This window comes from Cryobacterium arcticum, from assembly GCF_003185895.1.
GTDB classification, from domain to species: domain Bacteria; phylum Actinomycetota; class Actinomycetes; order Actinomycetales; family Microbacteriaceae; genus Cryobacterium; species Cryobacterium arcticum.
Genome location: NZ_QHLY01000003.1, coordinates 57204 through 113287, shown reverse-complemented (window position 1 = coordinate 113287; position 56084 = coordinate 57204). Strand labels below are relative to the sequence as shown.

Annotated in this window: 53 protein-coding genes and 4 tRNA genes (2 of these 57 cut by a window edge); 41 read left to right on the top strand and 16 right to left on the bottom strand. The window is 68.0% G+C overall.

Annotated features, from left to right (window positions below):
- Together CTB96_RS00600 and CTB96_RS00595 are read right to left on the bottom strand one after the other, a co-directional pair.
- Positions 1-30: the 5' end (the start) of a YajQ family cyclic di-GMP-binding protein gene (locus CTB96_RS00600; RefSeq protein WP_110124962.1), read on the bottom strand. Its footprint begins 459 nt before the window's first position; only the first 30 of its 489 coding nucleotides appear in the window; it begins with the start codon at positions 28-30; its stop codon lies off the left edge, out of view.
- Positions 31-93: 63 nt separating this feature from the next.
- Positions 94-1110: a LacI family DNA-binding transcriptional regulator gene (locus CTB96_RS00595; protein WP_110124961.1), complete on the bottom strand. Its 1017-nt coding sequence runs from the start codon at positions 1108-1110 to the stop codon at positions 94-96.
- A 157-nt stretch (positions 1111-1267) separates the two neighbouring features.
- Here CTB96_RS00595 and CTB96_RS00590 point away from each other — a divergent pair.
- The 3 genes from CTB96_RS00590 to CTB96_RS00580 all read left to right on the top strand — a co-directional run bounded on the left by CTB96_RS00590 (position 1268) and on the right by CTB96_RS00580 (position 3882).
- Positions 1268-1349 (top strand) — tRNA-Tyr (locus CTB96_RS00590).
- A gap of 105 nt (positions 1350-1454) precedes the next feature.
- Positions 1455-2288: an inositol monophosphatase family protein gene (locus CTB96_RS00585; protein WP_110124960.1), complete on the top strand. Its 834-nt coding sequence runs from the start codon at positions 1455-1457 to the stop codon at positions 2286-2288.
- Positions 2289-2532: 244 nt separating this feature from the next.
- Complete coding sequence (locus tag CTB96_RS00580; RefSeq protein WP_110124959.1) at positions 2533-3882, top strand: M23 family metallopeptidase; 1350 nt, start codon at positions 2533-2535, stop codon at positions 3880-3882.
- Between the two features lie 304 nt (positions 3883-4186).
- Here the strand turns inward: CTB96_RS00580 and CTB96_RS00575 are convergent, their stop codons facing one another.
- Positions 4187-4948, bottom strand: coding sequence for a GTP pyrophosphokinase (locus CTB96_RS00575; RefSeq protein ID WP_248283137.1), 762 nt, complete (start codon positions 4946-4948; stop codon positions 4187-4189).
- A gap of 129 nt (positions 4949-5077) precedes the next feature.
- Positions 5078-6748, bottom strand: coding sequence for a glycoside hydrolase family 13 protein (locus CTB96_RS00570; protein ID WP_110124958.1), 1671 nt, complete (start codon positions 6746-6748; stop codon positions 5078-5080).
- A 172-nt stretch (positions 6749-6920) separates the two neighbouring features.
- On the opposite strand from CTB96_RS00570, the gene CTB96_RS00565 reads away from it, so the two are divergent.
- The 13 genes from CTB96_RS00565 to add all read left to right on the top strand — a co-directional run bounded on the left by CTB96_RS00565 (position 6921) and on the right by add (position 19986).
- Positions 6921-8153 carry a sugar ABC transporter substrate-binding protein gene (locus tag CTB96_RS00565; RefSeq protein WP_110124957.1) on the top strand — a complete coding sequence of 411 codons (1233 nt, stop codon included), beginning with the start codon at positions 6921-6923 and terminating at the stop codon, positions 8151-8153.
- Between the two features lie 117 nt (positions 8154-8270).
- Positions 8271-9896: an ABC transporter permease subunit gene (locus CTB96_RS00560; protein WP_427846458.1), complete on the top strand. Its 1626-nt coding sequence runs from the start codon at positions 8271-8273 to the stop codon at positions 9894-9896.
- Between the two features lies 1 nt (position 9897).
- Complete coding sequence (locus CTB96_RS00555; RefSeq protein WP_110124956.1) at positions 9898-10812, top strand: sugar ABC transporter permease; 915 nt, start codon at positions 9898-9900, stop codon at positions 10810-10812.
- A gap of 8 nt (positions 10813-10820) precedes the next feature.
- Positions 10821-12734 carry a glycoside hydrolase family 13 protein gene (locus CTB96_RS00550; RefSeq protein ID WP_110124955.1) on the top strand — a complete coding sequence of 638 codons (1914 nt, stop codon included), beginning with the start codon at positions 10821-10823 and terminating at the stop codon, positions 12732-12734.
- Positions 12735-12787: 53 nt separating this feature from the next.
- Positions 12788-12859, top strand: a tRNA-Thr gene (locus CTB96_RS00545).
- A gap of 31 nt (positions 12860-12890) precedes the next feature.
- Positions 12891-12964, top strand: a tRNA-Met gene (locus tag CTB96_RS00540).
- A 172-nt stretch (positions 12965-13136) separates the two neighbouring features.
- The gene (locus CTB96_RS00535) at positions 13137-13730 is read left to right on the top strand and encodes a TetR/AcrR family transcriptional regulator (protein WP_181397083.1); all 594 of its coding nucleotides are present in this window, start codon (positions 13137-13139) and stop codon (positions 13728-13730) included.
- A 149-nt stretch (positions 13731-13879) separates the two neighbouring features.
- On the top strand, positions 13880-14737 hold the full coding sequence (locus tag CTB96_RS00530; RefSeq protein ID WP_110124953.1) for an ABC transporter ATP-binding protein: 858 nt from the start codon (positions 13880-13882) through the stop codon (positions 14735-14737).
- Positions 14734-15483 carry an ABC transporter permease gene (locus CTB96_RS00525; RefSeq protein ID WP_110124952.1) on the top strand — a complete coding sequence of 250 codons (750 nt, stop codon included), beginning with the start codon at positions 14734-14736 and terminating at the stop codon, positions 15481-15483. Before CTB96_RS00530 ends, CTB96_RS00525 begins: the two co-directional genes overlap by 4 nt.
- Complete coding sequence (locus CTB96_RS00520; protein WP_110124951.1) at positions 15480-16232, top strand: ABC transporter permease; 753 nt, start codon at positions 15480-15482, stop codon at positions 16230-16232. Before CTB96_RS00525 ends, CTB96_RS00520 begins: the two co-directional genes overlap by 4 nt.
- Before the next feature lie 149 nt (positions 16233-16381).
- Complete coding sequence (locus tag CTB96_RS00515) at positions 16382-17473, top strand: ABC transporter substrate-binding protein (RefSeq protein WP_110124950.1); 1092 nt, start codon at positions 16382-16384, stop codon at positions 17471-17473.
- A gap of 44 nt (positions 17474-17517) precedes the next feature.
- Complete coding sequence (locus CTB96_RS00510) at positions 17518-18927, top strand: NtaA/DmoA family FMN-dependent monooxygenase (RefSeq protein WP_110124949.1); 1410 nt, start codon at positions 17518-17520, stop codon at positions 18925-18927.
- Between the two features lie 6 nt (positions 18928-18933).
- Entirely contained in the window at positions 18934-19986 is a 1053-nt protein-coding gene (gene add, locus CTB96_RS00505) for an adenosine deaminase (RefSeq protein ID WP_219993179.1), read from the top strand.
- A gap of 65 nt (positions 19987-20051) precedes the next feature.
- On the opposite strand, the gene CTB96_RS00500 is transcribed toward add, so the two are convergent.
- From CTB96_RS00500 to CTB96_RS00485, 4 genes are all read right to left on the bottom strand, one after another.
- Entirely contained in the window at positions 20052-21215 is a 1164-nt protein-coding gene (locus CTB96_RS00500) for an ATP-binding protein (RefSeq protein ID WP_248283145.1), read from the bottom strand.
- 125 nt (positions 21216-21340) lie between these two features.
- Positions 21341-22465: a Gfo/Idh/MocA family protein gene (locus CTB96_RS00495; RefSeq protein WP_248283136.1), complete on the bottom strand. Its 1125-nt coding sequence runs from the start codon at positions 22463-22465 to the stop codon at positions 21341-21343.
- Positions 22444-23136: a ThuA domain-containing protein gene (locus CTB96_RS00490; protein WP_110124947.1), complete on the bottom strand. Its 693-nt coding sequence runs from the start codon at positions 23134-23136 to the stop codon at positions 22444-22446. The genes CTB96_RS00495 and CTB96_RS00490 overlap by 22 nt, the downstream gene beginning before the upstream one ends.
- A 32-nt stretch (positions 23137-23168) precedes the next feature.
- The gene (locus CTB96_RS00485; protein ID WP_110124946.1) at positions 23169-24170 is read right to left on the bottom strand and encodes a LacI family DNA-binding transcriptional regulator; all 1002 of its coding nucleotides are present in this window, start codon (positions 24168-24170) and stop codon (positions 23169-23171) included.
- A gap of 115 nt (positions 24171-24285) precedes the next feature.
- On the opposite strand from CTB96_RS00485, the gene CTB96_RS00480 reads away from it, so the two are divergent.
- The 15 genes from CTB96_RS00480 to CTB96_RS20415 all read left to right on the top strand — a co-directional run bounded on the left by CTB96_RS00480 (position 24286) and on the right by CTB96_RS20415 (position 41258).
- Entirely contained in the window at positions 24286-25593 is a 1308-nt protein-coding gene (locus tag CTB96_RS00480; protein WP_110124945.1) for an ABC transporter substrate-binding protein, read from the top strand.
- Positions 25594-25601: 8 nt separating this feature from the next.
- A complete protein-coding gene (locus CTB96_RS00475; protein WP_110124944.1) occupies positions 25602-26609 on the top strand; it encodes a carbohydrate ABC transporter permease in 1008 nt (335 codons plus the stop codon).
- On the top strand, positions 26609-27493 hold the full coding sequence (locus CTB96_RS00470) for a carbohydrate ABC transporter permease (RefSeq protein WP_110124943.1): 885 nt from the start codon (positions 26609-26611) through the stop codon (positions 27491-27493). Before CTB96_RS00475 ends, CTB96_RS00470 begins: the two co-directional genes overlap by 1 nt.
- Positions 27494-27609: 116 nt before the next feature.
- Complete coding sequence (locus CTB96_RS00465; RefSeq protein WP_110125005.1) at positions 27610-29895, top strand: beta-xylosidase/alpha-l-arabinosidase; 2286 nt, start codon at positions 27610-27612, stop codon at positions 29893-29895.
- Positions 29896-30109: 214 nt separating this feature from the next.
- The gene (locus CTB96_RS00460; RefSeq protein WP_110124942.1) at positions 30110-31279 is read left to right on the top strand and encodes an amidohydrolase family protein; all 1170 of its coding nucleotides are present in this window, start codon (positions 30110-30112) and stop codon (positions 31277-31279) included.
- 18 nt (positions 31280-31297) lie between these two features.
- A complete protein-coding gene (locus CTB96_RS00455) occupies positions 31298-32875 on the top strand; it encodes an ABC transporter substrate-binding protein (protein WP_110124941.1) in 1578 nt (525 codons plus the stop codon).
- On the top strand, positions 32872-33822 hold the full coding sequence (locus CTB96_RS00450; RefSeq protein ID WP_219993178.1) for an ABC transporter permease: 951 nt from the start codon (positions 32872-32874) through the stop codon (positions 33820-33822). Before CTB96_RS00455 ends, CTB96_RS00450 begins: the two co-directional genes overlap by 4 nt.
- Positions 33819-34700: an ABC transporter permease gene (locus CTB96_RS00445; RefSeq protein ID WP_110124940.1), complete on the top strand. Its 882-nt coding sequence runs from the start codon at positions 33819-33821 to the stop codon at positions 34698-34700. Before CTB96_RS00450 ends, CTB96_RS00445 begins: the two co-directional genes overlap by 4 nt.
- The gene (locus tag CTB96_RS20680; RefSeq protein ID WP_110124939.1) at positions 34697-35479 is read left to right on the top strand and encodes an ABC transporter ATP-binding protein; all 783 of its coding nucleotides are present in this window, start codon (positions 34697-34699) and stop codon (positions 35477-35479) included. Before CTB96_RS00445 ends, CTB96_RS20680 begins: the two co-directional genes overlap by 4 nt.
- Positions 35476-36225 (top strand): ATP-binding cassette domain-containing protein, encoded by a 750-nt coding sequence (locus CTB96_RS20675; RefSeq protein ID WP_110124938.1) that lies wholly within the window; start codon positions 35476-35478, stop codon positions 36223-36225. The genes CTB96_RS20680 and CTB96_RS20675 overlap by 4 nt, the downstream gene beginning before the upstream one ends.
- 50 nt (positions 36226-36275) lie before the next feature.
- On the top strand, positions 36276-37376 hold the full coding sequence (locus CTB96_RS00430) for a pyridoxal-phosphate-dependent aminotransferase family protein (RefSeq protein WP_110124937.1): 1101 nt from the start codon (positions 36276-36278) through the stop codon (positions 37374-37376).
- Positions 37377-37709: 333 nt separating this feature from the next.
- Positions 37710-38825 (top strand): acyl-CoA dehydrogenase family protein, encoded by a 1116-nt coding sequence (locus CTB96_RS00425; protein WP_146215717.1) that lies wholly within the window; start codon positions 37710-37712, stop codon positions 38823-38825.
- Entirely contained in the window at positions 38819-40288 is a 1470-nt protein-coding gene (locus CTB96_RS00420; RefSeq protein WP_110124935.1) for a PIG-L family deacetylase, read from the top strand. The genes CTB96_RS00425 and CTB96_RS00420 overlap by 7 nt, the downstream gene beginning before the upstream one ends.
- Positions 40285-40989, top strand: coding sequence for a glycosyltransferase family 2 protein (locus CTB96_RS00415; protein ID WP_248283135.1), 705 nt, complete (start codon positions 40285-40287; stop codon positions 40987-40989). The genes CTB96_RS00420 and CTB96_RS00415 overlap by 4 nt, the downstream gene beginning before the upstream one ends.
- Positions 40990-41096: 107 nt before the next feature.
- Entirely contained in the window at positions 41097-41258 is a 162-nt protein-coding gene (locus CTB96_RS20415; protein WP_181397082.1) for a hypothetical protein, read from the top strand.
- 60 nt (positions 41259-41318) lie between these two features.
- Here CTB96_RS20415 and CTB96_RS00410 read toward each other — a convergent pair whose 3' ends face one another.
- Both CTB96_RS00410 and CTB96_RS00405 read right to left on the bottom strand, forming a co-directional pair.
- On the bottom strand, positions 41319-42092 hold the full coding sequence (locus CTB96_RS00410) for an SGNH/GDSL hydrolase family protein (RefSeq protein WP_110124934.1): 774 nt from the start codon (positions 42090-42092) through the stop codon (positions 41319-41321).
- Between the two features lie 30 nt (positions 42093-42122).
- On the bottom strand, positions 42123-42677 hold the full coding sequence (locus CTB96_RS00405; protein ID WP_110124933.1) for a HEAT repeat domain-containing protein: 555 nt from the start codon (positions 42675-42677) through the stop codon (positions 42123-42125).
- 203 nt (positions 42678-42880) lie between these two features.
- On the opposite strand from CTB96_RS00405, the gene CTB96_RS00400 reads away from it, so the two are divergent.
- From CTB96_RS00400 to CTB96_RS00390, 3 genes are all read left to right on the top strand, one after another.
- A complete protein-coding gene (locus CTB96_RS00400) occupies positions 42881-43867 on the top strand; it encodes a methionine ABC transporter ATP-binding protein (RefSeq protein ID WP_110124932.1) in 987 nt (328 codons plus the stop codon).
- Positions 43868-43869: 2 nt separating this feature from the next.
- Entirely contained in the window at positions 43870-44637 is a 768-nt protein-coding gene (locus CTB96_RS00395) for a methionine ABC transporter permease (protein WP_248283134.1), read from the top strand.
- A 93-nt stretch (positions 44638-44730) separates the two neighbouring features.
- A complete protein-coding gene (locus CTB96_RS00390) occupies positions 44731-45570 on the top strand; it encodes a MetQ/NlpA family ABC transporter substrate-binding protein (RefSeq protein ID WP_110124931.1) in 840 nt (279 codons plus the stop codon).
- 82 nt (positions 45571-45652) lie between these two features.
- Here the strand turns inward: CTB96_RS00390 and CTB96_RS00385 are convergent, their stop codons facing one another.
- Positions 45653-46129, bottom strand: coding sequence for a GNAT family N-acetyltransferase (locus tag CTB96_RS00385; RefSeq protein WP_181397081.1), 477 nt, complete (start codon positions 46127-46129; stop codon positions 45653-45655).
- 72 nt (positions 46130-46201) lie between these two features.
- Here CTB96_RS00385 and CTB96_RS00380 point away from each other — a divergent pair, with 72 nt between their 5' ends.
- Genes CTB96_RS00380 through CTB96_RS00370 form a run of 3 tightly spaced genes read left to right on the top strand, consistent with a single transcriptional unit; the run spans position 46202 to position 48253 of the window.
- Positions 46202-46648 (top strand): MaoC family dehydratase N-terminal domain-containing protein, encoded by a 447-nt coding sequence (locus tag CTB96_RS00380; protein ID WP_110124930.1) that lies wholly within the window; start codon positions 46202-46204, stop codon positions 46646-46648.
- Complete coding sequence (locus tag CTB96_RS00375) at positions 46645-47079, top strand: MaoC family dehydratase (RefSeq protein ID WP_110124929.1); 435 nt, start codon at positions 46645-46647, stop codon at positions 47077-47079. Before CTB96_RS00380 ends, CTB96_RS00375 begins: the two co-directional genes overlap by 4 nt.
- A gap of 7 nt (positions 47080-47086) precedes the next feature.
- Entirely contained in the window at positions 47087-48253 is a 1167-nt protein-coding gene (locus CTB96_RS00370) for a UDP-N-acetylmuramate dehydrogenase (protein ID WP_110124928.1), read from the top strand.
- A gap of 135 nt (positions 48254-48388) precedes the next feature.
- Here the strand turns inward: CTB96_RS00370 and CTB96_RS00365 are convergent, their stop codons facing one another.
- Genes CTB96_RS00365 through CTB96_RS00350 form a run of 4 tightly spaced genes read right to left on the bottom strand, consistent with a single transcriptional unit; the run spans position 48389 to position 52189 of the window.
- A complete protein-coding gene (locus tag CTB96_RS00365) occupies positions 48389-49012 on the bottom strand; it encodes a response regulator (protein ID WP_110124927.1) in 624 nt (207 codons plus the stop codon).
- Positions 49009-50385 carry a sensor histidine kinase gene (locus tag CTB96_RS00360; protein WP_181397080.1) on the bottom strand — a complete coding sequence of 459 codons (1377 nt, stop codon included), beginning with the start codon at positions 50383-50385 and terminating at the stop codon, positions 49009-49011. The genes CTB96_RS00365 and CTB96_RS00360 overlap by 4 nt, the downstream gene beginning before the upstream one ends.
- 53 nt (positions 50386-50438) lie before the next feature.
- Positions 50439-51299, bottom strand: coding sequence for an ABC transporter permease (locus tag CTB96_RS00355; protein ID WP_110124925.1), 861 nt, complete (start codon positions 51297-51299; stop codon positions 50439-50441).
- Complete coding sequence (locus CTB96_RS00350) at positions 51296-52189, bottom strand: ABC transporter ATP-binding protein (protein WP_110124924.1); 894 nt, start codon at positions 52187-52189, stop codon at positions 51296-51298. The genes CTB96_RS00355 and CTB96_RS00350 overlap by 4 nt, the downstream gene beginning before the upstream one ends.
- Positions 52190-52299: 110 nt before the next feature.
- On the opposite strand from CTB96_RS00350, the gene CTB96_RS00345 reads away from it, so the two are divergent.
- Entirely contained in the window at positions 52300-53235 is a 936-nt protein-coding gene (locus tag CTB96_RS00345; protein ID WP_110124923.1) for a hypothetical protein, read from the top strand.
- Positions 53236-53308: 73 nt separating this feature from the next.
- Here the strand turns inward: CTB96_RS00345 and CTB96_RS00340 are convergent, their stop codons facing one another.
- Complete coding sequence (locus CTB96_RS00340) at positions 53309-54511, bottom strand: pyridoxal phosphate-dependent aminotransferase (protein ID WP_181397079.1); 1203 nt, start codon at positions 54509-54511, stop codon at positions 53309-53311.
- 244 nt (positions 54512-54755) lie between these two features.
- Between CTB96_RS00340 and CTB96_RS00335 the strand changes: the two genes are divergently transcribed.
- The 3 genes from CTB96_RS00335 to nusG form a co-directional block, all read left to right on the top strand.
- A tRNA-Trp gene (locus CTB96_RS00335) sits at positions 54756-54828 on the top strand.
- A 42-nt stretch (positions 54829-54870) separates the two neighbouring features.
- Positions 54871-55143 (top strand): preprotein translocase subunit SecE, encoded by a 273-nt coding sequence (gene secE / locus CTB96_RS00330; RefSeq protein WP_110124922.1) that lies wholly within the window; start codon positions 54871-54873, stop codon positions 55141-55143.
- 105 nt (positions 55144-55248) lie between these two features.
- Positions 55249-56084, top strand: the 5' portion of a protein-coding gene (gene nusG / locus CTB96_RS00325; RefSeq protein ID WP_110124921.1) for a transcription termination/antitermination protein NusG. It continues 172 nt past the right edge of the window; the window shows 836 of its 1008 coding nt (coding positions 1-836); its start codon is at positions 55249-55251; its stop codon lies beyond the right edge, outside the window.

Below are 56084 nucleotides of genomic sequence, written 5' to 3'. Positions count from 1 at the left end.
GCTGACGATGTCGAACGTAGAATCTGCCATGGGAGCCATGTTACCGAGAACTGCGGATGCTGCCCATTGCGGGCCGAGCCCGGGAGGTGCGGCTCAATCGCCGGGCCGGGCGGTGCTGGAGCGCACGATCAGTTCGAACGGCATCGGGGTGTTCAACGCCGCCTGGTCGTGCTGGCCGGGGTGCAGCTGGTCCATCAGGATCTCGACCGCCTGGGCGCCCTGGCCCTGCGGGAACTGGGCGATGGTGCTCAGGCCGAAGAAGTCGGCCAGGTCGTGGTCGTCGATACCGATCACCGAAACGTCACGCGGCACTGCCAGGCCCAGGTCGCGTGCCGCCAGGATGCTGCCGATCGCCATCTCGTCCGATGCGGCGAAGATCGCGGTGGGCCGGTTGTGCGCCCGGCCCAGCAGCTGCTTCGCGGCCTGGTAGCCGCCCTTGATGGTGAAGTCGGCCGGCTGGAAGAGCTCTTCGATCACCGGGATACCGGCGTCCTCCAGGGCCGCCTCGTAGCCCCCGCGCCGGTTGGTGGGCAGGTGGAAGTCGAGGTCGTAGTCCTTGTTGCCGCCGATGTGGGCGATGCGGGTGTGGCCGAGCGCCAGCAGGTGCTCGGTGGCTAGCCGGGCGACGGCGCCGTCGTCGATGGTGAGGGTGCGCACGCCCATGATCGGGCCGCCGACGCCTACCAGGGGCTTGCCCAGCGCGTGCAGCCTGGCCACTTCGTTCACGGTCAACTCGAGCGAGATGGCAATCACGGCATCCACTCGCTGACGCAGCAGGAAGTGCTCGAACACACTGCGGCGTTCATCACCACCGCCGGTGAGGTTGTACAGAGTGAGGTCGTAACCGTTGTGCAGCAGGGCCTTCTGGGCGCCCTCGACCACGCTGGAGAAGAACCAGCGGTTGAGGAACGGCACGACAACGCCGATGTTCTTCATGCGGCCAGACGCCAGGCTGGAGGCATTCGACGAGACCACATAGCCCAGCTCGAGGGCGGCGGCCTTGACTTTGAGCTTGGTGGCCGGCGACACGTGCCCGTTGCCGCTCAGGGCGCGCGACACCGTGGCTGTGGAGACGCCCGCGCGGCGGGCGACCTCATCAATGCCGACCATTCGGGTTCCTTACCGGCGTGCGAAAGTGGGGTACGAAGTGATCATATCCACCGGATTCTCACTCGGCTGCCCCCGCTGATTTCGCACTTGGGCCCTTCGGCTTGTATTCTGTCTGAGCGTCTCCGGTCACGTGGTCACATATGGTCGGGTATGCACTGGCGAGTTACCCAAGCGGCCAAAGGGATCTGACTGTAAATCAGACGGCGTAGCCTTCGTGAGTTCGAATCTCGCACTCGCCACAGCATCACAACACACACAACGCGTCGGAGATCCGGCGCGTTTGTGCGTTAACCCACGGGCCGGGCGCTCCTGCCGCAGCGGGCGCACTGGCGTAGCGTGGGCGGATGACGTCTCCTGCCTTGACCGAACTGCTCGCCCTCGCCCAGACGACCGCCCTCACGGCCGGGGAGCTCGCCCGTCGCCGCCGCGCGGAGGGTGTGGAGATCGCCGCGTCGAAGTCGTCACCCGAAGATGTGGTCACCCTGGCCGATCGCGAGACTGAGGCGCTGATTCGCGGGCTGCTGGCGGATGCCCGGCCGAACGACGGCTTCTACGGCGAGGAGTCCACCGCAACGGCGGGCACGTCCGGGTTGACCTGGGTGGTCGACCCGATCGACGGCACCGTCAACTACCTCTACGGCATCCCGTTCTACGCGGTGAGCATCGCCGTGGTCGAGGGCGACGCGGATCCGGCCACGTGGACAGCCCTGGCCGGTGCCGTGCGGAACCCCGCCATCGACGAGCTGTTCTCGGCCAGCGCCGGCGGCGGTGCCGAGCTGAACGGCCGGCGGCTGCAGGTCGCAACGGGGGTGCCGTTGTCGCTGGCGATGTTCGGCACCGGGTTCTCCTACGATTCGGTGCGCCGCACCCGGCAGGCCCAGGTGTTGCACGGGCTGATCGACCAGGTGCGCGACGTGCGCCGCATGGGCGCCGCGTCGCTCGACCTGTGCTCGGTCGCGGCCGGCCGGCTCGACCTCTACTACGAGCGCGGACTGCACCCCTGGGACCACGCCGCCGGCGCCCTCATAGCGGCCGAGGCCGGAGCCAAGGTGGGCGCACTCGGGAACGACCGTGAAGGCATCAGCCTTCTCATCGCCGCGGCACCCGATCTCTACGCCACCGCTGAGCCGTTGATCGGCAAACTTTTCTCGGAATTTATGGCCGACGACGACATTTAGGGTTTCGGTCGGCGTCGATCGGCCGTTCGCCCCGCGATGGCGGGGCAGATGCCGTTGTGCGCTATCACGGTGGGGGAGCTGGCGCATCCCCCACACGGAGCGAAACACCCCGTTTTCGGGTGTGATTCCGCGTTCTCAAATGGCGATTTGGCGCCTCGCAAGCTAGCCTTTATCCATTCGTTACTTTGGCCCTAGCCAAAATTCGTGCTCGTCCCCCCGTTTCCCGCGCCGAAAGTACCCTCCTTTGTCACGTCATTCCCCGCAGTCGGATGCCTCCGCAGCCGACTCGAGTGACCTCTCACGAAGCGCACTCGGCGAGCACCATTCCGCGCATGCCGCCCGGGTTCAGGCATCCCCGGCACGCATCCTGACCCGTCGTGAACAGCGCGAACTCGAACGCCGTGCTGCCGGCCCCGCGGAGCAGGAGCCGCAGACCCCGTCGGCCGCTCCGCCCGCTGCCGGGTTTGTTGCCGCCCACACCGTCGACGCCGAGTCCCACGCCGAGTTGACTCCAGAGGCGCACCAGCTGGTCAGTGCCGAACTGACCAAGCCCGACCTCGAGCCCGTCATGCTCAAAACGGCCAGCCTGGCCCTGCCCGCCGAACCGGCCTACGAAGCCGTGCCGAGCGACGTGTCACCGGGCACCACGACCACCACGATCGTGCTGCCGTCCCGAGCGGCCCTCCGTGCCCAGCTGCGCGCGGAACATACGACCGAGAACTCCACGCCCGTCGACCGTGCCGAAGAGGCCGCAGAGGCCCGCACGGAGCCGATCGAGCCCCAGCGCGTGCTGCCGGCGTTCGTGCCCCGCACCAAGGCGTTGCCGAAGGCATCCTCGGCCCGCGCCAAGTCGACCGCGTCATCTCGCTCCGGTCACCACCGCATGCGCATGCTGGCCACCAAGGGCGGCTCGATCATCGCGATGTCGTTCGTCGCCTTGATGGCCGTCGCCACCTCGCTTCCGGCCGAGGCGCTGCTGTCGTCCAGCGACGTGCAGGCCGCCGCCCTCCAGGCGCAGAAGCCCGCCGACAGCGGCCCGGCCCAGACCATCAACCTGGCCGGCACCGACACCATCACCGTCGAGCAGGACAGCTACGAATCGAAGTCCATCGCCGAGGTCGCCGCGGCCAGCGGCATCCGCCTCGAGGACTCCTTCAGCAACAACCCGAACGGCACCATCCAGTGGCCGTTCGCGGTCGGTGTGCACATCGGCGACCAGTTCGGCTTCCGCGACTGCGCAGGTTGCTCGTCCAACCACGGCGGCCAGGACTTCAACCCCGGCCTCGGAGCGCCCATCCAGGCGATCGCCGACGGCGTGGTGAGCTTCACCGAAGACGGCGAAGGCAGCCTCGGCGTGCACATGGTGATCGACCACATGATCGACGGCAAACTGGTCTCCAGCGTCTACGCCCACATGATCCACGGCTCGATGCTGCTGAAGACCGGCGACGTGGTCAAGGTCGGCCAGGTCATCGGCCAGGTCGGTTCCACCGGAATGTCGACCGGCCCGCACCTGCACTTCGAGATCCGCCTCGGCGGCATCAACGGTACCAAGACCGACCCGCTGGTCTGGCTTTACGCCAACACGAACTAGCGCCGACGGCCAGCTCGCCGGTGGAGCGCTCCTGCAGGATCGCTCCCGCTTCGTTGTTCGAGCGTGCCTGCGGATGGTTCCCGCTTCGCTGGTCGAGCTTGGCGAGACCTCGTGAGACGGCCTGCGAGCCCGACACGTCGTTCATTTGCGGAGATCGCATCGTTCCGTGGGCCGATGACTATGCGAAGTCCGTAAATGAGCGGTCGGTTGTGCGGGAAGTCTACGGGGTGCGTCGCGCAGGCATGTCGCGGGGTCTCGACGGGCTCGACCAGCGGAATGGTGCGAGCGCGGCCGGAGGGACGGGTCAGACGGCCTTGTCGAGGAAGGCCTCGAGCAGCGAGCGGGGCAGCGGGAACGGCATCTGGCCGTCGGCGCCGTGCGATGCCGGGGGCAGCGTGCGCGGTTCCACGGGGTCAGGCGCCTCACCGAGGGAGAGCACCTGATCGTGCAGGCGCTCCATGTCGACATCCAGCCGGTTGGCCACATCCGCGGCCTGCTTGAGCTCGCCCACCAGGGCTGCCGGAACGGCGCCGTCGTACTTGTAGAAGATCTTGTGCTCGAGGCTGGCCCAGAAGTCCATCGCCACGGTGCGGATCTGCACCTCGACCGTGACCGGCTGCACCCGGTCGGACATGAAGACCGGGATCGCCACGATCAGGTGCAGGCTGCGGTAGCCGTTCGGCTTGGGCGACGCGATATAGTCCTTCACCAGCAACACCTCGATGTCGTGCTGGTTGCGAAGCATTTCCAGCACCCGGTACGTGTCCGAGATGAAGCTGCAGGTGATGCGGATGCCGGCGATGTCCTGGATGTTCTCCCGGATGCCCTCGAGGTTGAGCGGGTAACCCTTGCGCTTGGCCTTGTTCAGGATGCCCTGGGGCGATTTCAAACGGTGACTGACGTGCTCGATCGGGCTGTAGTCGTGGATCGAGCTGAACTCTTCCTTGAGGATGTTGACCTTGGTCATCATCTCGTCGGTCGCGAACTTGTACGACATCATGAAGCGGGTGAGCTCGGTTCGGATCGCCTGCAGGTCGGTCGGCCATTCGACGTCCTGGTCGGTCACGAGTGCTCCTTGCTCAAAAGTGGCGCCGAAAGCGTCGGTGGCCACCTAGAGTCTGTCACCCCCTGCATCCGTACTCGCTGAGAGCGAGTTGTGAGCGCAGGGGGTGCAGCCTGTGGAACCGAGCCCTGATCAGGCCTGCAGCCAGGCCGTGGTATCCCCGGGCAGTGTGCGACCGATCAGCGTCTCGCTGCTGAGAAGCACCTCGCCGGCCGGCAGTTCCACCGGCTGGTCGCCGGTGTTGGCAACGACGATGACATTCCCGTTGCGGAAGACGAGGACGTCGGCAGCCGGCGACGGCAGCCAGTCGACCGAGCCGAGGCCAAGGGCATGCTCACGGCGCAGCTTGAGAGCCAGGGTGTAGAGCTCGAGGGTCGAACCGGGCACACCCTTCTGGGCGTCGCGGGCCAGAGTGGCCCACTCGGCGGGCTGCGGCAGCCAGCTGGCCGACGTCGGACCGAAACCGTATGAGGGTGCGGCGCCTTCCCACGGAATCGGCACGCGGCAGCCGTCGCGGCCGTACCGCTCGCCGTTGGTGCGGAACCAGGTGGGGTCCTCGCGAGCCGAGTCCGGCAGGTGGATGACCTCGGGCAGGCCGAGCTCCTCGCCCTGGTAGATGTAGCTGGAGCCCGGCAGGGCGAGCATCAACGAGGTGGCGGACCGGGCGCGGCGCAGGCCCACCACGGGGTCGGGCAGGCCGATCGTGTTCGGTCCGATGCCGTGGCCCTGCAGGTTGTCGGCGGTGAGCGCGAGCCTGGAGGCGTGCCGCACCACGTCGTGGTTGGAGAGCACCCAGGTGCTCGGGGCGCCGACGGCGCTGAACGCGGCAAGGGAATCGTCGATCACCCGGCGGAGCGGCTCCGCCTGCCACAGGGTCTCGAGGTAGGCGAAGTTGAAGGCCTGGTGCATCTCGTCGGGGCGCACCCACTGGGCCACCCGGTGCAACGGGTCGACCCAGGCCTCTGCGGCCAGGATGCGGTCGCCGTCGTACTCGTCGAGCACCAGGCGCCAGTCGCGGTAGATCTCGTGCACGCCGTCCTGGGCCCAATAGGGGGCTCCGGCGACGGGCTCGGCTACGACGCCGGGCTCGAGCGCGCTCGTGGCGCCGCCCATGGAGCCGCCGTCGACGGGCGGGGTGTAGTCGGGCAAGCCCTTGGCCTTGATCATGCCGTGGGCCACGTCAACCCGGAAGCCGTCGACCCCGCGGTCGAGCCAGAAACGCAGAACGTCGCGGAATTGCGCCCTCACCCACTCGTCGTCCCAGTTGAAGTCGGGCTGGGTGGTGTCGAAGAGGTGCAGGTACCACTGGCCGGGGGTGCCGTCGGGGTCCACGGTGCGGGTCCACGCGCCGCCGCCGAAGACCGACTCCCAATTGTTCGGGGGCAGCTCGCCGTGCTCGCCGCGGCCGTCGCGGAAGGTGTAGTGCTCGCGTTCCATGCTGCCGGGGCCGGCGGCCAGCGCGGCCTGGAACCAGGGGTGGTCGCTGGAGGAGTGGTTGGGCACGATGTCCACGATCACCCGGATGCCGAGAGCGTGCGCCGCCGCCTGCATGGCGTCGTAGTCGGCGAGGGTGCCGAACAGGGGATCGACGTCGCAGTAGTCGGCCACGTCGTAGCCGGCGTCGCGCTGCGGCGAGGTGTAGAACGGCGACAGCCAGATGGCATCCACCCCGAGCTCGGCCAGCTGCGGCAATCGCGACTGGATACCGGCGAGGTCGCCCATGCCGTCGCCGTTCGCGTCAGCGAACGACCGTGGGTAGATCTGGTAGATAACGGCGGTACGCCACCACTCTGTGCCTGTCATGACGGAAACACTACGGCATTCCGCCCCGAGTGCAAGCGCTTCCACAACCCTGACCCCGTGAGCGCGCTCTCAGAGTGAGGCCGGCTACAAGCAGGGTTGCAAATCACCGATTTGACAGGTATACCTGTAAGCGCTTGCACCAAAGTCAATGTTGATTATGAAAGGCACACCAATGAGGGTGAAGAAAACAGTCCTGCTCACAGCCGGCGCGCTAGCCGTGGCCGCGTCCCTGGCGCTGGCCGGCTGCTCGGCCGGAGCCGAGTCCGGCGGCAGCACGACGGACGCAGACTCCAGCACGTTGACCGTGTGGGTGGACGCCGACCGCGCCGCCGTTTTGAAGGACGCTGCAGCGGCCTTCACCAAGGAATCCGGCGTGAAGGTCAAGCTGGTGCAGAAGGACTTCGCGAAGATCCAGGAAGAGTTCATCGCCCAGGTCCCGACCGGCAAGGGCCCGGACATCACCATCGCCGCGCACGACTGGCTGGGCAATTTCGTCAGCAATGGCGTCGTGCAGCCGGTCGAACTCGGTGACACCGCCGCCGACTACCAGCAGGTCGCCGTCACCGCCATGAGCTACGAGGGCAAGACCTACGGCGTGCCGTACTCGATCGAGAATATCGCGCTGCTGCGCAACACCGCCCTCGCGCCCACGGCCCCGGCAACCTTCGATGACATGGTCGCCGCCGGGACCGCCGCGGGGACCGAGTTCCCGTACCTCGTGCAGATCGGCCCCGAGGCCGACCCGTACCACCTGTACCCGTTCCAGACCTCGTTCGGCGCCCCGGTCTTCGGCACCAACGCCGACGGCAGCTACAACCCGGACGACCTCACCGTGGGCAACGCTGGGGGCGAAGCCTTCGCTACCTGGCTGGCCGCCGAGGGCGCCGCGGGTCGCATGAGCGTCAACCTCACCGGCGATATCGCCAAGGAGAAGTTCTACGCCGGTGCCTCGCCGTTCCTGCTCACCGGTCCGTGGAACGTGCCGGATGCCCAAGCCGCCGGCATCGACGTCTCCGTCGACCCGATCCCGTCCGCCGGCGGCCAGGTCGCCCAGCCCTTCGTGGGTGTGCAGGGCTTCATGGTGAGCGCCAAGACCAAGAACGCCATCGCGGCGAACGAGTTCCTGGTGAACTACATCGGCAGCGAAGAGGTGCAGACCGCCCTCTACGACGTGGGCGGACGCCCGCCGGCGCTGACCGCCGCCTTCGAGGCCGCCAGCTCCGACCCCATCACCGCCGGCTTCGGCGCCGTCGGCGCCACCGCCGTGCCGATGCCCAACATCCCGCAGATGGGCAAGGTCTGGCAGTTCTGGGGCGTTACCGAGGCCGCGATCGTCAGCAACGAGGGTGACCCCGTTGAGCTGTGGCAGAAGATGACCGCGGACATCGCGGCCGCCATCCAGTAACCAGCACCACCGAGCACCACCGGGTGCGCCCGGCCTTACCGGGGCCGGGCGCACCGCACCATCCGCAGCACCCTTGCCTTCGGGCACGCCCGCACCGATGCCGGCAGAGAGCAGACAATGATGACTACCCCCGCACCCGAGCGCGATCGGGCCCAGATCGTCGCCGCCAAGAAGCAACGGCAGGCGAGCCGCATCGCGGAGGCCGCATCCGCCGGCATCAAGGTGCTGCTGCTCAAGGTTCTGTTGCTCGGCATCGTGGATGCGATCAGCGTCTATGCGCTCTTTGTGCTCTTCATCAAGCAGGACTCGCTCGTCTTTGGCCTCGTGCTGCTGGTCACGATCGTCGTGAATGTGATCTACTTCCGGGCTAAGGGGCTGCCGGCCAAGTACCTCACGCCCGGCCTGATCTTTCTGCTCATCTTCCAGATCTTCGTTGTCGGCTACTCCGGCTACATCGCCTTCACCAACTACGGCACCGGCCACAACAGCACCAAGGATGACGCGGTCAACTCCCTGATCCTGTCCTCCCAGGAGCGGGTGCCCGATTCCGCCACCTACGCCGTGACCGTGCTCGAACAAGCCGGCGCCTACAGTTTCCTGGTCACAGACCCCGACGGCGAGATCAGCGTCGGCAACCCGGATTCGCCGCTGACCGAGGTCACCGACGCCGAGACGGATGCCTCCGGCCAGGCCATCGGCCTGCCCGGCTACACCACGCTCAACTTCGCCGACATCGTGGCCAACCAGGAAGCCATCGCCGCCCTGGCCGTGCCCGTCTCCGACGACCCCAACGACGGCAGCCTCCGTACCCCGGACGGCTCAGCCGCGTACCTCTATCTCTCCGACCTGGTCTACGACGAGGCGGCCGGCACCATGACCGACGCGAGCACCGGCGTTGTCTACACCGAAGACCCCACCCAGGGCTCGTTCGTCGCCGAGGACGGCGCCGACCTGCAGCCCGGCTGGAAGGTGGAGGTGGGCCTGGCCAACTTCGCCAAGGCCTTCGGCACCGACTCCATCCGCGGCCCGCTGATCAGCGTCACCCTGTGGACGTTCGCGTTCGCGTTCCTCTCGGTGGCGACCACCTTCGCGTTGGGCCTGTTCCTGGCCATCGTCTTCAACGACCTGCGCATGCGCGGCCGGAACGTCTACCGGGTCGTCATGATCCTGCCCTACGCGTTCCCGGCGTTCCTCTCCGCCCTGGTCTGGGCGGGCATGCTCAACCCGCAGTTCGGGTTCATCAACCAGGTCTTGTTCGGCGGGGCGGAGATCCCCTGGCTCACCAACGAGTGGCTGGCCAAGTTCAGCATCATCTTCGTGAACCTCTGGCTGGGCTTCCCCTATATGTTCCTGGTCTGCACCGGCGCGCTGCAGTCCATCCCCGGCGAACTGCAGGAGGCCGCCACCGTGGACGGCGCCCGGCCCTGGCAGGTCTTCCGGCTTATCAAGCTGCCGCTACTGCTGGTGTCGGTCTCACCGTTGTTGATCGCCTCGTTCGCGTTCAACTTCAACAACTTCAACCTCATCTACATGCTCACCAACGGCGGGCCCAGGGACGTCACGGCCGGGGTGAACGTCGGTGCCACCGACATCCTCATCTCGATGGTCTACAAGGTGGCGTTCGTCGGCGCCAACCGCGACTACGGGCTCGCCAGCGCCTTCTCGATCCTCATCTTCGTGCTGGTGGCGCTCGTGTCGATCATCAGCTTCAGACAGACCAAGGCACTAGAGGAGTTGAACTGAGATGGCGACCACGACTATCGCAGCCCCGGCGACCACGGATTACATCCCCGTGAAGCACCCGTTCAACTTCGGGCGCTGGTTCCGCGCCACCGGCTGGCGGCACCTGGTCGGCGCCGTCATGGTGGTCTTCTCCGCCTTCCCGCTGCTCTACGTGCTCTCGGCCTCACTGCACCCCGGCGGCACCCTGATCACGGCCAACGGCCTGTTCAGCGAGGTAGACCTGGGCAGTTACGTCACCCTGTTCAACCTGCCGCAGCAGCCGTACGCGGCCTGGTACGGCAACACCCTGCTGATCGGCGGCATCACCTCGGCCGGCACAGTGTTCCTCGGAGCCCTGGCCGCCTACTCCTTCTCGCGGATGCGTTTCGTCGGCCGCCGCGCCGGCCTGCTGATGCTGGTGCTCGTGCAGATGTTCCCGCAGCTGCTTGCCGTCGTGGCCATCTTCCTGCTGCTCAACGGCATCTCCGACATCTTTCCGGCCATCGGCCTCGACACCCAGATCGGCCTGATCATGGTCTACCTCGGCGGCGCCCTCGGTGTGAACACCTACCTCATGTACGGCTTCTTCAACACGATCCCGGCCTCGATCGACGAGGCCGCCAAGCTCGACGGCGCCGGCCACGCCCGGATCTTCTTCACCATCATCCTGCGGCTTGTCGCGCCCATCCTCGCCGTGGTCGGGCTGCTCTCGTTCGTGGGCACCACCAACGAGTTCGTGATCGCCAGCATCGTGCTGATCACGCCAGAGAAGCAGACCCTCGCGGTGGGCCTGTACCAGTTCGTCTCGCAGGAGTTCTCCAGCAACTACTCGGTCTTCGCGGCCGGAGCGGTGCTCGCGGCCCTGCCCGTCATGGCCCTGTTCCTCTGGCTGCAGAAGTACATCGTCGGTGGCCTCACGGCCGGATCGGTCAAGTAACTCACCTGATGCTCACGCCCCACCCGCTTCCGTTCCATTCGCTTCCGCACCATGATGGCTCCCCGCTCTACGTCTCCACCCAAACGCCCACCCTCGGCGATGTTGTCACCGTGCGGCTGCGCATCCCACTCGCCTTCGGCGACGTGACGATGGTGCGCACCCGCGCCAACCCCGACCGGGAGCCGCGTTTCGGCGACGCCCGGCCGCTCGGGCCGGCCGACGGTCACGTCTGGTGGGTGGCCGACCTGGTGGTGGAGAACCCGGTGCACGGCTACAGGTTCCTGCTCACGATGGCCGACGGCGGCCACTGGTGGCTGAACGCCAGCGGGCTGCACGACATCGAGACCCTCGACTCAGAGGATTTCAAGCTCGTTGCCCACCCGGCCCCGCCGGAGTGGGCCGCGACGAGCGTGATGTACCAAGTCTTCCCCGACCGGTTCGCGCGCTCCGACGCCGCCGACACCCGTGAGGCGCCGGACTGGGCGATGCCGGCCGAGTGGGACGACGCCGTCGACCAGCTCCCGCCGGGCCGCTCGCACCAGTTCTACGGCGGCGACCTCGACGGCATCACCGAGCACCTCGACCACCTCGAGCGGCTCGGCGTCACTCTGCTCTACCTCACCCCGGTCTTTCCCGGTCGCTCCAACCACCGCTATGACGCGGCCGGTTTCGTCGAGGTCGACCCGCTGCTCGGCGGCGACGCGGCGCTCATCCGCCTCGTCGAGGCCGTCCACGCCCGCGGTCTCAAGGTGATCGGCGACCTCACCGCCAACCATTCCGGTGACGGTCACGAGTGGTTCCAGGCCGCGCACCTCGACCCCTCGGCTCCCGAGAGTGCCTTCTACTACTGGCTCGACGCCGAGCATCGCGACTACATGTCGTGGCTGGGCGTGCCCGAGCTGCCCAAGTTCAACTGGAGCTCGACGGAGCTCCGCCGCAGGTTCATCGACGGCCCCGACTCGGTGGTGGCCCGGTGGCTCGCGGCGCCGTACAGCCTGGATGGCTGGCGCATCGACGTGGCGAACATGACCGGACGACTCGGTGACGACGACCTCAACGCGGAGGTGCGTCAGACCATCCGCCGCACCATGATCGACGTGAATCCCGACACCATCCTGCTCGGCGAATTCACCAATGACGCCTCGGCCGACTTCCAGGGCGACGCCTGGCACGGCGCGATGACCTACGCCAACTTCACCCGGCCGCTCTGGTCCTGGCTGGCGCGGCCCGACCCGGTGTCATCGTTCTTCGGGCTGCCGCTCGGCACCATCCCGGCGCACACCGGTGAGCAGTTCCACCGGGCCCACACCCGATTCGCCGCCGGATTCCCCTGGCGCACCCGGCTGGCCACCATGAACGCCCTCGACACTCACGACACCGCCCGGTTCCGCACCCACGCCGACGCCGAGGTCGTTCCGGTGGCGGTGGGACTCTCGGTGACCCTGCCGGGCATCCCGGTGGTTCTCGCCGGCGACGAGTTCGGCCTGGTCGGCGTCGACGGGGAACATTCCCGCACGCCGATGCCGTGGGGGAGCGCGGCCGACCCGGACGTCGCCGCGACCATCGACCTGTATTCGACGCTGATCGGCCTCCGCCGGGGCCACGAGGCACTGAGCACCGGAGGATTGCGCTGGCTATACGTGGGTGAGGATGCGCTCGTCTACGTGCGCGAGACCGAACAGGAGTCGGTGCTGCTGCTGGCGACCCGCGCCGCCGCCGAGGTCACGGTGCCCGGCTGGGTCGTGCCGGTCAGCGGCCTCAGCGGCGGTGTGCCGCCCGAGGTGGGAACGGCCCTCTGCACGGTGTCCGACGCCGGGGTGCGGCTCGTTGCTGCCGGCGCATCCTTTACGGCGTGGGCGTTGCCCGGCGTCACAATTCCGCCGGATGAGCACCTCGTGTCGCCGAGGGGTCTCGCGAGGTGATAATGTTTACCGGTTGCCAAAAGCACGGTTCGACTTCAGAAGTTTGAGGTTTTGCCCCCTTAGCTCATTGGTAGAGCACTTCCTTGGTAAGGAAGAGGTAGTGGGTCCGATTCCCACAGGGGGCTCAGGCTTGGGAGCTAGGCTCTAAAAGTCTTTGGCGGGGTAGCTCAGTTGGTTAGAGCACACGGCTCATAATCGTGGTGTCGCGGGTTCAATTCCCGCTCCCGCTACACATAAAGGCCCTTTGATCAGGAATTCTACCGATCACAGGGCCTTTCTTTTTGAGAAATCAGGCCTGCGGACCGAGCGCGACGTACCGCGCATCTGGAGCTAGACGCTGGCGCAGTCGCGGGCGAGGTTCTGCAGGGCCGAGTGACGCTCAGACGCCCTAGTCTGAATTCCGTGAGCGACGCTAAACCGGAGAGGCAACGCCTTCTCTCCCTGATCGGGGACCACCTGCTGGCCGCGGGAGTGGATGGCGCGAGCCTGAGCGGAATCGCGCGGGCTGTGGGTTCGAACAACCGGATGCTGCTCTACTACTTCGGTTCCCGCGAGGAAATGATCATCGCCGCGGGTGTCGACCTGGTGAGCCGGTTCCCGCGGATCAGCGCCCTGAACGAGCGGCTCTCGCCTGAAGGATCCCTCGCCGAACGACTCGACGCCGCCTGGGATCAGATCGCCCACCCCGACAATGTGCCGTACATCCGGCTCTTCTTCGAGTTCATCGGTATGGCCGCCCGCAAGCCTGACAACGCCGGGATCCTCCAGGCCGTGGTCGGCGGGCTGCCGGAATCGGTACAGGAAGCGTTCGAACTCGATGGCCACTCGCCGGCGCAATCAGTGCGCCTGGCTACCCAGGTGGTGGCCATGTGGCGCGGCTTCCAGGTGAATCTCTTGGCCGGCGTTCCCCGCGAAGAACTGCGCATCATGCAGGCCGCGGCCGTGCGCAGTCTTCTGGCCGACCAGCCCGTCGAACGCGCGACCGGGCCCAGCTGACTGCCGCGATCACGCTCAGGGAGCGTTCCCAAGAAGGCGAAATCGAACTCGTCCACGTTGGAAACGTTGCCGTAATCTTCCTCACTTACCTTTGAACTGTTCAGTTCAGTTCGTGGAAGCGAAGCCATTACGTGCGACGGGAAGACACTATGACGGAGTCGGCAACCGACACCATTCAGAGCGGTGGCTCAGCGGCCACAGCCGCCGGGTCGACCGCGGCAGTGCGGCCCGCGCCGGCCGAAGCGATCGCTCTGCGGAACGTGACCATGTCCTTCGACCTGGGTCGGTCCAAGCGGATGACCGCGCTGGAGGACTTCAACCTCTCGGTCGCTGAGGGCGAGTTCGTTGCCCTGCTCGGGCCGTCCGGCTGCGGAAAGTCCACGGTCCTTCGCCTCGTCACCGGCCTCGAACAGGCCACCAGCGGCGAGGTCCTGGTCGAAGACAAGGCCCCGGCCGACCTGGCCAAATCCCACCGGCTCGGCGTCGCCTTCCAGGAACACGCCCTGCTGCCTTGGTCATCGGTGCGGGAGAACATCGCACTGCCCTTCCGCCTAGCCCGCCGAGCCGTGGACTGGCAGCGTGTCGACGAACTTATTCGCCTGGTCGGACTGGTCGGCTTCGAAAAGGCCCGCCCCCGCCAACTCTCCGGCGGCATGAAGCAGCGCGTGGCCATCGCCCGTGCCCTCGTGCTCAGCCCCGACGTGCTGCTCCTGGACGAACCGTTCGGCGCACTGGACGCGGTCACCCGCCGCCGCATGAACGGCGAGCTGGCCCGCATCTGGGAAGAGCAACACATCACCACCCTGCTGGTGACGCACGATGTCGAGGAGGCGGTGTTGCTGGCCGACCGCGTCGTCGTGCTCACCGGCCGCCCCGGCCGGGTGCGGCACGTGCAGACTGTCGACATGCCGCGCCCCCGCCACGCCGACATCACCCGCAGCGCCGAATTCCGCGCCGTCGTCGACCACCTCACCGACCTGCTCGACGTCGACAGGAAGGCGGAGTGAGACTGCGCTCCCCCCGCTGGCTGAACAACACCATCGGGGTCCTGATCCTCATCACTGTCGCCGAGCTGATCGGCCGCACCGGAATCGCCGGCCGCAGCTGGCCGCCGCTCACCGATGTCGTGGGCTATCTCGCCGAGCCCGTGGCGCAGGCGACCGTGCTGCGCGCGTTGACCGCCACCGCGGCATCCGCGGGTTGGGGGCTGGTGCTGGGCATCGTCTTCGCCGCTATCGCCGCCCTGCTCGCCAACTTCATTCCCGTGCTGCGACCCGGCCTCGACCGGCTCGCCTCGGTACTCAACGCCGTGCCGCTGATCGCCCTGGCCCCGCTGTTGATCACCACCGTGGGCCGCGAATCCACCCCGGCCGTCGTCGCCGCCCTCGGAGTGGGATTCGTGATGTTCGTCGCGTTCACCGCGGGCCTGGCCGGTGCCAGTGCGACCCACCAGGACGTCTTCTCGGTCTTCGGGTCCGCCCGCAGCACCACGCTGCTCCGCCTGCAGATTCCCGTGTCCCTGCCCACCGTCTTCGACGGGCTTGCCCTGGCCGCACCGACCGCGATCCTGGGAGCCACCATCGGCGAGTGGTTCGGTGCGCCGCGCGGCCTCGGCGTGCTCATCGTCAGCGCCATGCAGAACTACCAGGTGCTGCTGCTCTGGGCCGCCGCGCTCACGGCTGCCCTGCTCTCCCTGGCCGCCTATCTCATCGCCGTGCGGCTTCAGTCCGGCGCCGTTCGGAGGTTCACATGATCCGTCGTTCCCGCCTCGCCGGCCTGCTGCACCTCTGGCCGATCGTGGCCCTGGTGCTGCTCTGGGACGTCTGGGTCCTCGCCAACGGCTACACCTCCATCGTCGCACCGCGCCCCTGGTCGGTCATCAACGACGTGGTGGGCAACCCGGATGCCTACGCGATCGACTTCCTGTGGACCCTCGCCATCTCGGTGGGCGGGCTGCTGCTCGGCATGCTCCTGGGCACGATCGCCGCCGTGCTGATCTCGCTGTGGGCGCCGATGTCGGCCGTGCTCACCCCGGCCGCGCTCATCGTGCGCTCCGTGCCCGTCACGGTGATGATCCCCATCATCGCCCGGGTGTTCGGCTACGAGGTCTATACGGTTCTGGTGGTCACCGTGATCACGTCCTTCTTCCCCGCCTTCGTGCTCGGGCTCTCCGGCATGGCGTCGGCACCGGCCAGCAGCCGCGACCTGTTCGTCGTCTTCGGGTCGTCCCGTCCCGCCTCGCTCTGGCGGCTCCGACTGCCCTACGCCGTGCCGAACCTGCTCCTGGCCCTGCGCATCACCGCCCCGCTCGCCGTGCTGTCGGCGATGCTCGCGGAGTTCCTGATCGGCCAGCAAGGCCTGGGCTACCTCTTCATCGTGGCCCGTAGCTACATGGAGATCGATCGGGCCTGGGGCACCGCCCTGGTGGCCACAATGCTCTCGGTCTTCGCCTTCCTCGCCGCTCGTTTCGTGGAGAGACGGATCTCACCCCGCTTCACCTGATCGAGGCGCGCAGCCACCGGACCAGGCCGCGAAGCCCCTCCGCGGTCCTCGCTGCTGGCCACGCCTCTGCCCACATTCTTTCCCGTTCCTCCCGTGTCACCGCTCTATCCCGCTCGATCCTGATTCCCTTCTACCCCCCAAGGAGAACCATGCCCATCACCCGAGTTCCAGCATCCGCCTCACGTCGGTCCGGGCGGTCCCGCTGGACGGCCGGTATCGCGGCCGTCGGCATCACCGCGCTGCTCGCCGGCTGCTCCAGCAGCCCGGCCGCTGAGTCCGCCTCGTCTGACGAAGACCTGACCACGCTCAAGGTCGCGCTCGGCTGGATCACGAACGTGGAATGGGCCGGGTTCTGGGCCGCGGACGCGGCGGGTTACTACGAAGACGAGGGCCTGAAGATCGAGTGGCAGGGCGGCGGACCCAACGCGCCCACCACCATGGCCAGTGTCGCCTCCGGTACCGCGGACATCGGAGTTGAGGCGAACACCCAGGCGCTGCTGCAGTCCATCCCGGAAGGCAACGAGTTCACCCTGATGGGCTCCGTGTTCCAAACCTCACCGTCGGCGCTGGTCTCCCTTGCCGACAACCCCGTGCGCACGGCCAAAGACCTGGTGGGCAAGACCGTGCTCGGCCAGGAAGGCACCCAGCAGCAGATCGACGCGATCCTGGCCATCAACGGCTTGGACAAGGACTACGACTACGTCACCGCCGGGTTCGACCCCGGCCCCCTGGTCGAAGGCGCGGGCGATGTCTACACCGCCTACCTCACCAACCAGCCGATCATCCTCGAGGAGTCCTACGGCCTGAGCGAGGACGACTACGTCGTCACCACGATCGCCGACCTCGGCCTGCCGCTCTACGGCAGCACCATCTACACCGAAGCCGACACCCTGGCCGCCGACCGCGACGCCATGCTCGGGTTCCTGCGCGCAACCGCCAAGGGCTGGCAGGACAACGAGGCCGACCCCGACGCGAACGCCGAACTCGCCGTCGACGTCTACGGCGCCGACCTGGGCCTGGACATCAATCAGCAGATCCGCGAGAACCGGCTGCAGATCCCGCTCACCCAGAGCGACCTGACCGACGAAAAGGGGCTGCTCTACATGGACCCGGCGTTGCTCGGAGGCGAAATGTACGAGGGGCTCCGCGCCGCCGGAATCTCCGAGCTTCCCGATGTCGACACGATCCTCGACCTCACCCTGCTCGACGAGATCTACGCGGACGGCCCCGTCCTCGAGTAGCACGTCCCGGTCCGTTTCCCTCCCCAACCCGAAAAGGCATACCAATGAAGCCGTTCATCCTCGGCGTTTTCCAGCTCATGAATCCCAACGGGATGTCGGGCGCCAGCTGGCGCCACCCCGACAACACCTCGCTGGACTTCATGGACATCGACTACTGGGTGAAGCTCGCCGCCATGCTGGAGGAGGCGAAGTTCGACTTCCTCTTCCTGGCTGACACCTATGGCACTCCCATCGTCGATGGGGAGATCCCCGCCGTGGCGCTGGAGCAGGCGATGAACGTGCCGACGGCCGATCCGGTCTCGTTGATGTCGGCGCTGGCGGTGACGACGACCAAGCTCGGGCTCGTCGTCACGTCAGCGACCACCTTCGAACCGCCCTATGCCCACGCCCGCAGGTTCTCTACGCTCGACCACTTCTCCCGTGGCCGGATCGGCTGGAACATGGTGACCGGCGCGTCGGCAGAGTCGGCCGCGAAGGCGTTCGGCCAGCCGCTGACACCGCACGACAAGCGTTACGACATGGGCGACGACTACCTCGACCTCACCCTGAAGCTCTGGGAGGGATCGTGGGAGGACGGCGCCGTGATCGCCGACAAGGCGGCGGGCATCTACGCGGATGCCTCCCGCGTGCACCGGGTGGTGCACCGCGGCGAGTACTACTCCACCGACTGCACCTACCAGGTGATCCCCTCGCCGCAGCGCACCCCGGTGCTCTTCCAAGCCGGCAGCTCCGGCAGGGGCCTGGAATTCGCAGCCCGGAACGCCGAATGCGTCTTCCTCCAGGGCACCTCGCTGGCGAAGGTCGCAGCCAGCGTTACCGAGATCCACGCCAAGGCCCAGGGCTTCGGCCGCGCGCCCGGCTCGGTCAAGATCCTCGTCGGCCTGTCGGTCTTCACCGCTCCCACCCACGAGGAGGCGGTGCGGAAGTACCAGGACCTGCTGGACCTGACGACGGATGAATTCGCGGCCGCCGCGTATGTCGCCAACACCGGGATCAACCTACTGGCGCTGGATCCGTCCCAGCCGTTGCCGAAAATCGACGCCCAACAGGGCCAGAGCAATGTGGACCGGTATCGCAGCCAGAACGGCGAGAAAGAACTGACGGTGCGGGAGATCCTCGACGAATTCAAGAGCCGCGGGCTGCGTGGCCTGGTGCTCGTAGGCACTCCAGAGGAGGTCGCCGACCAGATGGAGGACTACGCCGACCAGACCGGCCTGGACGGCTTCCTCTTCGAACCTCACATCGTGCCGGGCACCTACACCGACATCATCGACCTGCTGCTTCCCGTTCTGCGGGAACGCGGCCGAGCGGCCACCGAGTACGGAGCCGACACCCTGCGCGAACGAATCTTCCCGGGGGAGGGCCCCCGACTTGCCGCGCACCATCCCGGCGCCGCCTTCCGCCCAGAGCCCGCCCCAGCCCAGCCCCGCCACCTCCAGACCGTGAAAGGCTGACCAGCCATGACCACTTCCACAGGCATCGCACCGACCGATGCAGACTTCATCGACATCACCCCGCCGCCCGGAATCATGCGGGACCTCAGCGCCCTGCCCAAGGCGCACCTGCACATCCACCTCGAAGCAACCGTGCGCCCGACCACGCTGGCCGACCTTGCCCGCCAGGCCGGGCTGCCCGTTCCGCAGACCGATGGTTTTGTCGAGTTCACCATGTTCAACCGCCGTTATCTCGGGCTCGTGCCCGTGATGCAGGGCACCCACCCGATCCTGCGGGTGATCGACGAGGCCGTCGAGGACGCTGCCGCGGTCGGGGTCGTCTACGCCGAGTTCGGCATCTCGCCGGCGTTCTACGTTGAGTCGTTCGGAACGCTGGAAGCCGCCGTCGAGGCGATGGCCACGGCCGCCAGCGCTGCGGCCGCGGCCCACGGCATCGAGGTGGGCCTGATGATGACGGTCGACCGCACCGGCAGCATTGAGGCGGCGAACGAGACTGCGCGGGTCGCGGTGGCATTCGCCTCCCGCGGGGTGGTGAGCCTCGGAATGGCCGGCGACGAACGCAACAACCCCGGCGTGAAGTACGAAGAGGCCTTCGCCATCGCCAAGGCCGGCGGCCTCCTCTCGACCCCGCACGCCGGCGAGCTGGTCGGACCGGACTCCGTACGCGGGGCCGTCACCGTACTGAAGGCCGACCGCATCCAGCACGGTGTGCGTGTGATCGAGGACCCGGCGCTGATGAAAGAGGTCGCGGAACTGGGCATCTGCCTGGACGTCTGCCCCACCTCGAACCTGATGCTCGCGGTCGTTCCGTCACTTGCCGAGCACCCGCTCAAGGCGCTGCTCGAGGCGGGCGTGCGCTGCTCGATCAACGCCGACGACCCCATCTTCTTCGGGCCGGGCATCCTGAACGAATACGTGCTCAGTCGCTTGCAGCTGGGCCTGACCGACGAACAGCTGGCCGACTGCGCCTGGAGTTCGATCGAGTGCAGTGGGGCGTCGGCCGCGCTGAAGGCCAGCTCGCGGCTTGAGATCGACGCCTGGCTGGCGCGCACGTCATAGCGCGTCGCCCAGCCATTCGCGCTGGCGCGGTTACCAGGAAAGTGATGTGCGACTGTCCGGCGGCACTAGGACTTGGGGCGGCGTTTTCGAACCTCAGGGACCTGTAATTGAGGGACCGCTCGAAGCATGAACTTGTCGAAGTCGGGCACAGTGAACGCGGCATAACCGTGTTCGGGTGTGTAGAGCAATCCCATGTCAATGAGTTCAGCTCGAGTGGGCCCCAGTTGGCTGGACTCTCGCTTCATAACCGCGGCGACGTCAGAGGCCTTCTGTGGGTCTGATCCGAGTTCGGCCATGGCACGCATATAGGCAGTTTGCAGGGGAGTGGCCCGATCCAGCCTGACCCTGAAAAAGGAGTCGTCAAGTTTGGCTTCATACGCTTCACGAGCAGTCTCGATGTCTTCTAAGACGATCCGGTCGCCAGTCGCGACGCTCCAGGTTTGGTATCCGAGTTCCTGGAGGAAATACGGGTATCCCCGGGTGATCTGAACGGCCAAGTCGACGGCATCTTCAGCCATTGTCACGCCTTCGATCGCCGCAGGCTCGGTGAGCGCTCGTCGCGCATCGTCTCCTTTGAGAGAATCGATTTTTGGAAACTTGAAGAGTCGTTCCGCATACGATTTGGCATCGCCGGCAAGTTCGGCGTTCTGGGGAAGTCCAGCACCCACGAAAGTGATGGGAAGCTTCCGCTGCACGGTTTTATGCACGGCCTGGATCAGAGCTTCCAGCTGCGTGGTGCGCAGAAACTGAACCTCGTCGATGAGGATGGCCACGCCCCGACCTTGCTCTTGCGCTGCTTCGCCCAAGGCAACGAAGACATCGGTGAGATCCATCCCGAGATCGCCGTGATCCGCGAGCCCCTCAGCGGGAGGGACGTCCCAAGAAACGGCAATTCCGCCATCGGCACCAATAGACAATGCGAAAGCGCTCAAGACCTCTGCGGCTTGGCGACCTCGTTCGGTCCAACGTGCGCGTGGGGAGAGACGAAGCAGTGCACCCTTCAGCTGGGAGAACAAGGTTTGACGGAAGTGGGTGTCGTCGTGTTTGCTCGCCTCGACTTCAACAATCTCCCATTTCGCGGCCCGGGCAATGTCTCGGAATTCGCCCAAGAGAACGGTCTTTCCAACTCCACGAAGTCCGGTGATAATCATGGACTGCTCAGTACGACCACGCTCGAGTCTCTGCAGAAGGACTCTAAAAGTCTCGGTCTGATCGTCTCTGCCCACCATGATTTCAGGGGTCGCCCCCGCATTCGGCGTATATGGGTTCCTAACGCTGTCCATGATGCCATTTTACGCACTTTATTGCGTTTTATCTCAAACCGATAAAACGCGCTAATCGTCATAAGACGATTTCAGTGCTGGACGGCGAGCCATTCGCTGCGTGGCGTCAGCGGAACGGGATCGGGGCGGTCGGCATCCGTCGACGTCTCGACCCGGCGCCCCTGCGACGCCGCGCGCTGCAGGGACTCCATCACGTCGAGCACGTGCAAGGCCAACTCACCGTTCGCACGGGCGATTCCGCGGCGGGGTGCCCGGATCTGGTCGAGCAGGCCGATGCCGCGGGCGCCGTCGACGTAGCCGGCCAGCGGGTCGAGCAGGTGGAAGCCGACGTCGTTCACGCGTCGGAGGCTGGTGGGGCCGTCGAACGTGTTCGGGTCGCCCACGACCAGGGTGCCTTCGGTGCCGTGCACCTCGATCGGTGACGCAACGGTGGCCGTCGAGTCGAAGCTCATCGTGATCGTCGAGAGCGCTCCGTTGACGTGCTCGAGCACCCCGGTGACGTGGGTGTCGACCGACACAGGGATGCTCTCGCCGGCCCGCGGTCCCGTGCGGATCACCCGGTGGTCCTGCGGCCGGCTCGAGGCCCCCGTGACCGAACGGATCGGGCCGAGCAGATGGACCAGGGCGGTGATGTAGTAGGGGCCCATGTCGAACAGGGGGCCGCCGCCCTCCCGGTAGTAGAAGTCCGGGTGGGGATGCCAGAGCTCGTGCCCGGCGGTGACCATGACGGCCGAGGCCGCCACCGGGCGACCGATCAGGCCGTCATCGATCGCCGCACGGGCGGTCTGGATGCCGGTGCCGAGCACGGTGTCCGGCGCGGATCCGACCCGCACGCCGGCCTGGGTTGCGGCCGCCAGGATGCTGCGGCCCTCGGAAAGGGTCACTGCGAGCGGCTTCTCGCCGTAGACCGGCTTGCCCCGGTTGATGGCCCCGAGCGCAATCTCGACGTGGGCGGCCGGGGTGGTGAGGTTGAGCACGGTGTCGACGTCATCGCTGGCGAGCAGCTCTGCCACGGTCATCGGGTGAGCGGCTGGCAGCGTGCGCGCGACCGCCGCCGCCCGGTCGGGGTCAAGATCCGCGATGGCCGTGACGACCAGCGTGCTGCACGCGGCCAGGGTCTCGAGGTAGGCGGCGGAGATGACGCCGAGGCCGACGATCCCGAGCCGGTGCGGGGTCAGGGAGTGCGGGTCGCCCACAGCATCCCCCGTTCGATGATCGTGCGCACGGTGGCGTCTTCAAGCACGTCCGGGCTGTGCCCGGGGGTCGAGACGACGATGCGACCGGCGCCCCAATTGCGGGTCCAGACCGCCGGCGACGTCACCGGCCGCTGCCAGGGTTGCCAGGGCTCTGCCGGATGCGTCGTGGTGGCGAGCACATCGCAGAGGTCGTCGGTGAGCACCCAGTACTGCTCGGTCGTGAGGGTGACATCGGGAAGCCCTGCCGTGATCGGGTGGAACCGGCCCAGCTCGGTCAGCGTGACCCGGTGCTCGAGGAAGTTGTCGCTTTCGTCGCCCACCACCTGCTCCGGCGCCTTCGACGGATGCGTCACGAACTGCCCACCCACCAGCTGCAGGTAGTCCGGCGACGCCCGGAAGGAGTCGGCGATTCCGCCGTGCCAGCCGGTCAACCCGGTGCCGGCGGCCACGGCTGCCCGGAGCCCGGACACCTGGTCCGCGGTGATCTCCGACATCGTGACGCACTGCACGATCAGGTCGGTCTCGGCGAGCACCGCCGCATCCGCGTAGATCGCCGGTGACTCCTCGATCCGCACGTCGAAACCGTTGCGACTCAAGAACGGCAGGAAAAGCTCGGTGCTCTCGACCGGTCGGTGTCCCTCCCAGCCGCCTCGCACAATCAGAGCTTTCATGCCTACCTCCTCGTGGTCGAGCCGGCTTGAATTCAGGTGCGCGGGGGAGCCGTTGTCGCCCGGCGCACCAGGCCGGTCGGCAGCCGAATGTGGTTCTGCGGCAGGGTTTCGCCGTTCAGCAACGTGATCAGCATGTTAGCCGCGGTGGCGCCGATCTTCTTCATCGGCTGGCGAATCGTGGTGAGAGCCGGGTTCATCTGGGACGCCTCGGGGATGTCGTCGAAGCCGATCACCGAGAGGTCGCCGGGCACCTCGAGGCCGAGCTCGGCGGCGACCTGGATGATGGCGATCGCCGAGAGGTCGTTTGCCGCGAACACCGCGGTGGGCCGGTCCGTCATCGACAGGAGCGATGCGGCCGGGGCCTTGGCGGTGTCGCGCTTGTACAGCCCCACTCGCACCAGCGCCGGGTTGAACGGGATGCCGCCATCCGTGAGGGCCTGGCGGTACCCCGCCTCGCGGAGGGTCGCGCTGCGCAGGTCGGGGCGCCCGGCCAGGAAGCCGATGCGACGGTGGCCGAGTTCGATCAGGTAGCGGGTGGCCTGTAGGGCACCACCGAAACTGTCCGACTCCACCGTGGGCAGGTCGGCGCGGCCGGTGTGCGGGTCGATGGCCACCACCGGGATCTCGGCCGAGGCAGTGTCAACGGTGGGGGTGACCATGATCGCCCCGTCGATGAGAGTGCCGCTCAGCCGGCTGAGCGACCGGCGCTCCCAGCCGTTGGTCTCGCGTTGCCGGGAACCGCTGTATGCGAGCAGATCGTAGCGGGAATCCTGCAGCGCCGCGCCGACACCCTTGAGGATCTCCGCGCTGAACGGTTCGAAATCGGCCACGAGGATGCCGATCACGCTCGTGCGGCGTGAGCGCATGCTGCTGGCCACGAGACTCGATTCATAGCCCAGCTGTTGCACCACGTCGAGCACCCTGGCCGTGGTCGCGGCCGAGATGCCGTAGCGACCGTTGACGGCTTTGGAGACCGTCGCCACCGAGACGCCGGCCGCCGCGGCGACGTCATGGATGGTGGCACGGGGAGTCATGGGATCAGCATAGGCGAGATGGAAACTGATTTCGAAAACGTTTGACACTTCTTTTTCGCGCTGTGACACTGAGGCAATTCCCCACCACCTCAACGAAGAGAAAAAGGTTGAACCAATGAAGGTGAACCACACCACGGCGAAGAGAATCTTCGCGGGAACCATGGTCCTGGGCCTCGGCGCCCTGGGCCTCACCGCCTGCAGCGGCGGATCCTCTGGCGACGCATCCGGCGGCGGAGACGTCACGATGAGCCTCTGGCAGAACTCCACCACCGGCCCCGGCCAGGAATTCTGGGACAAGACGGTCGCCGACTTCGAGGCCGACAACCCCGGCGTGACCATCGACGTTCAGGCCATCCAGAACGAAGACCTGGACGGCAAGCTGCAGACCGCGCTGAACTCCGGCGACGCTCCCGACATCTTCCTGCAGCGCGGCGGGGGCAAGATGGCCGCCATGGTCGCTGCCGGCCAGCTGATGGACCTCACCGGCGGCATCTCCGACCAGGTCAAGTCGGAGATCCCCGAGGGCTCCTTCATCGCAAACACTCTCGAAGACAAGGTCTACGCCATGCCGGTCGCCGTGCTTCCCGGCGGCATCTTCTACAGCCAGGACCTGTTCGACGCCGCAGGCATCACCGAGGCGCCCGCCACCATTGGCGACCTCGAAGCGGCCGGCGACAAGCTCAAGGCAACCGGGGTCGCTCCGATCGCGCTCGGCGCCAAGGACGCCTGGCCGGCCGCGCACTGGTTCTACTTCTTCGCCCTACGTGAATGCAGCCCCGATGTGCTCGCCGAAGCCGCAGACACCAAGGACTTCTCGGATGACTGCTGGATCACGGCCGGCGAGGACCTGCAGAGTTTCGCTGCCACCGAGCCCTTCAACCAGGGCTTCCTCACCACCGCCGCCCAGCAGGGCGCCGGCAGCTCCGCGGGTCTGGTGGCCAACCACCAGGCGGCCATGGAACTGATGGGCGCCTGGAACCCCGGTGTGATCGCCTCCCTGACCCCGGACGAGAAGCCGCTGGCCGACCTGTCCTGGTTCCCGTTCCCCGAGGTTGAGGGCGGCGATGGCGAGCCCGGCTCGATCCTCGGCGGCGTGGATGGCTACTCCTGCTCGGTTGACGCTCCCAAGGAGTGCCTCGACTTCCTCAACTACATCGGCAGCGCCGATGTGCAGAAGGAGTACTACGCGGCCTTCAACGCCCCGCCGGTGAACACCGTGGCGCAGGAAGCCGTCACCGAGCCCTACCTGAAGGAGATCATCGCGGCCTACAACGCGGCCCCGTACGTCTCGCAGTGGCTCGACACCGTCTACGGCCAGAACGTCGGAAACGCGCTGAACGTGGGCGTGGTCGACCTGCTGGCCGGCAAGGGCAGCCCTGAGCAGCTGATCCAGGCGGTCAACGACGCGGCCAAGAAGGCCTAGGCACGCTCATGTCAGTTCGCGAGAGTACTTCGACGCGATTAGAGGTGGATCTCGCGAACGGCGGGGACACGGGCATCCTGCCCGTGGCCCCGCCCGTGCGGCGCCGCCGCACTTCGGTCGGGGCCAGGGTCGAGATCGCGGTCCTCGTCGGTCCCGCCCTGATCGTCTTCCTCGGCTTTGTGATCTTCCCCGTTGTGATGGCGGCCTACTACGGCTTCTTCAGCTGGCAGGGCTACGGCCCGCCCACCGACTTCGTCGGTTTCCGCAACTACATCACGATCCTCCAGGACCCCACCTTCCAGGAGGCCCTGACCCACAACGGCATCATCGTGGTGCTGTCCCTGGTGCTGCAGGGGCCGGTGGCGATCCTGCTCGCCCTGCTCCTCAACCGGAAACTCCGTGGCCAGTCCCTCATCCGGGTGCTCATCTTCGTGCCGTACGTCATCTCCGAAGTGGTCGTCGGCACCGGCTGGAGCCTGATGCTGCAGTCCAACGGTGCCGTCAACGGGCTGCTGGAAAAGGTCGGGCTGGGCTCGTTCAGCCAGGATTGGCTGTCGAACCCCGACATCGCCATCTGGACCCTGATGGTGATCATCACCTGGAAGTACGTCGGGTTCGCGGTGATCCTCTTCCTCGCCGGCCTGCAGGGTATCCCGGAGGAGCTGCCGGAGGCCGCGGCCATCGACGGTGCGTCGTTCTGGCAGATCCAACGGCACATCACGCTGCCGTTGCTGGCGCCCACCCTGCGGATCTGGGCGTTCCTCTCCATCATCGGCGCCCTGCAGCTGTTCGACCTCGTCTACATCATCTGGGGTCAGTACATCTCCTCGACGGCAGGCACCTCGACGATGGCGACCTACCTGGTCGCCAACGGCCGGAACGCCGGCAACTACGGCTACGGAAACGCCGTGGCCGTGGTGCTCTTCCTGATCTCACTCATCGTCGCGCTGATCTATCAACGCTTCGTGCTGAGCCGGGACACCGAGGGTGCCATCACTGACAAGGGGACGAAATAATGACCGCGCTCACGACGCCCGCTGTGGCGCTGCCGCCGGCCAAACCGCCGGCCCCGATCAAGACGAGTCGGCGCTGGGGCACTCCCGTGGCCTACGTGGTCGCCGTTCTGGTGATCGGCCTGATGCTGGCTCCGGTGCTGTTCATCATCATCGGCGGCTTCCGCACCAACGCCCAGATCACCACCGACCCGTCCGGCCTGCCGAGCGTGTGGAACATCGGCAACTATCTCGATGTGCTCACCGGCGGCACCTTCTGGCGGCTGGTGGGCAACTCCCTGATCGCCGGGCTCGCCACCACGCTCGGGGTGGTGCTGCTCGGGCTGATGGCCAGCTACGTGCTGGCCCGGTACACATTCCGCGGCCGGGGAATCCTCTACGCCATGTTCGCCGCCGGGCTGATGTTCCCGATGACGGTGGCCATCACCCCGCTCTACCTGGTGGTGAAGAACCTGGGCCTGATGAATTCGCTCGGCGGCGTCATCCTGCCGCAGATCGCGTTCGCCCTGCCCACCACGATCATCATCCTGGTGCCATTCCTGAAGGCCATTCCGGATGAGATCCAGGAGGCCGCATTCATCGACGGCTGCAGCCGGCTCGGTTTCTTCTGGCGGATGATCGTGCCCCTGGCCATGCCCGGCGTCATCACCGTGGGCATCCTGGCGTTCATCGCCAGCTGGAACAGCTACCTGCTGCCCCTGTTCATCCTGAACAACGACGCGGTGTTCACACTGCCGCTCGGCGTGCAATCGTTCGCGTCGCAGTACTCGGTGGACACGGCGAAAGTGCTGGCCTTCACCTCGCTGTCGATGATTCCGGCGCTGGTGTTCTTCGCCCTGTTCGAACGCCGCATCGTCGGCGGACTGACCGGAGCGGTCAAGGGCTGACCGAGCCGCACGGCTCCGCCCAAGATTCGAGACCTAAGAAGAAGTAGAAAGAGAACGTTGTGACCAACCCCGAACTGCCACCGGTGTCCGACCGTGTGCGCGCCCTGCACGCCCAGATGACCCTGGAGGAGAAGATCGCCCAGCTTGTGGGCTACTGGGTCGACCAGGGTGGTGAGGTCGTCGCCCCGCTCGCCGGGGAGATGGGCTCGTCCGCCCGGTACGACGAGGCCACGACGCACGGGCTCGGGCATCTCACCCGGGTGTACGGCACCCGGCCGGTCGACCCGGTCGAGCGTGCCGAGTGGCTGTGGACCGAACAGCGCCGGCTGAAGGCGGAGACCCGGCTGGGCATCCCCGCCATCGTGCACGAGGAATGCCTGACCGGGCTCGCTGCCTGGAAAGCGGCGACCTTCCCCACCCCGCTGGCCTGGGGCGCAGCATTCGACCCCGGCCTGGTCGAGGAGATGGGCAGCCTGATCGGTCAGTCGATGCGGCAGCTCGGCATCCATCAGGGCCTCGCCCCGGTGCTCGACGTCATCCGTGACCCGCGCTGGGGGCGGGTCGACGAGTGCATCGCCGAGGATCCGTATGTGGTGGGCACGATCGGCACCGCCTACGTCACCGGCCTGCAGTCCACCGGTGTGCACGCCACCCTCAAGCACTTCGTGGGCTATTCGGCCTCACAGGCCGGCCGCAACCACGCGCCGGTGCACGCCGGCCGGCGGGAGCTCAACGACGTGTTCCTGCCGCCGTTCGAGATGGCGGTGCTCGACGGCCGGGTGCGCTCGGTGATGAACTCGTACGCCGAGATCGACGGCGCCCCCGTCGGCGCCACCCCGGAGTACCTCACTGAGATCCTCCGCGATCGCTGGGGCTTCGACGGCGTCGTCGTCTCCGACTACTTCTCGGTGGCGTTCCTGCACCTCATGCATGCCGTCGCCGCCGACCGCGGCGAGGCCGCCGAGATCGCCCTCGCCGCCGGCATCGACGTCGAACTGCCCAGTGGCGACGCCTTCCTCGCGCCCCTGATCGAACGGATCCGGGCCGGACGCACCGACGAGACCCTCGTCGACCGAGCGGTGCTGCGGGTGCTCAGCCAGAAGGAAGACCTCGGGTTGCTCGACGAGACCTTCGACACCCCGCCGACCGAGATCGACCTCGACTCGCCGGAGCACCGCCGGGTCGCCCGGGCGCTCGCCGAGGAATCGCTGGTGTTGTTGACCAACGACGGGGTGCTGCCGTTGCGTCCCGCCGAGGGCGCGGCGCCGCGCCGGATCGCCGTGCTCGGCCCGAACGCCGACTCCACCGAAGCGCTGATGGGCTGCTACTCGTTCGTGAACCATGTGCTCGCCCACCACCCCACCGTGCCGGTGGGGCTGGAACTGCCCACCGTGCTCGAGGCCCTGCGCGACGAGCTGCCCGGCACCGAGATCACCTACGCGCAGGGATGCACTGTCGAGGGCTCCGACCGGGCCGGACTGGCCGCTGCGGTCGAGGCGGCTCGTGCCGCCGAGGTGGCCGTGGTTGTGGTGGGCGACCGGGCCGGACTGTTCGGCCGTGGCACGGTCGGCGAGGGCAACGACGTGGAGAGCCTGGAACTGCCCGGCCTGCAGCGCGACCTCGTCGAGGCCGTCGTGGCCACCGGCACCCCCGTGGTGATGGTGCTGATGACGGGCCGGCCCTACGCCGTGGCCTGGGCGGTAGAAGGTCCCCTCGCCCCGGCGGCCGTTGTGCAGGCGTTCTTCCCCGGGGAGGCCGGCGGCGGCGCCATCGCGGCGGTGCTCTCCGGCACGGTCTCACCCTCCGGGCACCTGCCGGTCTCGCTGCCGCGCTCGGCCGGAGCGCAGCCGTACTCCTACCTGCACCCGATCCTGGGCGGTCCGTCCGACGTCACCAGCGTCGACAGCACCCCGGTGCTCCCGTTCGGGCACGGCCTGGCTTATACGAGCTTCGAGCGCACGGCGTTGCAGGCCGACACCACGGTTGCGGCGGGGGGAACCTTCTCGGCGAGCGTGCGCATCCGCAACACCGGCGACCGGGACGGAACCGACCTGGTGCAGCTCTACGCCCGCGACATTCACGCGAGCGTCACTCGCCCGGTCGCCCAGTTGCTCGGCTACCAGCGTGTGAGCCTGGCGGCAGGGGAGGAGGCCCTGGTGACCTTCGCTGTTCCCACCGCCCGGCTGGCGTTCACCGGCCTGCATTTCGAGCGCATCGTCGAGCCCGGTGACGTGGAGCTGTGGGTCGGCCCGGACTGCGCGACGAAGGAAGCCACGGCCCAGACCACCATCACGGGCCCCGTGCATGTTGTCACGCTCGCCGACGGTCGACTCGTGCAGAGCGAGGTGGAGCGGATCGCCGAGGACGCCCCAGTGTGGGGTGCGGAGGCCGTGAGCGCCTGAGCCGACCTGGCCTGACCTGATCTGAGCTGCGCGGGTGCCGCGCCGATTGGCTGGTGGCGCGCCACCCGCGAAGCGGCGCGGCACCCGCGCGCCGCACAGTAGCGTGGATACTGACCCTGCACGACGCACTTCGTCATGGAAATGCGCGCGAAACCTAACCAGTGGTTAGCTGATTCCTTGCCGGTGTTCGGCTTTGCGCAAAAGGACCAGTGAAATGACGCGGACTTCAGTCGCCTCCATTCGAGGGGCGCTGGTGATGGATGCCGGCGGCGGGTTCGCGCCGGTAGACCGGGTCAACGTTTCCACCGGCCGGTTCTCACGCACGTCGACCGGCGGCGTCGACCTGGATGGCAGCGGCCTGTGGCTGATCCCCGGCGTCTACGACTGCCACACCCACCTCTCCTGGAACGATTTCCACCGGGCCGACCGCGACCGGCGCTCGCCGGCCGAGCGGCGGGCGCTCACCGCTCGCGCACTGGGCGACACCGTGCGCGGCGGCGTTGTCGGTGCTCGGGATGCCGGCGGGGCGGACCGTGCCCTGCAGGCCGACGTCGAAGCCGGCAGCCTGCTCGGCCCCCGCCTGCAGATCTCGGTCGACATGCTCGGCCCCGAGACCGCGGGCAACGAGGACCGCGTGCGTGCGGCCGTGGAGAGCGCCCTGGACCGTGGTGCCCAATGGATCAAGCTCATCGCCACCGAGAGCATCGGCAGCCCGGCCGGCGCCGAACTCGGCTCCCACTTCAGCGACCGGGAGTTCCGCATCGCGGTGGACCTGGCCGCCGCCCGAGGCGCCCGGGTGCTCGTTCACGCCTGGGGCGGCCGGGCCGTCAGCGCAGCCATCGACGCGGGCGTGGCCAGCATCGAGCACGGCATCTTCCTCACCCCCGCCCAGGCCGCGCAGGCCGCGGCCGCGCAGCTCACCTTCGTGCCGACGCTGAGTATCTACCACTTCGTGCGGGGCCTGATCCTCGACGGCACCGTTCCCGGGGTGCCGCTGGTGAGGATCGACGAGGTCATCATCGCGCACCGGCTCGCCGTGGCCACCGCGCACGAGCACGGCCTGGCCATCGCGCTCGGCTCCGACTTCGCCACCACCCTGCAGCACGGCACCAACCTCACCGAGATCGGCGCACTGATGCGCGCCGGCCTGAGCAGCGCCGAAGCGTTGACCGCCGCGACGCGCACCGGGGCCGCGCTGCTCGGCATCCGGGATGGCGGAGTGATCGCCGACGACTACCTCGCCGACGCCGTGCTGCTCTCGAGCGACCCCACCGACCCCGCCACCTTCGAGAGCCCGGGCAGCGTTGCCGCGGTGATGATGGGCGGCACGCTCGTGCCCCTGGAACCCGGCACCTCCCCGCACCGCACCCCACAGCAGCAGTAGAACAGGAGCATCACAGCAATGACTGATCCACGACCCCTTCGGCCCAGGCGGGCACTCACGGTGGCCGCGCTCGCCGTGGCCGGCCTGATTGTGCTCTCGGCCTGCTCCACCGGCACGGCATCGACCGGCACCACGGCCGACGCCGAGCCCACCGCCGGCGGCACCATCACCCTCGGCCGGGTGGCCTCTGTCACCTCGTTCGACCTCAACAACGAGATCACCGCCAACAACGCGTTCGCCATCGACAAGGTCTTCGAACCGCTGGTCGCCTTCGACGCCGACGGCCAGATCATCCCCTGGCTGGCCTCGGAGTGGACCATCAGCGAGGACGGCCTGACCTACGCGTTCACCCTGCGCGACGGGGTCACCTTCTCCGACGGCACCGAGCTGACGCCGGCGGATGTCGTGTTCTCGCTCGAACGCCACCTCGCCGTGGGCGGTCCGCTGCCGCTTGACGCCCCGATCGGGTCGATCGTCGCCGACGGCGACGCTGGGGTGACCATCACACTGACGGAGGCGTACACCCCGTTCCTAGCCGAATTGTCCGGCTTCCAGAACGGAATCTTCCCGGCCGACTTCCAGGGCAAGAGCGAAACCGACTTCTTCGCCGACCCCATCGGTACCGGGCCGTTCGTGGTCTCCGAGTGGGACCCGGCCGGCGACCTCACGTTCGCCGCGAACGAGAACTACTGGGAATCGGGCCAGCCCTACATCGACACCCTTGTCTACAAGCTGATCGCCGACGACACCCAGCTCACCCAGCAGCTCAAGGCCGGCCAGATCAACGCGATCGACGAGGTCAACTCCGCCGACGTGGAGAGCCTGAAGTCCAGCGCCGACATCACAGTGGAGACCGTGGGCTCGTGGGAGATCGAGCAGATGTTCATGAACACCACGAACACCTACTTCGGTGACCGCAATGTGCGCCGCGCGATCGCGATGTCCCTCGACCGTGACGGCATCACCCAGGCGACGACGTTCGGTACCGCCGAGGTCGCCAATTCACTGATTCCGCCCACCATCGCCTCCTCCGCGAACGACGAGGGTTACGCGCTCGACTTCGACGTGGATGCGGCCAAGGCCGAGCTGGCCAAGTCGGCCTACCCCGACGGATTCACCGCGACCCTGCTGATCGCCAGCGGCAACTCACTGCGCGCCCAGGAAGCCCAGATCATCCAGGAATCGCTCTCGAAGATCGGCATCACCATCGAGATCGAATCGATCGACATCGCCGCCTTCAGGGCCCGGTTCTTCGCCTACGACTTCGACGCGATGCTCAACAGCGGCCAGTCCGACTACCCCGACCCCGACGCCCTGGTCTCCTTCCAGGCCGACCCGGCCGGCTTCAGCAAGTCCTACTGGACCAGCTACGAGAACCCCGACGTCACCGCGCTGCTCGACGAGGGCCGTACCACGGCGGACGGCGCCGACCGCGACGCGATCTACCTGGAGATCCAGAAGATCCTCGCCGAAGACGTGCCGTACATCCCGCTCTTCTACCCGAGCACGCTCAAGGCCACCAGCAGCACCGTGCACGACCTGACCGTGCTGCCCAACGGCAGCATCCGTTTCCAGGACGCCTGGATCAGCGAGTGAGAACAGCACCACTCCGATGGCTGCGCCGAACCGCCTTCAGGGTCGTTCCCGTGGTCCTCGGAGTGGTGCTCGCGGTCTTCTTCCTGCTCCGCCTGGTTCCCGGTGACCCCGCCCGCATGATCCTGGGCGAGCGGGCCACACCGGCGTCGGTAGCCGCCCTCCGCAGCCAGCTCGGTCTCGACCAGCCGCTGCTGGCCCAGCTCGGTGACTTCGCCGTGTCGGTCTTCACCCGCGGGGACACCGGCACCTCGCTGGTCTACAACGTCTCCACCCGGGAGCTGATCCTGCAGCGCGCCCCGGTCACCCTCCAACTGGTGGCCCTGGCCGTTCTGTTCAGCGTCGTGATCGCCGTTCCCCTCGCCGTCGTCGCCGCCCGGCAGAAAGACAAGCTCGTCGATCACCTGGTGCGCATCATCCCCACCGTGGGCCTGGGCATGCCGACCTTCTGGGTCGGCCTGCTCCTGATCATCCTGTTCGCGGTCACTCTCAAATGGTTCCCGGTCGGCGGCATCGGCACCACGCCATGGGATCCGCTGCGCAGCCTCGTGCTGCCGGCACTGTCGGTGTCGCTCGCCCTCACCCCGCCGCTGGTGCGCTCGCTCCGCTCAGAACTGCTCGAGGTGTTCTCGGCCGACTTCGTCACCACCCTCCGGGCCGCCCGCATTCCAGAGCGGCGGGTGTTGTTCGAGCACATCCTGCGCAACGCCGCCCTGCCCACGTTGACGCTCTTGGGCGTGAACGTCTCCTATCTGATTGGCGGAACCCTCGTGGTCGAGCAGGTGTTCGGCATCAACGGTCTGGGCAGCCTGCTGTTCTCGGCCATCTCCAACCGCGACTTCCCGGTGGTGCAGGGCGTCGCCCTGTTCTGCGCGTTGAGCGTCGTCGTGATCTCCCTCCTGCTCGACGCCGCCGTCTACCGGCTCGACCCGCGGATGCGCCGCTCATGAGCGCCGTCAGCGAGCCACCGGTCACCGTGCCGGCCCCGCCAGCCGTCCGCACCGGCCCGCAGACCTTCCTCGCCCGCGCCCGCCGCTCACCCACACTGGTGGTGGGCCTGGCCATGACCCTGCTGTTGTTGCTGAGCGCCGTTTTCGCGCCGTGGCTGGCGCCGTTCGACCCGTCGGCGCAGAACCTCACGGGCGGCCTGCTGCCGCCGTCGGCTGAGCACCTGCTCGGCACCGACCAGCTGGGCCGCGATGTGCTCTCACGTATCCTGTTCGCCGGCCGTACCGACCTCCGGATCGCGTTCCTGGCCGCGATCGTGCCGTTCGTCGTCGGGGTGCTGCTCGGCCTGGTCTCCGGCTACTTCGGCGGAACACTGGACTACCTGATCGGGCGCCTCGTCGACACCGTGATCGCGTTCCCGTTCTACGTCATCGTGATCTCCATCGTCTTCGCGGTGGGCACCGGTGAGGGCGGGATCTATGTGGCCTTCGCCCTGGTGGGCTGGGTCGGTTACACCCGGGTGGTGCGGGCCACCACGAAGGCCCTGCGCGGCTCCGGCTGGGTGGCCGCCGCGCGCGGAGGCGGGCTCTCGCACGGCCGGGTGATCCTGCGACACCTGCTGCCCAACATCCTGCCGCAGGCGGTGGTGCTGCTCATGACCGAGATCATCCTGATCATGGTGGCCGTGGTCACGCTGGGCTACCTCGGCCTCGGCGTGCAGGCGCCCACACCCGATTGGGGAACGATGATCCACGACGGCCAGGCGTTCATCACCACCAAGTGGTGGTTGTCGGCGCTGCCCGGCCTCGCGGTGATCTACACCGGCATCTCGCTGTCGCTGGTCGGCGACGGTCTGGGTGACGCCTGGAGAGTCCGATGACGGCAACGGGCCAGGCCATCCGGGTGCACGATCTCGTCCTGTCCGCCGGGGTTCCGGTGGTGAACGGCATCTCCTTCGACGTGGAGCGCGGCGAGGCCGTTGGCATTGTGGGCGAATCGGGCTCCGGCAAGAGCCTCACCCTGCGCTCAGTGATCTCCCTGCTGCCGACCGGGGTCACCCAGACCGGCGGGAGCATCACCGTGCAGGGCCGCGTCGGCATGGTCTTCCAGGATCCGCTCACCGCCCTCGACCCGCTCATGCCCGTCGGCCGGCAGGTAGCCGCAGCGAGCCGGTTCGCGCGGGGCACCGGGCGGAAGGCCGCCCGGGCACGTGCGCTGGAACTGTTCGAACAGGTGCGGCTGCCCGACCCGGTCGCCAAACTGGGTGCCTACCCGCACCAGCTCTCCGGCGGCCAGCGCCAACGCGTGGTGATTGCCCTGGCCCTGGCCACCGACCCAGAGATCCTGCTCTGCGACGAACCGACCACCGCGCTGGACGTCACGGTGCAGAAGCAGGTGCTCGAGCTGCTCGGCCAGCTTCGGGAGAAGCTCGGCCTGTCGATGGTCTTCGTCAGCCACGACCTGGCCGTGGTGAGCACGGTCTGTACGCGGTTGATCGTGATGAAAGACGGCCAGATCGTCGAGACCGGCGAGACCCTCGCCGTGTTGACCGCGCCGCAGCATCCGTACACCCAGAAGTTACTGGGCGCCGTGCTGGCGCTGCCTGTGCTGGGAACGAGGGCGCCGATATCACCTGCCCCAGGGAACGGAACCGTATGAGTTCGCTCGAGGTGCGCAACGCCACCATCGCCTACGGCCGCTCTGTCGCCGTGACCGATATCAGCGTGACCGTGCCCGCGGGCACGTCGCTGGGGATCGTGGGGGAGTCCGGCTCCGGCAAGACCACTATCGCTGCCGCCCTGGTGGGCATGGTGCCGCTGATCACCGGTGACATCCTGCTCGACGGCGCCGTGCTCGGCGCCACCCGCACCAAAGCCCAGCGCCGCGCCATCCAGCTGGTGCAGCAAGACCCGTACTCGTCGTTGAACCCGCGCATGACCGTGCGGCAGATGCTGCGCGAGCTGCTGCTCGCCCACGCGATCGTGCCCCGCTCGCAGGTTGCCGCCCGGTGCGCGCAGCTGATGGCCATGGTGAGTCTCGACCCCGGGTCGTTGGACGCCTTTCCGCACCAGTTCTCCGGCGGCCAGCGGCAGCGCATCGCTATCGCCCGCGCCCTGGCGGTCGAGCCGAGCGTGCTCGTCGCCGACGAACCCACCAGCGCCCTCGACGTGTCGGTGCAGGCCACCGTGATCGAGTTGCTCGCCCGGTTGAAGCAGGAGCTGAGCCTGACCCTGGTCTTCATCTCGCACGATCTTGCCGTGGTGAACGCGGTGTGCGACACCGTCGCCGTCGTGAAGTCGGGCGCCCTGGTGGAGGTCGCCCCTCGGGAACAGTTCTTCCGGGCGCCGCAGAGCCCATACAGCCGGGCGCTGCTCGAGGCCGTGCCGCGCCTGCCCACCCGCTGAGGCCGGCACGTGCCCAGCCAGCCCGACCCGTCAGACGAAAAGGACCACCCATGACCTGGAGCCCCCTGCTCAATCCGCCCGAATTCCCCGCCCCCGAATACGACCGGCTGGGCAGCCGGCTCGGAGCGGTTCTGGAGACCGCCAACGACGTCGTCGTGGTTCCCGGTGAGGCCATCGTGGCCCTCGAGGCCGTGGCCACCGACCTGGGCGCGCCGGGGTATCCGGTGCTGAACGTGGTGACCAGCCCCTATGGCAAGCTGTTCGGCCAGTGGTTGGAGAGCTCGGGGTCATCGGTGCTCAACCTGTTTTCGACGCCGGGTCTGCCGGTGACGATTGCCGACATCGAGGAGGCGGTGGACCGGTTCTCTCCCCGTGCCATTGCGATCGTGCACGGTGAGGCAGCCAGCGGCATCGTCAACCCGCTTGCCGAGATCGCGGGTTTCGCCCGCAGCCGGGGCCTGCTCACGATCGTGGATGCCGTCGCCTCCGTGGGAGCCGAACCTCTGCCGGTTGACGACTGGGGCCTCGACATTGTCGTGATCGGGCCGCAAAAGGCATTGCTCGGGCCGGCGGGTATCTCCGCCGTGGCGGTCAGCCAGACCGGTTGGGCCGCCCTGGCCGCCAACGCAGCGCCCCGCGCCGACCTGTCCAGCGTCTCACTCGTGGACATCAAGCGGGACTGGCTGGATTCGGATCGCTCCGTGATTCCCGGCACGCCGGCGCCGCTGGAGCTGTGGGCGCTCGATGCTGCGCTGGCCAGATTCGAGGCGATTGGGCTGCAGGAGTCGATCAACGCCCATCAGACCGCGAAGCGGGCGGTGCGCGCTATGGTGCGGAGCCTGGGCCTGGAGCTCTGGGCCGCGGATGATGACGCATCCGCCCTGACCACCACCGTGGTCGTGCCGGTGGGCATCGACCCGCGTGACCTTGCCCGCACGGCGCGCGGCAGCTTCGGCGCACTCGTCTCCACGGGCGTCGGGCCGGGGGCGGAACGGCTGGTGCGGGTGAACCACACCGCGGTCGCCGCGTCCTTCGGCTCGGTAGCGGCGAACGTCGTCGGCCTCCTCGCGGCCCTCCGTCGGCACGGCTTCGCCGGCCCCGATCGCGGCGCTCTCGACGCCGTGGTGGCGGCGTACGCGGCTGCTCCCTAGCCCCGGCCGGGAGTAGCGCGGGTTCGGTGCCCGTGCGCGGACCGGGCAGGTGAAGGGACGGGCCACCCCGATGATGTCCCGCCCCATGCGGCGGTGCTTCAGGTGTGACCGCGGTCGGGCCCTATCAACGGTGCCTCAGGGTCACACTTCGGGGAACACCCCCGTATGGGGGCAGCGTAGCGCCGGATCGGTCGTTTGGCGAGGGGGTGTGGCGCGCTTTTTCCGATTTTGCCGCTCGTTTGGCAGGATGTGCTGACAGGGCTTGGCCGTCGCTGCCGAACGTCGGGGCAACCGGGGAGCCACGCAGATTCATCCGGCGAACAGGGGAGAGTCATGGCAGATCGGCAAGGCTCGGCGGTCGTGCGCGTGGGGGGAGTTCGACGGGGAACCCGGGCCGCGCCCGGCGCCGGCGTATCCGACGCCGATGACGCGCTCACCCGGCTGGCCGCAGCGGCCTGGGCGGTGGACGGCGACGCCGCCCGCGCCATCCGGTTCGCGCTCGACAACGCACCGATGCTGCCACAGCCCGGCGCCGGCCGCACCCACGAGCTCTTCGACGCCCTAGCCACCGTTGCCGCGGCCGACCTGACCGCGGCCCGGGTGCTCGAGGCGCACACCGATGCGCTGGCGATCCTGCACCAGGCCGGCGACGAGGTCGCCACCGCCGCCGGCGTGGCCGAGAACGCCAGCTGGGGCGTCTTCGCGGCAGAGGGTCCGGGGCAGAGGGTGAGCGCCACCGCCGGTTCGGGCGGCTGGCGGCTCGACGGCGGCAAGCCCTGGTGCTCGCTCGCCGGCTCCCTCAGCCGGGCACTCGTGACGGCGCACACCACCCCGGAAGGCGCACAGCCCGCGCGGCGGCGGTTGTTCGCGGTGGACCTCACGGCCCCCGGCGTGACGGTGGTGCACGGGGCGTGGGTCGCCACCGGCCTCAGCCAGGTGCCCAGCGGGCCGGTGGATTTCGTGGCGGCGCCCGCGGTGCCCGTTGGCGACGACGACTGGTACCTCACCCGGCCGGGATTCGCCTGGGGCGGCATCCAGGTGGCGGCGTGCTGGTGGGGCGGAGCCGTCGGAGTCGCCCGGCAGCTGCGCCGCGCCGCCGAAGGCCGGGAACCCGACCAACTGCTGCGGGCTCATCTCGGCGCCGTCGATCTGGCCCTGGTGGCCGCCGGATCGGCACTGGCCGATGCGGCGGCCGCGATCGACCGGGGTGAGGCCGTCGGTGCGGACGGCACGCTGCTGGCCGCCCGGGTGCGGGGGCTTGTGGCCCGCAGCGTCGACGAGGTACTCGGCCGGGTGGGGCACGCCCTCGGTCCGGCGCCGCTCGCGCTCGATGCCCGGCACGCCCGGCGGGCCGCCGACCTCACCCTCTACGTGCGGCAGCATCACGCCGAGCGGGACGATGCGGCGCTCGGTGCTCGCCTGCTCGGTGAGGAGATCCCCTCATGGTGAGCTTCAGCCATGACGCCGCCGGCACCAGCGAACACCTCTGGCGAGAGGATGCCTGGCCGGCGCACGCCCGTCCGCTCGCCGCAGACGACTGCGCCCGGCTGCTCGTGTTGGCCGCTCACCCCGACGACGAGACCCTGGGCGCCGGCGGACTGATCAGTGCCGCGGCCGCGCACGGGCTGCCGGTGACGGTGATCGTCGCGACCAACGGCGAAGCCTCTCACCCGCACTCGCCCACCCACACCGCGGAGGACCTCGCGGCCGTGCGCCGGGTGGAAGTGGTGACGGCGGTGCACGCGCTCGCCCCCGAGGCGCGCGTGCGGCTGCTCGAGCTGCCAGACGGCGACCTGGCCCAGCACCGCAACAGCCTGGAGGAAGCCCTGCTCGAGGCCATCTTCGATGAGCCGGGTTCGGAAACGACGGCGAACGCGCCCGCCACCGCCCCGGCCATCTGGCTGGTGGCGCCGTGGCGGCAGGACGGCCACCCCGACCATGCCGCCGCGGGCGCCGCGGCCGCGTTGGTGGCGGATCGTACGGGTGCCCGGCTGCTGGAGTACCCGATCTGGGCGTGGCACTGGTCGACGCCCGGAGACGCCATCTGGCCCGGCGCCGACGACACCACAGCCTTGTGGCGGCTGCAGCTGAACGCATCCGGGCGGGAACGCAAGACCCTCGCTCTGGCCGCGCACGGCAGTCAGGTGCACCCGCTCTCGGAGCAGCCGGGTGACGAGGCCATCGTGCAGCCCGGCTTCGCCGCGCACTTCGAGCGCGATTTTGAGCTCTTCGTCGGCACCGTTCCCCTCGACCAGCCCGCGCCCGATGGTTCGCCCGCCCCGGATGCGTCCGCGACCGCGCCGACAGGAAGCCTTCCGGCCGACTTCTTCGACGACTTCTACGCCGGCGATGACGATCCGTGGGGATTCGAAACCCGGTGGTACGAAGCGCGCAAGCGCGCCCTCACCCTGGCCGCGCTGCCGCAGCAGCACTACGGCGCCGCACTCGAACTGGGCTGCTCCATCGGGGTGCTCAGCCGCCAACTCGCCGAGCGGTGCGGCACGCTCCTGGCCACCGATATCGCCGAACGGCCGCTTCTGGTGGCCCGCCGCCGATTGGCGGGCCTGCCCGGCGTGACCGTGGAGCGCCGCACGCTGCCAGCCGAATGGCCCTCCGGCTCGTTCGACCTGATCGTGCTGTCGGAGATCGGCTACTACTGCTCGCCCGCCGACCTCGAGCTACTCCTGGAGCACTGCCGGCGGAGCCTCAACCCCGGCGGAACCCTGGTCGCCTGCCACTGGCGGCACCCGGTGGGCGAATACCCGCTCAGCGGCGATGACGTGCACGCCGCGCTCGCAGCCGTTCCCGGGCTGGAGCGCACCTCGCGGCACATCGAACTCGATTTCCTGCTCGACGTCTACGAACCGGCCCCGGGCCGCTCCGTCGCCCAACGGGAGGGGCTCGTTCCGTGAGCACGCGCATCGATTCCCTGGTCGTGGTGGTGCCGGCCCGCAACGAAGAGACCCGGTTGCCGCGCTGCCTGGCCGCGCTGGCCGACGCCGTCAACGCCGTCGAGGAGGAGTTCGGCACCGACGCTCCCGTGATCACCGTGGCGGTGGTGCTGGATTGCTGCACCGACGGTTCAGCCGGGATCGTGGCCGGCTGGCCCCTGGTGACGGCGCTCACCAGCACCGCGGGATCGGTCGGATCCGCCCGGCACACCGGAGTCGAGCACCTGCTGGCCGGCACAGACCCCGGCCACACCTGGGTGGCCACGACGGATGCCGATTCCGCGGTGCCACGCCGCTGGCTGGCGGTGCAGCTGGCGCTCGCCGAGGCCGGCACCGAACTGGTGCTGGGCACGGTGCTGCCGGACGCCGAACTCCCGATGGGAGCGCGCGCCCGCTGGCAGGGTCAACACGCCCTGGTCGACGGGCATCCGCACGTGCACGGCGCCAACCTCGGTGTCCGAGCCGACAGGTATCTCGAGGCCGGCGGCTTCAGCCCGGTGGACTCCGACGAAGACGTGGCGCTGGTGGCGGCGCTGCGGGCGCTCGGCGTGCACGAATGCCGCACGGCGCTGATCCCGGTGCTCACCTCCGGGCGCCTCACCGGCCGGGCACCGGGTGGATTCGGCGGCTACCTCACCGGTCTCGTCGCGGCCGGCTCATGAGCTGGCACCGCGGCGGAATCAGCCCGGAAAATTAGCTGCGATCAGGCCTCCCGCAGGTCTAGGATCTCGGATACGAGGATCTTCCTCGCCCAAGGAAGGTGTGAATTATGAATTTGCTACTCATCATCATCGCCATCATCGCCGTTGTCCTGCTCGTCACCGGCGGCATCGTGGAGTCACTCCAATTCCTGATCTGGGTCGGGATCGTTCTGGCGGTCATCGCCGTGATCGTCTTCCTGCTTCGAACCATTTCGGGCCGTAAGGTCTGACCGAGCCGCACAGAAAAACGGGCCGCAGGGAAACCTGCGGCCCGTTCTTTCGCTCGTGCCCTACGGCGTCTCGACGAGCGTGAGTTCTGGGCGCTTGGGCGGGCGGCCGTCGCCAGACGAACGACCGGTCAGCCGGCGGCCGATCCACGGCAGCACGTAGGCACGATAGTAGGCGGCGGTGTCCTGGATGCGCTCGCGCGGCGGGGCCTCGCCGGCCTCGCCCTCTGCCCAGCCGGCCGGGATGGGCACGTTGAGGGCGTTGAGCACGTTCATCGCGACCCGGGTGTGGCCGCACGGGTTCAGGTGCAGCTTGTCGGCCGACCAGTAGCGGCTCTGCGACAGGTCGGTGTCGATCCAGTTGTCGACCAGGGTGACGCCGGGCTTGCCGAAGGTGTCCCTGGCCGCCTCGGCGAGTTTGTCGCCGCGCTTCTGCATCAGTGAGCCCAGCGGCAGGTGCCTGGACGGGTTACCGCCGCTGAGTACCACCACGTGGATGCCGTCGGCCACGGCCCGGTCGACCACCCGGTCGAGCAGGTCGACAACATAGGAGATCTCCACCCGGGGGCGCATCATGTCGTTGCCGCCGCCGCAGACCGTGAGCAGGTCGGGCTTCAGGGCCAGTGCCGGTTCGAGCTGGTCATTCACGATCGGGCCGAGCAGCTTGCCGCGGATGGCCAGGTTGGCGTACGACACCGGCTCAGCGGCGGCCTGGGCCAGGCCGAGCGCGACGAGGTCGGCCCATCCGCGCACCTGGCCGTCGGGCAGTTCGTCGCCGACGCCCTCTGTGAAGCTGTCGCCGATCGCCACGTAGCGCCGGTAGGGCTGCGCGGTCAACTGTTGCGAAGCGGGGATGGCGTTCGTGGGTTACTCCTTGGAGAGGTTGAGCCGGGTCATGATGGAGTCGCGGGCCTGCTGGGCGGCGCGGCGCACATCTTTGTCGGGGTCGCGCAGGCGCACGGCAATGGTGGGGATGTCCTGCTCCCGGCCCTGCAGGGCGAGGGCGTTAAGGGCCGCGACGCGCACGCGGGGCACCTCGTCGGTGGTGGCCTTCACGAGCTTGGGCGCAACATCGAGCTTCCGGAGCATGACGACCTTCGCGCACATCTCGCGGATGCGCCAGGCCTCGTTGTTGAGGCCGACGACGACATAGGGCGCGGCGGAGTCGTTCCAGACGTGCAGCAGGGCGCGGGCACCCCACAGCTCGGGCCAGTACAGCGCCGGGGCGCCCTCGAGGATGCCGAGCGCGTGCCGGCCGCCCACGTAGAGAAGGAAGTCCTTGCCGGCGTTCTTACCGCGCATCAGGGCGACGGAATGGTCGACGACGACGGACTCGCCGTAGTGCTCGACGGCCTTGGCGAGGCGTTCGGCAGTGGGCAGGTCGATCGGAAGATCGGGGTGGGGGTTGAGTTTGTTATGCATAACGTGTCCACGTTATCCCTCACAGCTGGCCGCCGACGAATGCAGAGGCCAGTCGACACAAGGAATCCGGAGCTGCCGGACGGTCGGGGAGGCCGGATCCGGACGCGTGACACATTCCGTCACAGTGATTAGGTAGTGGGCGTCGCGATTGGCACACTCGGAAGGACTGCGGTAGTGAGCCGCTCCGACACCTCAGGACCACTGTGATCTCCGTTCAGCACGTTTCCAAGACCTTCCGCTCCGGCGCCAGTGTCACCGCTGCCCTCCAAGACGTCTCACTCGAGGTGGCCGAGGGCGAGATATTCGGCGTGATCGGCCAGAGCGGCGCAGGCAAGAGCACGCTGATCCGGGCGGTCAACCTGCTCGAGCGGCCGGATTCCGGCACTGTGACGGTGGCCGGCGACGAGCTCACCGCCATGAGCCCTGCGGAACTCCTTCGCGCCCGCCGCAAGATCGGCATGGTGTTCCAGCACTTCAACCTGCTCGCCGGCCGCACAGTGCGCGGCAATGTCGAACTGGGCCTGGAGATCATCGGCGTCGACGGTGATGAACGTCGCCGACGTGCGCTCGAGATCCTCGACCTCGTCGGACTGGCCGACAAGGCCGGTTCCTATCCGGCCGAGCTCTCCGGCGGGCAGAAGCAGCGGGTGGGAATCGCCCGGGCGCTCGCCGGCAAGCCGAAGGTGTTGCTGTCCGATGAGGCCACCAGCGCACTCGACCCCGAGACCACCAGGTCGATCCTCGACCTGTTCAAGCGGATCAACGCCGACCTCGGCCTGACCGTGCTCCTGATCACGCACGAGATGGAAGTCATCAAGCGCATCTGCGACTCTGCGGCCCTGATCGAGAACGGTCGGATCGTGGAGCAGGGGCGGATCGTCTCGCTGATCTCCACTGCCGGCTCCCGGCTCGCGCACGAACTCTTTCCGCTCGGCGATGCCCCGCACTCCGCAGGCGACACCGTGATCGACATCACCTTCAGCGGTGGCTCGGCCGACCGTCCGGTCATCGCCCAACTCGCCCGTACATATGGGCTGGACGTGTCGATCCTCGGCGCGGCCATCGAAACCATCGGCGGCAACCAGGCCGGCCGCACCCGACTGCAACTGCCCGGAAGCCCTTCGGCCAACCTTCGCCCGATCGAAGACCTCCGCAGCCAGGGCATGCTCGTCGAAATCGTGGGGGAGTAACCGTGATCGATCCATCCGCACCCGACTTCTGGTCCGGCCTGTTCCAGGTGCTGCTCGTCGGCACCGGCCAGACCCTCTACATGGTGGGCGTCGCGCTGCTCATCACCATCATCGTGGGCCTGCCGCTCGGCATCGTGCTCGTCGGCACCGAGCCCGGCGGCCTGTTCGAGAAGTTGTTCGGTTCCCGCCGACTCGGCCAGGTGGTCAACAAGGTGCTCGAGTTCGTGGTCAACCTCGGCCGCAGCGTTCCGTTCATCATCCTGATGGTGGCCCTGATTCCGTTCACCCGGCTGGTGGTGGGCACGTTCATCGGCCCGACGGCCGCGATCGTGCCGCTGGCCGTCGTGGCGATCCCGTTCTTCGCCCGCATGGTGGAGATCGCGATCAAGGAGGTGGACACCGGGCTGATCGAGGCCGCGGAATCGCTCGGCGCGACCCGTTGGCAGATCGTGTCGAAGGTGCTGGTGCCCGAAGCCCTGTCGCCGATGATCCTGGGGCTCTCCACCACTGTCACGTCCATCATCAACTTCTCGGCCATGGTCGGCACTGTCGCCGGCGGCGGCCTGGGTGACGTGGCCGTGCGCTACGGCTACCAGCGCTACAGCACCATCCACATGGTCGCCGTGATCATCGTGATCTTCGTGATCGTGATGGTGCTGCAGGGCCTGGCCACGATGCTGGCCAAGCGTTTCGCCCACAAGTCCCGGCCCGAGCGGGCCGAACCCACCTCGGCGGCGCTCCGCGCGAGCGCCACCGCCGGTTCGGTCTAGGCAGCCGGGTCCCGCTCCACCCGGCCGCGCCGGAGTCAGCATGACGGCCGCGGCCACCACCTCACACCCGACCCACACGAGAAGAGACACCCCATGCAGTTCACCTCCCGCAGCACGCGCCTTGCTGGTGCCGCCGTTGCCATCTCCGCCCTGTTCGCCCTCACCGCGTGCGCCGGCTCGGCGGAAGAGCCTGCCGCCACGCCCGCCGCGGCCGGCGACGACCTCGGCACGATCACCGTGGGCGCCCTGGCCACGCCGGCCGGCGACATCCTCAAGTTCGTGCAGGACAACCTCGCGGCCGACGCCGGCCTGGACATCAAGTTCCAGGAGTTCACCGACTACAACACCCCGAACGTTGCGGTGTCCGACGGTTCGATCGACGCGAACCTGTTCCAGAACTCCACCTTCCTGGAGACCTACAACACGCAGGCCGGCGACGACCTGGTCAGTGTGGGCGAGATCTACCTGCCCAGCGCCGCGTTCTACAGCGACACCGTGACGTCGTTGGACGACCTCAAGGACGGCGCCACCATCGCCATCCCGAACGACCCGACCAACGAGGGCCGCGCCCTGAAGATCCTCGCCGGCGAAGGCCTGATCGAGACGACGGATGAGCCCACCTCGCTCGCCGACATCACCGAGAACCCGAACAAGTACGAGTTCCAGGAGATCGAGAACGCCACCCTGCCGCAGGCCGTGCAGGACGTGGACGCCGCCTTCGTCACCATCTCGTTCGCGCTCCCGGCCGGTCTCACCGCCGACCAGGCCATCCTGATCGAGGGCAAGGACAGCCAGTACGCCAACGTTCTGGCCACCACGCCCGAACTCGAGAACGACCCGCGCATCGTCAAGCTCAAGGAACTGCTGCTCTCCGACGAGACCGCGGCGTACATGGAAGACACCTGGGGCGGACTGGTCATCCCGTCCGTCTAGGTTCCCGGCCCCGCGAACCGTGAGAAAAGCCCCGAAAAATCGCGCATCCTGGTGCTTTTCTCACGGTTCGTGGGATCTCGAGTCAGTGGCGGGGCGTTCGTGCTTCCGTCGCAAGGTCGAGTTCGAACGCCGTCGCACCCTCGTAGGGGCCGAAACTGTCGATCTCGGAGAATCCCAGCCGACGGTACATGGCCAGCGCCTCTGGCTGGGCGTAACCCGTCTCCAGCCGCACCCGCCGGTAGCCCAGTTGCTCAGCCAGGCCGGCCAGCTCGCGCAACAGGCGACTGGCGTGGCCCTGGCGGCGGTAGTCGGGGTTGGTCCACATGCGCTTGACCTCGACGGTCTCGTCGTCGATGCGACGCAGGCCACCGCCGGCGACGGTGGTGCCGTCATCGACCAGAACGAGGAACGCCCCGGTGGGGGCGTCGAACTCGGCGGCCTCGACATCGAGCACGGAGTCGCCGGCACCGGGGCCGTAACGGGTCTCGTACTCCTGGCGGAGCCCGGTGAGCAGGGGAGCGACCTCAATGGAGGCTAAAGCGACAACAAGATAATCCACTGGACCAAGTGTGCACCAGGCGGCGGGGGCGAACAATTCTGCTCCCTTGACCGGCGCAAGTACACTCGGTACGTGTCCGTGAATCCAGCAATCCAGGGCCGGGTCTTTCCCGCCGTGCCGCCGTATCTCGTCGGCCGGGAGAAGGTGCGCGAGTTCGCGCGCGCCGTCTTTGCGACCAACCCGATCAACTTCGACCCCGAAGCCGCGCGTGCCGCCGGGCACAGCGATGTCGTCGCGCCGCCCACCTTCGCCGTCGTGGTGCAGGAAGCGACCCTCGCCCAGCTCCTCGCCGAACCCGACGCCGGTATCGACTTCACCCGGGTCGTGCACGGCGACCAGCGCTTCAGCTACAGCCGGCCGATCGTGGCCGGTGACGAGCTCACCGCCACGCTCACCGTCGCCAGCGTGAAGAGCCTCGGCGGCCACTCCATGGTCACGGCCGAGTCCGTCGTGGTCGATGCGACCGGTGCCCACGTGGTCACCGCCACCTCCACCCTTGTCGTCAGGGGAGACGAATGACCAGCATCAGCATCCCGGCCCTCGACGGCCTGACCGTCGGCGACATCGTCGCCGAAAGCAGCTTCCCCCTCACCCGGGACTCGCTCGTGCGTTACGCCGGCGCATCCGGCGACTTCAACCCGATCCACTACCGCGACGACGTGGCCGAGGCCGTCGGCCTGCCCGGCGTTCTCGCGCACGGCATGCTCACCATGGGCCTGGCCATCCAGCCCGTCGTGGATTGGGCCGGCGACCCCGCCAGGGTGGTCGACTACCAGGTGCGTTTCACCCGGCCCGTTCCCGTCGACCCCGACCTCGGTGCCGTCGTCACCGTGGTGGCCAAGGTGGGCGCTCTCGACGCGGAGGCCGGCATTGCCCGGATCGACCTCACGGTCACCTTCAATTCGGTGACCGTGCTCGGCAAGGCGCAGGCACGCGTCTCGCTCGTCTGAGGCGGCCGTGTCTGAACCGGTGAATTTCTCGCTCCTCACGACCCTCAAGGTCGGCGGCGCCCCGGCGCGCCTCGTCGAGCCCGCCGATGAGGCCGGCCTGATCGACGCGACCCGTGAGGCGTGGGCATCCGACGAGCCCTGGATGCTTCTCGGTGGCGGCTCGAACACCGTCGCCGCCGACGACGGCTTCGACGGCACCGTCATCCTGGTGCGCACCCGCGGCGTGCAGGTTCTGCCGGCCCCGACCGAGCCGGAGACCGACGGCCCCAACGGGCAGAGCGTGCGCATCCGGGTGCAGGCCGGAGAACCGTGGGACGAACTGGTGGCCCTCACCGTGGCCAACGGCTGGGCGGGTATCGAAGCGCTCTCCGGCATCCCCGGCACCAGCGGCGCCGCCCCGGTGCAGAACATCGGCGCATACGGTCAAGAGCTGGCGCAGAGTCTGTCCGCGATCGACTTCCTGGACTACGAGACCGGCGAGGTCGAGCATCTCTCCGCCGCGGACCTGGGACTCGGCTACCGCACCTCCGTGCTCAAGCAGGGCCGGCGCGGGCTGGTGCTGGCCATCGAACTCGAACTGCGTGACATGTCGGCGCAGGCCGCGGTACTCGGCAGTGCACAGAGCCTGCCGGTGAACTACCCGCAGCTCGCCCAGGCTCTGGGCGTACAGCTGGGAGATCGAGTGCCGTTGACCGAGCTGCGAGCGAGCGTGCTCGGCCTGCGGGCCGGCAAAGGCATGGTGCTCGATGCGAGCGACCCCGACACGTTCAGCGCCGGGTCGTTCTTCACCAACCCGATCGTGACCGAGAGCTTCGCCCGCACCCTGCCCGCGGAGGCGCCGCGCTGGAAGCAGGCCGACGTGGAGCTGCCCGACCGAGTGATCCCGCTCGACGAGTACGCCGGGGTTGGGCCCGTGCCCGGTGCCGAGGTGCTGCGCACGGTGAAGCTCAGCGCCGCCTGGCTGATCGAGAACTCCGGCATCCGTCGCGGGTTCCGGCTGCCCGGCTCGAACGCCGCCATTTCGAGCAAGCACACTCTGGCCATCACCAACCGGGGCGGCGCCACCGCCGACGAGATCGGCCAGCTCGCCCGGTTCGTGCAGCAGCGGGTGCAGGCCGACTTCGGTGTCATCCTGCAGCCGGAGCCCGTCTTCGTGGGCTTCTCCCTCCTCTAACCCGGCAGCCCTCCAGGCCTCCCGCCCTCCCGCCGAGAGGGCAGTTGGGGCTAGTTCTGGTGCCTCCCAACTGACCTCAAGTGCCCTCTCGCGAGAGGGGGTGTTGGCGAGAGAGGGCGAGGCAGGCGGTGCGAGCTAGAGCAGGCGCAGTTCCATCGCCAGGGTGACGGCACGGGTGCGGTCGCTCACGCCGAGCTTGTCGAAGACGTGCAGCAGGTGGGTCTTCACCGTGGCCTCACCGATGAACAGCGAGCGGGCGATTTGCGGGTTGCTCTCGCCCGCTGCGACCAGGCGCAGCACGTCGAGTTCCCGAGCCGATAGCCGCGGTGCCGGTGCCGCATCAGCCCGTACCCGCTGCACCAGCCGGGCGGCGATCACGGGCGCCAACACGGTCTGGCCGCCGGCCACCGAGCGCACGCCCTCGATGATCTCGGCCTGCGGAGCCGCTTTGAGCAGGTAGCCGCTGGCGCCGGCGGCAATGGCGCCGAGGATCTGGTCGTCGGTCTCGTAGGTGGTGAGGATCAGCACCCGGGTCGCCGGGTTCTCCGCCAGGATCGCGGCGGTGGCGGCAGCGCCGTCGAGGTGCGGCATCCGCAGGTCCATCAGCACCAGGTTGGGCCGCAGCTCTGCCGCCAGGAGCACGGCGGCGGCGCCGTCGGCAGCCTCCCCGACCACCTCGATGTCGTCCGCGACGCCGAGCAGACCCACAATGCCGCTGCGCACGATCGGATGGTCGTCAGCCACCAGCACCCGGATCATCGGGCTGCCGCGCCGGTGGGCACTGCCGGCGCCGTCGCCACGGCCGGTGCGGAGACCGGCAGAGTGACCCGGAGGGTGGTGCCGTGCCCGTCGGCGGTGGCCTCGGCCGCGACGTCGGCGATCGGGCCGGTTCCTGACGGGGTCTCGCCGACGGCGATCGAGCCTGTGCGCGGCGGGGTAGCATCGGTGGCGACCTCGAGGCTCCCGCCGACGAGGGCGAGCCTGTCACGCATCCCGGCCAGGCCGAAGCCCTGTTCGGTGGTGGGGGTGTAGTCGCCCAGTCCACGGCCGTTGTCGGCGACGGTGAGCACGATGTCACGGCCGGTCCGCTCGATGCCGATCCGGGCGGTCCCGGCGCGGGAGTGCTTGCGCACGTTGGCCAGGCCTTCCTGCACGCAGCGCAGCAGCACGACCTCCAAGGCACGGTCGAGCACGGGCGCCGCGCTGGTTCCGGCGTTGCCGAGTCCGTCAAGGTCGAGGTGCACCTGGATCCTGGTTTCTCGTTCGAAGCGTTCTGCCAACCGGGTCAGGGTGTGCGCCAGGTCACCGTCGCCCACCCGGGGTGGCGCCATGGAGGCCACCAGGGCGCGCGCCTCGGCCAGGGCGTCTCGGCCGGTGGCCTCGATGAGGTCGACGCTGTCTGCGGCTACGGATGTGTCGACAGGCAGGGCGTCGAGTTCGCGGCGAGTGCGCTGAGCGAGCATGACCAGGCTGGTCAGGCTCTGCGCGATGGTGTCGTGGATCTCGCGGGCGAGGCGCTCCCTCTCGCTCGCGCTGCCGGCATCCCGGTGCAACAGGGCGAGTTCGTCCTGGGCCAGGGTGAGCTTCTCCACCAGCCGGCGCTGCTCGGCACCGGCGGTGGCGATGCGCGTGATCCAGGTGCCCATGGCCAGGGCGAACACGAATGAGATCGTCTCGATGGCCACGGCCTGGGCAGCGGCGTCCGGTGTGCGCCCACCATTGACCCAGAGCCCCAGACCGGTCACGACGGTCAAGGCCGCGCTGAGCAGGATGGCGTGGCGGAACGAGTCGGCCAGGGCCCAGATCAGCGGGAAGGCCAGCGTCTGGAGGGTGGCCATGCTCGGATCAAACGCTGTGGCGACACCGCAGCCGACGATGAGGGTGATACGCAACATCCGGGCGGAGCCGGGGTACGTCACGTGATCGAATCCGGACGATCCGCGATCGCCGGGTACGGGTCGGGGTCGCAGCATCCGCCTGCCCCAGATGATGTAGGCCACCCCGACCGCCGCCAGTGACAGTACCGCGCCGGTGGCGCTCACAATATGCGTGTCCGAGCCTTCCAGCGCGATGGCGGCCAGGACGGTCAGGGATCCGGCCACGATCAGGTCCCACCACCGTCTGGCATTCATGCGCCAAGCATCCCATGCCGCAGCGGGGACCTGCGGCAGGGACGGCCGGCGCATCAGGCGTCCTTGCGGATCCAGCGGAAGCTGAGGCGACTGCCGACCAGGCCCACCACCAGCCAGATCAGCAGGGCGAGCGCCACCAGGCCGAGCTCCCAGGCGCCGTTCTGCTCCTGGGCGGCGAACGTCTCCGGCAGGAACACCGCCCGCATGCCCTGCGCCATCCACTTGAGCGGGAACAGCCCGGCAATGTTCTGCATCCACTCGGGCAGGGCATTGAACTGCAGATAGACACCCGAGATGAACTGCAGCACCAGCACAATCGGGATCACCACGGCCGACGCGCTCCGGCCGGACCGCGGCAGGGCGGAGAGCGCGATGCCCAAGAACGCGCAGGTGATCACGCCGAGCAGGAACACCCAGGCGAAGGTGAGCCACTTCTCCGGGTCGGTGGGCAGCGCGATGTTGAAGACGAACCTGGCCACGATCAGCAGCAGCACGGCCTGCAGGATGCCCGTGACGAGCACCTGCCCGATCTTGCCGATGAAGTAGCTCAGCGGCGACAGCGGAGTGCCGCCGAGGCGTTTGAGGGTGCCGTCGCCCTTCTCGCCGGCGATATCGATGGCCAGGTTCTGCAGGCCGGAGAGGAGCATGCCGGCGGCCAGCATGCCGGGCAGGTAATAGGCGCCGACGCTGATGCCGCCGGAGCCGTCTGGGTTGGTGCCGATGTTGCCCTGGGCCGAGAACGCGGCCGTGAAGATGCCGAGCATGATGAACGGGAACAAAAAGGTGAAGAAGACCGTGTCGGTGGAGCGGAAGTAGAGCTTGATCTCGAAACCGATCCGGGACAGCCCGAGGCTCAGAATGCCGTGCCGGGCCGTGCGGGCGCGTACCGGCTGGGGGGACAGGGTCGAGCTCATGCGAGCACCTCCGCGTTCTCGGGGTTGCTGGTGGTCGCGGCGTGCCGACGCACCAGGCCCAGGTAGATGTCTTCGAGGCTGGGACGGATGACCTGCAGTTCTGCCGGTTCTCCGCCCGCGTCTGCGGCCAGTTCGGCCACCAGCCGGGCGGGGCTGTCGGTGCGCGTCTCGTGCCGCGCTCCGGAGGCGTCGCGCCAACGCACCATCGGGGTGCGGGCGGCTGGGCCGCCGAGTTCGCCGATGGCGCCGATGTCGATGAGCTGGCCGCCCACGATGATGCCGGCCCGGTCGCTGAGTTCTGCCGCCTCGTCGAGATTGTGGGTGGTGAGCAGGATGGTGGTGCCCTCGGCCTTGAGCGACCGGATGAGGTCCCAGAACTGATGCCGCGCCTCGGGGTCGAAGCCCGTGGTCGGTTCGTCAAGGAAGAGGAGTTCCGGCCGTCCGATGATGCCGAGCGCGACATCCACCCGGCGCTGTTGGCCACCGGAGAGCTTGTGGATGCGGGTCTTGGCCTTGGCCTCGAGCCCGACGGCAGCGATCACCTCGTCGACCGGGCGGGGGTTGGGATACAGGCCGGCGAAGTGGCGCAACTGCTCGACCACCGTGGCATTGCCGCTCTCCCCGCTGGACTGCAGCACAATGCCGATGCGGGCCTTCCAGTCCAGGCCGCCGTGCTGCGGGTCGACGCCGAGCACCGTGATGTCGCCTTCGGAGCGATCGCGGTAGCCTTCCAGGATTTCGATGGTGCTGCTCTTGCCGGCCCCGTTCGGTCCGAGCAGTGCGAAGGTCTCACCGGGCATGATGTCGAAGCTGATGTCGGAGACGGCATCGAAGTCACCGTAGGACTTGCTCAGCCGCGCCACGCGCACGGCCGGAGTGGAAGTTGTCATGACATCAGACTCGTCCCCGGAGCCTGCCTGGGCAACACCCTTCTGGCCGACTCGGGTATCCACCGGTCGGTGGACTCGCTAAAGTTCGACAACAACTAAATGGGGGAAACATGACGACCGAACCGACCGAACCGACGGCCCCGACGCCGCCGAATGACCCGGCCGAACCGGCCACGCCGAGCGCGCCGGTGGCTCCGCCGGTTCCCGCCGCAGCGTTCGCGCCTGCAGCAGCCACACCTCCCGGCCCGCCCAGCGGCCCCCCGGCCGCCGGACCGACACCGCCACCGCGCCGCGGCGGCCTGCCCGGCTGGGCCTGGGCGCTCATCGCCGGCGCCGCCGTGCTCCTGGTCGGCATCGTCGTGGTGGCCGTGATTGTGGTCAACTCGGTGCTGGGCGGCATCACGAGCCCGACCGTGACCGAGGAACCGCTTGCGGCTCCCACCGCCACCGCCCCAGAGACCGCGGATCCCACCGCCACCGCGATGCCAACGGAGGAACCCGCAACGGGCGGCGCAGTGCCGACCGGAGTGACCAGCCTCGATGACTACGTCGACGTGGGAACGTCTTTCCCGATCTGGCGATTCCCGCTCGAGGACGGCTGGGAGATCACCGTCTTCGACCAGCAGGGCGTCAACCAGGCTCAGAACGACGAGCTCGGCTGCCTCTTCACGTCGTCGCAGAACAAGCAGCCTCCGTACGACCTCGACGCGACCGACGACCGCAGCGACACCGAGGCGAGCATCGCCGCCCTCACGCAGCAGATGGTGGACAGCGTGGACGAGGCGGCCGTTGTCGGCGCACTCGGCAGCGCCGACATCGCCCTGACCCAGGCCGGGTCGGAGGACAGGATCGAGTTCGCCACCAGCCGGGTCGATTACGTCAACCCGCAGGACGGCCAGGACTACACGAACCAGGTCGGGGCCAGGGCCATGCCGCAAGCCGAATCGTTCATGTACTACGTCGTGAGCTGCCCGAGCGCACTGGTCGAAGCCGGGAACAGCCCGTTCGCCGACCTCGGCGAAGCCCTCGCCGTCGTTTTCGAGTAGCCGCCCGGCCCGCGAGCTGTGAGTAAAGCACCCAAATCCCGCCGGGATCGGTGCTTAGCTCACGGCTCGCGGGTTAGGAGAACAGCTTTTGCAGGCGCTGAACGCCCTCGAGGAGGGCATCGTCGCCGAGCGCGTATGAGAGCCGCAGGAAGCCGCTCGGGCCGAAGGCCTCGCCGGGAACCGCGGCCACCTCGGCCTGGTCGAGGATCAGGTCGGCCAGCTCGAGCGAGGTGGTCGGCGTGACACCGTTCCAGGTGCGGCCGAGCAGGCCGGTGACATCCGGGTAGACGTAGAACGCCCCCTGCGGGGTCGGCGTGAGAATGCCGGGGATCTTGTTCAGCTCGGAGACGATCAGCTTGCGGCGACGGTCGAAGGCGAGCCGCATGGCCTCGGCGTCGTCCTGGGGTCCGTTCAGCGCCGCAATGCCGGCGCGCTGGGAGATGTTCGACACGTTCGAGGTGAGGTGCGACTGCAGGTTGGCCGCGGCCGTGATCGCATCCTGCGGTCCCACCATCCAGCCCAGGCGCCACCCCGTCATGGCGTAGGTCTTGGCAACGCCGTTGACCAGGATGGTGCGGTCGGCCAGCGCCGGAACGGCCTCGACAATCGAGACCGCGCGCACCCCGTCGTAGGTGAGGTTCTGGTAGATCTCGTCACTGATCACCCAGAGGCCGTGTTCCTCTGCCCACTGGCCGATGGCGAGGGTCTCAGCCTCGGAATAGACGGCGCCGGTGGGGTTGGACGGGGAGACGAAGAGCAGCACCTTGGTCTTCTCGGTGCGCGCGGCCTCGAGCTGCTCCACCGTGACCAGGTAGCCCTGGTCGCTGCCGGCGAAAACCTCGACCGGAACTCCGCCGGCCAGCCGGATGGCCTCGGGATACGTGGTCCAGTACGGCGCGGGCAGCAGCACTTCGTCGCCCGGGTCGAGCACGGTGGCGAAGGCCTGGTACACGGCCTGCTTGCCGCCATTGGTGACGAGCACGCGTGACGGCGGAACGGCCAGGCCGCTGTCGCGCAGGGTCTTCGCGGCGATGGCTTCGCGCAGCTCCGGCAGCCCGGCCGCCGGCGTGTACCGGTGGTTCTTCGGGTCGAGCACGGCGGCAGAGGCCGCCTCGACGATGTGCGCCGGCGTGGGGAAGTCGGGTTCTCCGGCGGCGAAGCTGATCACCGGCCGGCCGGCCGCCTGCAGGGCCTTCGCCTTGCCGTCGACTTTGAGGGTCGCGGACTCCGCAATGGAGCCGATTCGGGTGGATATCCGTTTGATGTCGTGTGCCACGCTTCGAGCATACGGGGAGGTCCGGCCCCGGCACAGTGGTGCGCACGAGGCCCGGGGAACCCCGCTGGCTTTACAGTGCCCCAATCGTCACCTAGACTTGATCCGGTAGTTGAATTCTGCCATGCTTTTTTGCGCCAATTTTGGTCACCCGATGCGGTTAACGTTCGCTGTTAATCCTCGGTGCGGCACCAGGATCGACGCCAGGGCATGGGAGGGTAGAACTTCCTGGAGTTTCTAACTTCATAGGGTGGTGGCTCAATTGGTAGAGCAGCGGTCTCCAAAACCGCAGGTTGCAGGTTCGAGTCCTGTCCGCCCTGCAAGTCGGTGGTATTTCCGCCGGCCCACGAAAGGTGTAACAGGTGGCCCGAAAAGTTATCGACGAACCCAGCGAGGAAATCGTCGCCGACGCCAGAGTGGCCCGCGAATCAAAGCGCGGTCCATTCGCTCGAGTGTCCCTGTTTATCAAGCAGGTCCTGGCCGAACTCCGCAAGGTCGTCACCCCGACCCGCAAGGAACTGCTCAGCTACACCGGAGTGGTTCTGATTTTCGTCGTGATCATGATGGCGCTGGTATCGGCACTCGACTGGGTGTTCGCGCTCGTCGTCACGTACGTATTCGGCACTCCCAGTTGACCCGTGCCGCGGAAGCGGCACCGAGACTGATCATGAACGTGGATCGGTGAGCGAGCACCACGGTGCAGGCCCACGCCCACGCAATAGAAGAAGGATTGATATTTAGTGACTGAGACCAATCGCGACGACGTCGACTGGGCCACTGCCGCCGAGCAGTCCGCCAACGACGATGAGGCGCAGGAGGGCAACACCCTCGCCGCCGACGAAACGTCGGTCGAAGCCGCCGAACAGGTAGCCCTGCACGTCGAAGACGAGAACGCCGACATCGAAGACGATCTCGACGCCGCGCTCGACGCCCTCGCCGAGTCCACCGACCCCGAGGCCGACGCCATCGTCGAAGACGCCCTCGACATCGACTCCGCCGACGAGGCCGAGGCCGCCGTCGAAGCCGTCGAAGACGAAGAAGAGATCGACGGCGACGCCGACGCATCCGACGCCGACGCATCCGTCGCCGACGCATCCGTCGTCGAGGTTGACGCCGACGCCGAGGCCGAAGAAGAAGACCCGTACGAAGCTTTCCGCAAGGAACTGCGGTTCCAGCCCGGCAAGTGGTTCGTCATCCACTCCTACGCCGGCTTCGAACGTCGCGTGAAGTCGAACATCGAGAACCGCAAGCAGTCGATGGCCATGGAAGATTTCATCTACCAGGTCGAGGTTCCGATGGAAGACGTCGTCGAGATCAAGAACGGCCAGCGCAAGATGGTCACCCGCGTTCGCATTCCCGGCTACGTGCTGGTGCGCATGGACCTCAACGAAGATAGCTGGTCTGTCGTGCGCCACACCCCCGGGGTCACCGGCTTCGTGGGCAACGCGCACAACCCCACCCCGCTGCGTTTCGAAGAAGCCTTCGGCATGCTCAAGGGCCTCGTTGAGATCAAGGATGTTCCGGTCACCAAGTCCGGTGCGCCCGGCAAGGCCGCCCAGCGCGTCCTGCCCGCCGA

Excerpts from the sequence above, each read along its gene's own strand:
- CTB96_RS00595 (WP_110124961.1), bottom strand. The coding sequence starts at position 1,110 with ATGGTCGGCATTGATGAGGTCGCCCGCCGCGCGGGCGTCTCCACAGCC.
- CTB96_RS00585 (WP_110124960.1), top strand. The coding sequence starts at position 1,455 with ATGACGTCTCCTGCCTTGACCGAACTGCTCGCCCTCGCCCAGACGACC.
- CTB96_RS00570 (WP_110124958.1), bottom strand. The coding sequence starts at position 6,748 with ATGACAGGCACAGAGTGGTGGCGTACCGCCGTTATCTACCAGATCTAC.
- CTB96_RS00565 (WP_110124957.1), top strand. The coding sequence starts at position 6,921 with ATGAGGGTGAAGAAAACAGTCCTGCTCACAGCCGGCGCGCTAGCCGTG.
- CTB96_RS00560 (WP_427846458.1), top strand. The coding sequence starts at position 8,271 with ATGATGACTACCCCCGCACCCGAGCGCGATCGGGCCCAGATCGTCGCC.
- CTB96_RS00555 (WP_110124956.1), top strand. The coding sequence starts at position 9,898 with ATGGCGACCACGACTATCGCAGCCCCGGCGACCACGGATTACATCCCC.
- CTB96_RS00550 (WP_110124955.1), top strand. The coding sequence starts at position 10,821 with ATGCTCACGCCCCACCCGCTTCCGTTCCATTCGCTTCCGCACCATGAT.
- CTB96_RS00530 (WP_110124953.1), top strand. The coding sequence starts at position 13,880 with ATGACGGAGTCGGCAACCGACACCATTCAGAGCGGTGGCTCAGCGGCC.
- CTB96_RS00520 (WP_110124951.1), top strand. The coding sequence starts at position 15,480 with ATGATCCGTCGTTCCCGCCTCGCCGGCCTGCTGCACCTCTGGCCGATC.
- CTB96_RS00515 (WP_110124950.1), top strand. The coding sequence starts at position 16,382 with ATGCCCATCACCCGAGTTCCAGCATCCGCCTCACGTCGGTCCGGGCGG.
- CTB96_RS00510 (WP_110124949.1), top strand. The coding sequence starts at position 17,518 with ATGAAGCCGTTCATCCTCGGCGTTTTCCAGCTCATGAATCCCAACGGG.
- add (WP_219993179.1), top strand. The coding sequence starts at position 18,934 with ATGACCACTTCCACAGGCATCGCACCGACCGATGCAGACTTCATCGAC.
- CTB96_RS00500 (WP_248283145.1), bottom strand. The coding sequence starts at position 21,215 with ATGGTGGGCAGAGACGATCAGACCGAGACTTTTAGAGTCCTTCTGCAG.
- CTB96_RS00490 (WP_110124947.1), bottom strand. The coding sequence starts at position 23,136 with ATGAAAGCTCTGATTGTGCGAGGCGGCTGGGAGGGACACCGACCGGTC.
- CTB96_RS00485 (WP_110124946.1), bottom strand. The coding sequence starts at position 24,170 with ATGACTCCCCGTGCCACCATCCATGACGTCGCCGCGGCGGCCGGCGTC.
- CTB96_RS00480 (WP_110124945.1), top strand. The coding sequence starts at position 24,286 with ATGAAGGTGAACCACACCACGGCGAAGAGAATCTTCGCGGGAACCATG.
- CTB96_RS00475 (WP_110124944.1), top strand. The coding sequence starts at position 25,602 with ATGTCAGTTCGCGAGAGTACTTCGACGCGATTAGAGGTGGATCTCGCG.
- CTB96_RS00470 (WP_110124943.1), top strand. The coding sequence starts at position 26,609 with ATGACCGCGCTCACGACGCCCGCTGTGGCGCTGCCGCCGGCCAAACCG.
- CTB96_RS00465 (WP_110125005.1), top strand. The coding sequence starts at position 27,610 with ATGACCCTGGAGGAGAAGATCGCCCAGCTTGTGGGCTACTGGGTCGAC.
- CTB96_RS00460 (WP_110124942.1), top strand. The coding sequence starts at position 30,110 with ATGACGCGGACTTCAGTCGCCTCCATTCGAGGGGCGCTGGTGATGGAT.
- CTB96_RS00455 (WP_110124941.1), top strand. The coding sequence starts at position 31,298 with ATGACTGATCCACGACCCCTTCGGCCCAGGCGGGCACTCACGGTGGCC.
- CTB96_RS00445 (WP_110124940.1), top strand. The coding sequence starts at position 33,819 with ATGAGCGCCGTCAGCGAGCCACCGGTCACCGTGCCGGCCCCGCCAGCC.
- CTB96_RS20680 (WP_110124939.1), top strand. The coding sequence starts at position 34,697 with ATGACGGCAACGGGCCAGGCCATCCGGGTGCACGATCTCGTCCTGTCC.
- CTB96_RS20675 (WP_110124938.1), top strand. The coding sequence starts at position 35,476 with ATGAGTTCGCTCGAGGTGCGCAACGCCACCATCGCCTACGGCCGCTCT.
- CTB96_RS00430 (WP_110124937.1), top strand. The coding sequence starts at position 36,276 with ATGACCTGGAGCCCCCTGCTCAATCCGCCCGAATTCCCCGCCCCCGAA.
- CTB96_RS00425 (WP_146215717.1), top strand. The coding sequence starts at position 37,710 with ATGGCAGATCGGCAAGGCTCGGCGGTCGTGCGCGTGGGGGGAGTTCGA.
- CTB96_RS00420 (WP_110124935.1), top strand. The coding sequence starts at position 38,819 with ATGGTGAGCTTCAGCCATGACGCCGCCGGCACCAGCGAACACCTCTGG.
- CTB96_RS20415 (WP_181397082.1), top strand. The coding sequence starts at position 41,097 with ATGAATTTGCTACTCATCATCATCGCCATCATCGCCGTTGTCCTGCTC.
- CTB96_RS00405 (WP_110124933.1), bottom strand. The coding sequence starts at position 42,677 with ATGCATAACAAACTCAACCCCCACCCCGATCTTCCGATCGACCTGCCC.
- CTB96_RS00390 (WP_110124931.1), top strand. The coding sequence starts at position 44,731 with ATGCAGTTCACCTCCCGCAGCACGCGCCTTGCTGGTGCCGCCGTTGCC.
- CTB96_RS00375 (WP_110124929.1), top strand. The coding sequence starts at position 46,645 with ATGACCAGCATCAGCATCCCGGCCCTCGACGGCCTGACCGTCGGCGAC.
- CTB96_RS00365 (WP_110124927.1), bottom strand. The coding sequence starts at position 49,012 with ATGATCCGGGTGCTGGTGGCTGACGACCATCCGATCGTGCGCAGCGGC.
- CTB96_RS00360 (WP_181397080.1), bottom strand. The coding sequence starts at position 50,385 with ATGAATGCCAGACGGTGGTGGGACCTGATCGTGGCCGGATCCCTGACC.
- CTB96_RS00355 (WP_110124925.1), bottom strand. The coding sequence starts at position 51,299 with ATGAGCTCGACCCTGTCCCCCCAGCCGGTACGCGCCCGCACGGCCCGG.
- CTB96_RS00350 (WP_110124924.1), bottom strand. The coding sequence starts at position 52,189 with ATGACAACTTCCACTCCGGCCGTGCGCGTGGCGCGGCTGAGCAAGTCC.
- CTB96_RS00345 (WP_110124923.1), top strand. The coding sequence starts at position 52,300 with ATGACGACCGAACCGACCGAACCGACGGCCCCGACGCCGCCGAATGAC.